Here is a 57,671-nt window from a genome sequence, read left to right on the forward strand (position 1 = left end):
TAGAAAGGATGCCTTCCGCACGTGGAGAGAGCGTAGCGGCAATTTTCTGCAGATCCATCATCGCGACGAATTCGTTAGAAACCAGTTTGGTTGCCATAATACTCCCTACCTGCAGCGCTTCGCCCGCAGGTACGCCCATTACCCATGCGATCGGATAGAAGATGTAGCCAAGGATCCCCTGGAAGGAGATACTGTAGCCGAACCAGCCGGTCACGGTGGCGAACAGGGCGTTCAGCGCAGCAATCAGCGCGATGAAACCGATCAACATTGCAGCGACGATAATCGCCACTTTAAAACCCGCCAGGATGTACTCGCCCAGCATTTCGAAGAAACTTTGTCCTTCATGGAGATTGGACATCTGCAGGTTTTCTTCACTTTCGTCCACGCGATACGGGTTAATGAGCGACAGAACGATGAAAGTACTGAACATGTTGAGCACCAGCGCCGCCACAACGTATTTCGGCTGCAGCATGGTCATGTACGCGCCCACGATAGACATAGAGACGGTCGACATCGCTGTCGCTGCCATTGTGTACATGCGGTTGCGGGACATTTTCCCAAGAATATCTTTATAGGCGATGAAGTTTTCCGACTGGCCCAGAATCAGCGAGCTGACCGCATTGAAGGATTCCAGTTTACCCATGCCGTTGATTTTGGACAGTACGGTGCCAATTGCGCGAATGATAATCGGCAGGACACGAATATGTTGCAAAATACCGATCAGCGCGGAGATGAAAACGATGGGGCACAACACTTTCAGGAAGAAGAAAGCCAGGCCTTTATCGTTCATGCTGCCGAAGACGAAGTTTGTCCCTTCGTTGGCAAAACCGAGGAGTTTTTCAAACATCCCGGCGAAGCCTTGTACAAAACCCAGACCAATATCAGAGTTCAGGAAGAACCAGGCCAGTAACACTTCAATGACAAGCAGTTGAATGACGTAACGTACACGAATCTGATTACGGTTGTGGCTGACCAACAGGGCCAGAATGGCAACCACTACGATCGCGAGAATAAAATGCAGGACGCGGTCCATATTTGCTCCAAACATGAGGCAGGTTAAATTTCTGTGCACATTTTATGTAACAGTTTAAAAGAAAACGAGATGCAGAGCACATTATTGCAAGGATATGTGAAGAAGGGAAAGAATAGTGATCGATCATTGATTTTTGTTATGTTGCGTAAAGGTTTTAAAAGTTGCACCGATGTACTATTCTGATGACGGTGAGATAAAGCAACGTTTATCAACCTCAGTTTTCCGTTATTGGCCCGCTATTGCTCCCCCCTATCACAGTAATCATTATCACCTTTACAAATGAACTTGATAATCATTCGCACTTTGATAGCATGAAACATAGCAAAGGCTATATTTTCAGAGGCAGAAAATGACAAGCAGTCGCGTTGAGAATAGCAGTGGTCGCGCAGCGCGCAAGATTAAGCTCGCCCTGATGGGGCCTGCGTTCATTGCTGCCATTGGCTATATCGATCCGGGTAATTTCGCCACCAATATCCAGGCCGGGGCCAGCTTTGGTTATCAACTTCTGTGGGTTGTGGTCTGGGCGAATCTGATGGCGATGCTGATTCAGGTCATGTCGGCAAAGCTGGGTATTGCCACCGGTAAAAATCTGGCGGAGCAAATTCGTGATCACTATCCGCGTCCGGTGGTGTGGTTTTACTGGGTGCAGGCGGAAATCATCGCCATGGCCACCGACCTTGCTGAGTTTGTCGGTGCGGCCATTGGATTTAAGATGGTGTTCGGCGTGTCATTACTTCAGGGTGCCGTATTGACAGGGATTGCGACCTTCCTGATTCTGATGTTACAGCGTCGTGGTCAAAAACCGCTGGAAAAAGTGATCGGCGGACTGCTGCTGTTTGTCGCCGCGGCATATGTGGTCGAACTCATCTTCTCTCAACCGGCGATGGCGCCGCTGGCGAAGGGGATGCTTATTCCGTCGCTGCCGACCCAGGAAGCGGTTTTTCTTGCCGCCGGGGTGTTGGGGGCGACGATCATGCCGCATGTTATCTACCTGCATTCTTCGCTAACTCAGGATTTGCGCGGCGGGACGCGTAAAGAACGCTACAACGCCACGCGCTGGGATGTGGCGGTTGCCATGACTATCGCTGGTTTTGTTAACCTGGCGATGATGGCGACCGCTGCCGCGGCCTTTCATTTCAGCGGCCACAGCGGTATTGCCGACCTCGATCAGGCTTACCTGACTCTGGAACCTTTGTTGAGTCAGGCGGCGGCGACCATCTTTGGCCTTAGTCTGATGGCCGCCGGTTTGTCGTCCACTGTGGTGGGGACGCTGGCGGGGCAGGTGGTCATGCAAGGTTTTATCCGCTTCCATATACCACTCTGGTTTCGCCGGACGGTGACGATGCTGCCGTCATTTATTGTCATCCTGATGGGACTGGATCCGACACGCATTCTGGTTATGAGCCAGGTATTACTGAGTTTCGGTATCGCTCTGGCGCTGGTGCCGCTGCTTATCTTCACCAGCAATTCGCAACTGATGGGCGACTTAGTTAATGCCCGTTGGCTGAAACTGCTGGGATGGACGATCGTCGCGATCGTGGTGGTGCTCAACGGTTGGCTGATTGTCGGCACGATATCTGGTTAGTCTTGACATCCTCCCCGCCCTAAAGGGCGAGGATTCCTACAGCGTTCAGACCGTAGCCTGACTCGCCTCGGTGGGTTCCTGCTTCAACGGGCGGTCTGACTGCACCCTCCCTCCACAGGCAAGCACGGCATGTCCAGCCGCTAAGATGTTACGTGCCCCATTGATATCGGCATTTTCGATATATCCGCATTCAAGGCACTCAAATTTACTTTGTGACTGGCGATTTTCTTTCGCTGTATGACCACAGCAGGCACACCGCTGACTGGTATATGCCGGAGGGACTGCCAACACCTGACCGCCGCGCCAAAGCTGCTTGTATTCAAGTTGACGGCGCATTTCGTACCAGCCCTGATCCAGTATCGAACGGTTCAAATCTGATTTGGCTTTGACGTTTCGCCCGTGCTGTTCTGACGTACCTTTTGCCGATTTCGACATGTTACTGACCTTCAAGTCCTCAATGACGATCATTGCGTGGTTTTTGCTGATTTCAGTGGTGACTTTGTGAAGGTAGTTCCGCCGGATATTGGCAATGTGCGAATGAAAACGCTGGATTTTTCGCTTCTGTTTCTGCCAGTTTGCGCTGAACTTTTCTTTGCGGCTTAATTGTCGCTGGAGCATTGCCAGCTTACGCTGGCTTGCTTTAAAGCTGTTGACGGGCTGATATACCGTGCCATCTGAAAGTGTGGCGAGTTTTGTGACTCCGGCATCCAGTCCGACCATTGACTCTGCGTTGTGAACCGGATCAGCCACTTCGTATTCTGTCTGGATACTGACGTACCATTTGCCGCATGACTGGCTGACCGTGACGTTTTTCACTTCGCCAATGACTTCACGGCTGTTGCGATAGCGTATCCACCCTAACTTTGGCAACGATATTCGATTGTTGGGCTGATCGAGCTTCACGCCCTGCGGGTAGCGGAATGCGTCATTTTGACCCCGTTTTTTGAAGCGGGGGAAAGCAGCCCGTTTCTGAAAGAAATTTTTGTAGGCTCGCTCAAGGTCTTTCAGTGATTGCTGTAACGGCTGTGATGGGGCTTTTTTCAGCCATTGTGTCTCTGTGTCAGATTTCCACTCAATGAGCCATGAAGCCATCTTTGTATAGGGAATGTATTTGTTCCCTGCTTCGTGATTCTCATTCTGAAGTGCTAACGCCCGATTGAAAACAAAACGACAAGCCCCAGCGAAGCGCAACATATCACGCTCCTGCTGACCATTTGGTCTTAACTGGAATTTAAAAGCTTGTAGGCGTTTCATTTCACCTATTATACTTTGGTCTATGAAAAATGAAACCGATATTCGCCGTGGCAGACATTGTGTATTCCTGATGCATGTTCATTTGGTCTTTGTCACAAAATACAGGCGAAAAATATTTGATCAGGATGCGATTGAAAAACTGCGTAGCTACTTTGCCAGCGTCTGTGCTGATTTTGATGTTGAGTTGGTTGAGATGGACGGAGAATGCGATCACGTGCATTTACTGATCAACTACCCGCCAAAGATCGCAGTATCAAATCTGGTTAACAGCCTCAAAGGAGTTTCGAGTCGATTGCTTCGACGGGATCGTCCTGACATTGCGCAGCGTTATTACTACAAAGGGGTTCTTTGGACACCAAGTTATTTCGCAGGGAGTTGTGGTGGTGCACCAATATCCATTATTCGCCAGTACATTGAGCAACAGGAAACACCTGGCTAGTTTAAAAACCACGCCTTATATCCCCGCCCTGAAGGATGGGGTTTTACGGCGCTACAGATAAAATATAGAGTGGGGAACCATCTGGTTCCCCTCTGAGTGCTGACATACCTCAGACGTAAGAAAGATGGCAGAGGATGCCTTTGCGATTAAGGATGCCAGCGATCCCCTGGCCCATCTTCCCAGCCGCCGTGTCGGTTATGGCGATCGTTCCAGCCTTCACGATATCCACGCTCGTAAGCCGCGCGTTTATCCCAGCCACGATGCCAGCCATTGTCGTGGCGATACCAGCGGTTATTGCGCCATTCATAGTGTCTGCGCCAGTAATCTCGGTCACGCCAGCCGTGGCCGTCCCAGTAATGGCCATAATTGTCGCGATCGCCGATTTGCAATTTTATTGATGGCAACAGGGTGATTTCCCCGGCATTTACAGCCCATGGGGCCGAAGCCAGTAGCACCGTAGCCAGAATCAGTGACCTGAACATACTCTTCTCCTTCACGATCGGGGCCATTATTGGCCTTTGCCCGGATATTACGGAGCGGTAAAGCTCCGTCGCATCGGGGGACTCTTAAATCGTTAGTGGGAGCACGTTTTGTTAAGTTAACGTATAGATGGCGACAACGTTCGCCCGCTTTTTGCCCGTTTCGTTCTGGAGATCCGCAGCCCTGGTATCGCGCTGAAATCTGCTATCGTAAACAGCGAAATCATCGTGTTTAGTTATTGCGCCGTCTGGCGAGCATCAGCGGTTTTCCGGCCAGTAGCAGCCAGGCCGGAAGCATAACGATACACAGCAACGGGAGTAGGGTGGCATCCGGCACCACGACGGCGGCCATAAACAAGCTCAACCAGCCATCACGCGTCACCACCAGCATCAGCCCGAGAATCGCGCAGGAGACGGTGATTGCGGCCGGGACCGCATTCACATGCGTATGCAGCATCAGGCCGAGTGCGACGCCGACGAACACCGCCGGGAATATTCGACCGCCCCGAAAGCCGCTGGCGGCAGCCACCACCAGCGCCGCCAGCTTGACCAGAGCAATAAGCAGTAAATCGTTGGCGGTTAATGTCTGGTTAAAAACCAACTGGTGCATTTCATCCAGGCCTGTAAACAGTGTGACAGGTCCGCCAATGACGCCAAGTACCCCCAATAAAAAGCCGCCGATACCCAGGGCCAGTATCGGATTTTTCAGGGTTTGCATTAGCGCGTGTAAACGCGGCAAGCACCAGACGCCGACCATACCGACGGCAATCGCAATAAGCGTAACGACGGCGCCGCTAAAAATGTCTACGAGGTGCAGCCGAGAGTAAGCGGGAATGGGCAGTGAAAAGCGGGGGTGAAAAAATAACATTGTGGTTAAAGAACCCGCTGATGCGGCGAGCAGCGGGGCAAATAACCTGTCCCATAATGGCACATCGTTGTCGCTATTCAGCGTTTGCGCAAAGATGAGCGCTGCGGCCACCGGGACGCCAAACAGCGCGCCGATCGTGCCGGATGCCGCGAGGATCGTCCAGTCCAGCGTGCTGACGCGCGGGAATAAGCGGCTACCCGTCGCGACCACCAGCGCGATATTGAGCACCATAATCGGATGTTCGGGTCCGAGGCTAACGCCACCGGCAAGGCCTAATACCAGCGCAGCGAGTACGCCCGGCAGCGCGCTGGTGCTGACGGGGGCGCCAATTAATGACTCTGTTGCCGGGTCTGGCCCCGCGTGACCGGGGCTAAAACGGACCAACAGGCCGACGGCGATGCCGGTAGCGGTGAGGAGGGCTATCGTCCAGAATGGGCTACTGGCAGGGATACCTAAGCTTCCGGGCAGGCTGAACCACAGAATATTCTGTAATACCGACGCCATTTTCATCACCGCAATCAATACCAGACCGCAAGCGATACCAATAATGATTGCAGGTATCGATAGCAATAGCATCGTTCGGGCACGTGGATGCAACATGAAACGTATCCTTTTGAGTTGGCTTTGACGCTGCGAGGGCATCGACACCAATAAGGCTGAAACGATAAAGTAAAGACAGAGCCTGGTGATTGTGCAGAGAGCACCCTGCACAATATTTCACAAATTACAGTTCAACTGTGACTCATGTCGCTAAACCAGGGGCACTTATGCGTTGGTCATTGTTGTTAAGACGTCATAAATTTACAGTGTGCCAAAATAATTATTTTGACTTTAGCGGAGCCGTAACGGAATGACAAAATTTGCTTTAGTAGGCGATGTTGGCGGAACCAATGCCCGTCTGGCATTGTGTGATATCGCGAGCGGGGAGATCTCCGGCGCCAGGACCTATTCCGGGCTCGATTATCCAGATCTTGAAGCCGTTATTCGGGTCTATCTGGCAGAGCATGATGTCAAGGTGGAGGACGGCTGCATCGCTATCGCCTGCCCGATCACCGGGGATTGGGTGGCGATGACTAACCACAGCTGGGCCTTTTCCATCGCGGAGATGAAAAAGCGCCTGGGGTTCTCGCATCTGGAAATCATTAACGATTTCACCGCGGTGTCGATGGCGATCCCGATGCTGAAAGCGGAACATCTGATTCAGTTTGGCGGTACGGAGCCGGTGGAAGGTAAACCTATTGCTGTCTATGGTGCGGGCACCGGGCTGGGCGTAGCCCATCTGGTGCATGTGGATAAGCGCTGGGTGAGCCTGCCGGGTGAGGGCGGCCATGTTGATTTCGCGCCGAATAGCGAAGAAGAGGACATTATTCTGCAGCAGTTGCGTAAAGAGCTGGGGCACGTTTCTGCTGAACGTGTGCTATCTGGCCCGGGGCTGGTGAATCTCTATCATGCGATTGTTAAATCCGATGGGCGTCTGCCGGAAAATCTGCAGCCTAAGGATGTGACCGAGCGCGCACTGGCTGATAGCTGTATTGATTGTCGTCGCGCACTGTCATTGTTTTGCGTCATTATGGGCCGCTTCGGCGGTAATCTGGCGCTGAATCTTGGCACGTTTGGCGGCGTGTATATCGCTGGCGGTATCGTGCCGCGCTTCCTCGACTTCTTTAAAGCATCCGGTTTCCGTGGCGGGTTTGAGGATAAGGGCCGTTTTAAAGATTTCGTGCAGGATATCCCGGTGTATTTGATTGTGCACGATAACCCCGGGCTGCTGGGCTCCGGCGCCCACTTGCGTCAGACGTTGGGCCAGGTGCTCTGACGCCGGCTTTGATGCGGGGTTATTTCGCTACAAATGCATGAGCTGGCGAAACTCTTTCACTTTGCTGCGGCTGACCGGAACCTGAAACTCGAGATCCCGAAGCCGCAGAATATAGGTGTTATTAAACCAGGGTTCAATTTCACGAATTTTATCCAGGTTGACGCAATACGAGCGATGGCAGCGGAAGAAGTGCGCGGGCGGGAGTTTGCTGCAAAACTCTGTAATATTCATCGGCATGACGAACGATTCCCGCCGGGTATAGACGAAGGTCATCTTTTCATGCGCTTCCGCGTAGTAAATATCGTGGATGCTGGTGACGATAATTCGTTCATCTTTAATTAAATTGATGGTGTCGTTTTCCCGCGTCGGGTTGGCGACCATCCCGCTACCGACGCTGGTCTGCTGTTGCTGCTGCCAGGCGTTAGTCAGCTTTTTCAGCATATTGATGATGCGCGACTCTTCGTAAGGCTTAAGGATGTAATCGAATGCCTCCAGTTCAAAGGCCTCCACCGCATGCTCTTTCCATGCGGTGATAAAGACGATAAAGGGTTTATGCGCGAACTGGCTGATATTTTGCGCCAGCAGAACGCCATCCAGGGAGGGGATATTGATGTCGAGAAAAATAGCATCGACCTTGTTGTGCTGTAAAAACTTTAGCACATCCAGCCCATCATCAAAGGTGCCGACAATTTCCATTTGACTATGGGTGTTAATCAACCAGGTCAACTCTTGTTGCGCGAGAATCTCATCTTCAACAATAATGACTTTCATTTTATCTCCGCTCATGACTACCGGGATTCCGTCGCCGCCAAAGGCGCATGTTGGTTTGGCACATAGAAAGCAATCTCGGTACCTGGCGTCAGACGTCGGATATGCAGGCCTTCGCCGTACAGTAGTTTGACCCGGTGATGAACATTCAGTAAACCAATTTTGTTACCTGGCATTTCATCGGCCCCCACTCTTGCCACTACTGCCGGATCAATACCATTTCCTGTATCACGAACGCTAATTCGCACCCGATTTCCGCACTCATTAATACCGATGGTGACCACGCCTTTACCTTTGCAGGGTTGGATCCCATGGACAATCGCATTCTCCACCAGTGGCTGGATAAGCAGGCTGGGGATCATACAGTTGACGTCATCATCAATATCATAAATCACCGTCAGCTTATCGCCGAAACGAGCCTGCTCGATGGCGATGTAGTCCTTGATCTGATACAGCTCTCTCTTGATATCTATCTGCTCATCATCTTTTAACTCAATGTTATAGCGTAAATAGCGCGACAAATTAAAAATCAACTGACGCGCGGTGTCGGGATTCAGACGAATCGACGACGAAATCGCGTTCAGGGCGTTAAATAAAAAGTGGGGATTGATTTTGCTTTGCAGCGCGCGCAATTCAGCTTTGTTAGCCATTTCACGAAGCTGTTCGGCACGGGAAACTTCCAGTTGAGTAGAGATAATTTGCGACAGGCCAACCGCCATTTCCTGCAGTGAAGAGGTAATGCGGTGCGCGTGGCAGTAATAGATTTTTAGCGTACCGGTGACGACGCCCTTCTCCCACAGCGGGATGACCAGCATGGAGTGTATTTCCGGCGTTCTGTGAGCTTCATCATTGTTTTTAATAATGATTTTTCCATAGCGAATCGCCTGTTGCGTCGTCGGGCTAATAAAGTCATCGTTATCGCGGTAGTTAATTTCCCCTACGCCAACATAGGCCATAACATGCTGGGTATTGGTCATTGCCACGGCATCGGCATTGATATCACGGCGGATGATGTCGCATACCTGACGCAAGGATTCGCTATTCACGTGGCGAAACAGCGGCAGCGTTTTGTTGGCGATATCAAGCGCCAGTTTTGCCTGACGCGCCGCGCTGGCCTCTTTTTCACCCTCAACGCTCTGTACCAGCAGAATGATAAAGCCGATACAAACGCTGCCGAGGATCATCGGGATACCAATTTTCGACACAATGTCGATCCCCAGCGAGAGCGAAGGCGCCCACAGCACCACCAGGATCATGGTCAACGTCTCGCACAGCATCCCGGCGAGGATCCCGGCTTTCCAGTGTTGCGCTTTAGGGACTTTACGACTGATAAACCCGGAGAGCAGGCCCGCGACAATACTGGTAATAAAGCAGGGTACGGCGGTGACGCCATCGATATCAATGAGATAGCGATGCACGCCGGCAATCATACCCACAATTGCCCCGACCCAGGGGCCGAAAAGGATCCCGCTGGACATCACGGCAATCACTCGCACATTGACCAGCGATCCTTCCACCGGTACGCCAGACCATGTACTGAACAGGGCGAACAGGGAGAAGATAGCGGTTACTGCCAACAGCTCTTTCGGCGTATGCGCGGATTTATGCAGCAATTCACGAAAAAGGCGCAGTCGAATAAGAAAAAAGAGGCAAATCAGCATGAGTGCTGCGCGGTCATAAACCGCCAGCAGCATGTTAAATATTTCGTGCATGGGTACGCCGCGTTAATCGCAAGAAAGGGCTATGATAGAAAACCTCGCGGCAGAAGGCCAGCCGCAGGTATGAATAGGGAAATACCCTATAAATAAAAGGGGATTGACGGCAACAAACTGAGATTCAACAGCGTTTGCTGATGACAGGGCGTTTAAGTAAAGTAAAAGATATCAATGTGTTAATTTTTTTCATTGCACACAGGTATCCTGAGATACGTTCTGCCGTATTTAGCCGATTTAATTCCTGTTTTGCCACCGGCAATTATTTTTTATCTCTCCTCTCGACAGCATGAATTTTTTCGGGTTATTTTCTAAACATGCCGCAAGCGCGGCAGCGTCGCTCGGACGGTCCGGGCGCTAACGTTAATCCGAGGAATCTATGGCTGAATTCAGTCCTGAACGCCGTTTCACGCGTATCGATCGTCTCCCCCCGTATGTTTTTAATATCACTGCTGAACTGAAAATGGCTGCGCGTCGCCGTGGCGAAGACATTATCGATTTCAGCATGGGTAACCCTGATGGCGCGACGCCGCCGCATATCGTTGAGAAACTTTGTACTGTTGCCCAGCGGCCCGACACCCACGGTTACTCCACTTCCCGTGGTATCCCGCGCCTGCGCCGTGCGATTTCACGCTGGTATCAGGAGCGTTATAACGTTGATATCGATCCGGAATCGGAAGCGATTGTGACTATTGGTTCGAAAGAGGGGCTGGCGCATCTGATGCTGGCTACCCTGGATCATGGCGATACCGTCCTGGTGCCCAATCCGAGCTATCCGATTCATATTTACGGTGCGGTCATTGCCGGAGCCCAGGTGCGTTCGGTACCGCTGGTTGAGGGCGTGGATTTCTTCAACGAGCTTGAGCGGGCCATTCGTGAAAGTTACCCGAAACCGAAAATGATGATCCTCGGTTTTCCGTCCAACCCCACGTCCCAGTGCGTTGAGCTGGCGTTTTTCGAGAAGGTTGTCGCCCTGGCGAAGCGTTATGACGTGCTGGTGGTGCACGATCTGGCCTATGCCGACATTGTTTACGATGGCTGGAAAGCGCCGTCGATTATGCAGGTCCCTGGCGCGCGCGATGTTGCCGTCGAATTCTTTACGCTTTCGAAAAGCTACAATATGGCAGGCTGGCGCATTGGCTTTATGGTCGGCAACAAAACCCTGGTTAACGCGCTGGCGCGTATAAAAAGCTATCACGATTACGGCACTTTCACGCCTCTGCAGGTGGCGGCAATTGCTGCGCTGGAAGGCGATCAGCAGTGCGTTCGCGATATTGCGGAGCAGTATAAACGCCGCCGCGATGTACTGGTTAAAGGACTACATGAAGCGGGCTGGATGGTGGAGTGTCCGAAGGCTTCGATGTACGTCTGGGCTAAGATCCCGGAGCCATATGCGGCGATGGGGTCACTGGAGTTTGCGAAAAAGCTGCTGCAGGACGCCAAAGTCTGCGTTTCACCGGGTATTGGCTTTGGCGATTATGGCGATACCCATGTGCGCTTTGCTTTAATTGAAAACCGCGATCGTATCCGCCAGGCCGTACGCGGCATTAAATCAATGTTCCGCGCCGATGGGCTTCTTCCCGCGTCGAAATTGACGACTGAAAGCCATGAATAGAAAAACGGGAGCCTGCTGGCTCCCGTTTTTTTACACCGTTATGCTTAGATCATCAGGGCGAACGTACCGGCCCAAACGATGACCATAAAAGAAATGCCCATTAAAAAGTATTTCACGACTCATCACTCCGCGCGCTCAACGAGACGCCTTAAATGAATTTAATTTTCATTACTTACCCAACCAACGCTAACAGCAATGCAACATTTTACTGTCGGCGGTCGTTGCAAATTTTGTGTTCTGACTGGTCCAGATGGCGCTAATGTACGCCTAAAAAATGAGGGAGACAAGGGCCATTTTTTTATTAATTTTTAGTTACTTATAAGTGTCGTGATTCGGCGACACATTAATTTCATTTGGTATTAAATTCAATTTTGGCGACGCTGTTCGACACGAATTCCATGTCATATATAGTCATTTGATTTTGGACTTTTTTCTGCCAAAAAGAGAGTAGTGAAAAACGGACCCTGCGACAGGGAAGGTGCCTGAAGCGAGTTGGTAAATTTGGATATGGCCGCTCTTGCGGACAGCACGCCTGTATTCGGCGGATGTACCTGATGTTTACCGACATCACTCCGCGTGAGTGATGAGCGGCAATGTCGTTTGCCGGGGAATTTCGCCGTAACTAAGCACAAACATTGTCACTTTGCTCCGCTGTCGCTACCATACCTGGGTGAAACAAGGAATTGCGCCAATGATCGATAAATATTCAACCGTACCCGTCTATTTGCAGCTTGAACAATATCTTATCGGCCAGATTACTTCCGGTTCGCTGAAACCCGGCGACGCAATTCCCTCAGAAAGTGAACTTTGCCAGCAGTTTGCGATATCCCGAATGACCGCGCGAAAAGCAGTGGATTACCTGGTACGTCAGGGCAAAGTGGAGCGTCGTCGGGGTCAGGGAACCTTTGTCGTGCAGACGGGTAAAAATGTGCGCATTTCTCTGCCACTCGACAGGCATCTCTCTTCCAGCGAAGCAACGTTGGGTCTGGATGAACCGGTAGTAAACCGCCTGATTTACCTCGATCGCCAGCCCGCCTCGCGGGATATTGCGGATAAACTGCGTCTTGCTCCTGACAGCGACGTGTGGTTTATGCAACGTCTGCGCCTGCTGGGAGAGATTCCATTTGTCTTCGAGCAATCGTGGATGATTACCGAACCCTTCGACGATTTAAGCGCGGAAGATCTGAATAGCTCTAAATATGCCTATATCAGCCGGAAGGGGTTTACCGTTGCGCGCTCGGAAAAAGAGATCCATGCGGAACTCCCTTCTCAGCAGGTGCGCGACATGCTGGGGATTAAACGCGATGAACCGGTTCTCCATTCCACCTCGCTGGCGTTCCTTCATGACGACATTCCGTTCGAGATCTCTGAAATTTACTATAACCAGCAACACTACCGTTTTACCCTGACCGCCGTACGTCCGTAATCGGATAAAAAGGTTTAACTTTGTGATCCTTGCCGCGTTTTGACTTTAGTGGGCTAGACAACTATACATTATATCTCGCTATACTCAGTCTCATGTTCAGCCAGTGCCCTAAAGGAAAATAACAATGAGTCGACCGGGTGAGTTTCTACAGGATCTGGGAAAGGCATTAATGATGCCGATTTCCGTGATTGCTGCCGCTGGGATATTTCTCGGCCTGGCAGCGGCATTACAAAATCCGAGCATCGTGGGGGAAGGTATTATTCATGCTGACGTGATGCAGCAGATTATCGGTTTCATCCGTAAAGTTGCCGGGGCATTATTTGGTAATCTGCCGTTACTTTTTGCGATTGCTGCCGCTATTGGCCTGGCGCGGGATGAAAAACCGACGGCCGCATTTGCTGCCGTCATTGGATTTATTACTTTTCACATCGGTGTGAATTACAGCCTGTTGGCGCAAGGTCTTACCCCACAAACAACGTCTGTCGCTGCCTTCATGGAAAAGGGATATAGCCAGACGCAGGCGGTAATGTATTCTGCTGAATTCGCCAATACGTTAGGTATTTTTTCTTATCAGATGAGTGTGCTGGGGGGCGTTATTGCCGGCCTGGTCACCGTTATTCTGCACAATCGCTTTTATACGATTAAACTCCCGGCGGCCATCGCCTATTTTGGTGGCCGCCGTTTTGTTCCTATTATTACTATTATCGTGCTGCCAGTTATTGGTGTGTTAATGTCGTTGGTCTGGCCGATCATTGCTAACGCAATTATCCATCTGGGACAGTTTATTGGTGAATCTGGCCCTTTTGGCACATTTGTTTATGCCTTTACCGAGCGTATTCTGATCCCAACAGGTTTGCACCATATCCTCAACGAGACGGTTCGTTTCACTCCGATAGGTGGCGTGGTGCATGTCAATAATGAAAGCGTGATTGGCGCACTCTCTATCTTCAATTATGCACTGGCCCATCCTGGTGCGCTATCCGATGATATTGTGCGTGAGGCGACTCGCTTTCTGGCGCAAGGGAAAATTCCGGTGATGATGTTCGGTCTCCCTGGGGCGGCACTGGCGATTTATCGCTGTGCGCGACCAGAGCACAAACAACGGGTTAAAGCGTTAATGATGGCGGGGGCGCTGGCCTCTTTCACTACCGGGATCACCGAACCCCTGGAATTCAGCTTTATTTTTGTCTCGCCGCTGCTGTTCTTATTTCATGCCGTGATGACGGGGCTCTCTTTTGCCTGCGCTCAGCTTTTTCAGGTGATGATTGGCAATATACAGGGCGGTTTTATTGATTTTATGGTTTTTGGCGTGTTGGGCGGCGCGAAAACACTCTGGTGGTTTGATTTGTTACTGGGATGTATTTGGGCTCCGGTCTATTACTTCGTCTTCAAATGGATCATTGTGCGCACCAATACCAGAACGCCGGGGCGCGAAGAGGATGAGGCGGTCAACCATTATCGCGTGGAGTCTACGCAGGATAATCTGGTTACGGCAAAAATTATCGCCGGTCTGGGAGGGCGAGAAAATATCCAGAATGTCGACTGCTGCTTCACGCGTTTGCGCGTAAAAATTAAAGATATGCAGAAAATTGACGAAGACATTTTAAAACAAAGCGGCGCCAATGGTTTTATTCGTGCAACCGACACTGATATTCAGGTTATTTACGGTCCGCAGGTGGAAGGGATCGCCAGTGCGGTGAAGCAAAATTTACTTGTTCAACAGACGCAATAAGAGAACGAATGATATGAAAACTGCATTTAATATTGTATTGGTTGGCGGAGGGTCTACATGGACGCCGGGTTTATTAAAGGCGTTATGTAAACTGAAAACGCGTCTGCCGTTAAAGAAACTGGTGATGTTCGATGTGAATGAAGAACGCCAGAAGGTGATTGGCGAATATGCCAGGGTGTTGTTTCGTGAAGAGTACCCGGAGCTGGAGTTTATGTATACCGGGGATGAAAATGTGGCGTTCAGCGATATGGATTTTATCTTTTGCCAGATGCGCACTGGCGGGTATGCCATGCGTGAGAAAGACGAAAAAATTCCGCTGAGCCTGGGTGTGATTGGCCAGGAGACCTGTGGTGCGGGTGGGTTTGCTTATGGTATGCGCTCTATTCGCGACATGATTGCGCTGGTGGAAAAGGTTCGCTCCCGTTCACCGAATGCCTGGATCCTGAACTACACCAACCCGGCGGCAATTGTAGCTGATGCGCTCAACAAACGTTTCCCGGATGATGACCGTATTCTGAATATTTGCGACCAGCCCGTTAACCTGCTTCGTTCATACGGTCGCCTGTTAGGGCGTGATCCGGGGACTTTTGACCCGGTCTATTTCGGTCTTAATCATTTCGGCTGGTTTACCCACCTGTACGACGAAAATGGCTACGATCTGGTTCCTGAGTTGAAGGCCTATATCGCGAAGAATGGTTTTATACCGGCTGATGCTGAGCAACGTGACCAGTCGTGGCTGGATACTTACGCGCTGGTGGCGGATATGCTGCGCGATTTCCCGGATTATCTGCCCAACACCTATCTGCAATACTATCTCTATCCGGAGTATAAATTCTCCAGACTCGATCCGAACTTCACCCGTGCCAATGAAGTGATCAATGGTCGGGAAAAAAGAGTCTTTGAAGAGTGTCGCACGGCGGTCGCGGAAGGGACAACACGAAATGTGCATGTTGTGCATAATGACGCGCATGGCGACATGATCGTTGAGCTGGCGGAAGCTATCGCGTTTAACCTGAAAAAGAAATTCATCGTTATGGTGCCGAACAACGGCCTGGTCGAGAACCTGGATGACGATGTCATGGTTGAGCTAACGGCTGAAGTCGGCTGCAACGGTCCTCGTCCGTATGGCGTGGGGAAAATCCCGACGTTCTACAAAGGGATGATCGAACAGCAATTTGCTTATGAACGCCTGACGGTGGAAGCCTGGTTTGAAGGATCCTATGCCAAAGCTCTCCAGGCGCTGACGTTAAACCGGACGATTATTGATGCTAAAAAAGCGCGTAAAGTACTCGATGCATTAATTGAGGCTAACAGAGAGTATTGGCCGGAATTAAAATAAGCGAACTGGGCCTGCGGACTTCTGTGCTTATTGCTAAGAGCCTATCCCATTAGGGCTATTTTGCTTGTCATTTTGAACCTGGGCAGTGCTCAAGCTGTCTGCGCCAATAACGCCTGGTGGGATAGGCTCTAAAGAGGAGGAAACACGTTTTCCCCATCCTGATGAGTATCAGCCGAAATCAATCAGCTGGATTTCCTTGTTTATTTATTGACAATCCCCGGTCTATTTTCTTGTAACTGAGTTTTGTCAGTTATCTGGGGCGTTCAGCTTCAGGATAACGGAAAAATGAGTGAAGGCACATGGCCCGGAGAATAAAATGTAACGTTTCGTGCGTCATCAATTAAAGAAAAATATTGAAACTACAGCTTATAGTATATTTCATACTGATGAACTATGGCAGTCAGCGCCAGGGAAGACGCTACTTCGGGAATCAGGTTTTTAATCCATTTTACGTCTGAGAAAACGTGTTTCTGTCGGTAAATCATTAACGTCATTATTGGGGCGTTTATCTGGTGTGGTTAATTCTTTTTTGAGATGCTCAATGAATGTCATTGTTAATGGATTAATATATCTTGTTCTCTTTCTGATTGCATATAAATAATGAGAAAGTCCTGCGTGATACTCTGGCAGTATATGAACCAGTGCGCCTTTTTTAATATATAAAGAAGCCAGGTAATCTGGAATGCATGAAACACCATTATGATTTAGCAATATACTTAATAACGTCAGGCTGGAATTAGAGGTTATAACTGAATCAACGGGAACCATGATCTCTCCGTTGCCACCTGAAAATACCCAGTTATCATGGTAGGACATAACCAGATTGGTGATGCAGCGATGTTGGGTCAAATCATTGGGCGTTTTTATTGCGGGTTTTCCGGAGAGATATTGAGGGGAGCAACAATATATCCAGTTAATTTCTCCGATATAAGTGTGGCATTCCGTTTCAGTGAGTTTCCGGGTTATCCTCAATACCATATCAAAATTGGTTTCTGATAAATTGATTATGTTGTCATTCAAATCAATATGGAATTTCACACGGGGATATTTCATCTGATAAGCTGTAATCAGATCCGGAAGAACTTTTGAACCATAGGCTACCGAGCAGGATAGCTTCAGATGTCCCTCCGGCTCAGAATAACTACGAACTTTTGAAAACATATCTTCGCATTCTTCCAGCAGAGTAATCGCGCGATTAAAAACGGCCTCACCGTGCTCGGTAATAAAGATATTTCTGGTTGTTCTTTGTATTAACTGGGTACCCAGTTGTTCTTCGAGTTTTGACAGACTTTTGCTGACCGCTGAACGAGATAGCCCCAGTTCTCTGGCGGCTTTGGTGAAACTCCTTGTTTCGGCGATCCTCACAAAGACGCTTAACTGACTTAATGTACCTGAGTTTAACACATTGTGATCCTCCTCTTTCCTGTGATTGAGTGTATCAAAAATCATTAATTACGCAATGTTGTTAAATGATTGAGAAATCACAAAACAGAAAGTTATTTTATCCTGGCGATATTATTCTCTTTAATTCACTAATGAGTTGTATGTTATTCAACAATAATATAATTATTCCATTCCGATCACAAAATCCTGTTTTGTTATTAGCACTAAATAATTCGCTGTGGTTATGTAGAAATGTAGATGTTTCTTGTTTAACTAACATAATGGTAACATCATGAATAATAACGCTGATATTTCAGAAGGAATGATTTTACAGAAAATACCTTTTACAACGTATGATGTCGGATGGATTATTCTTTGTATTGGTATGGCCATTGGTGGTGGGATTATTTTTCTGCCTGTACAGATTGGTTTAAAAGGAATTTGGGTCTTTTCCTTATCGGTTCTGATTGCCTATCCTGCACTCTATATGATGCAGTCACTTTACCTTAAAACTTTATCACAAAGCCCGGAATGTAAAGATTACTCTGGTGTTATTACCTATTATTTAGGTAAGAATTGGGGGTTTTTCCTCGGTGTGACGTATTTTATTATGTTGCTTAAAGGGATGTTAACCTATTCACTTGCAGCAACATTTGACAGTGCATCGTATCTCCAGACATTTGGCGTGACCTCGGAGATGCTGTCGGATAAGTGGTGGTATGGGCTGGTGGTCCTGGCCTTACTGGTAAGCATTGCGGCGCAAGGTGAGAAATTACTTTTCAAAGTTTCAGGCCCGATGGTGGTGGTAAAACTGGCGGTGGTTGTGCTGTTAGGTATGGTAATGATTCCGCACTGGGATATGCGCAACATTAGCAATTTGCCGCCTGTTGGAGAACTCCTGACAGGTACTGTTCTGACGCTGCCTTTTACATTGTTCTCTATCCTTTTTGTTCAGATTCTTAGTCCGATGAATGTCGCGTTCAGGAAAGTAGAAGCAGATCCTAAAATTGCCACTCTGCGAGCGTTAAGAGCGAGTCGGATAGCTTATGGAATACTCGTTTGCTCTGTGCTTTTCTTCGCGTTTTCGTTTACCTTTTCCCTGAGCCATGAGCAGGCGGTTGAGGCAGCTCAAAATAATATTTCCGCAATGGCCATTGTTGCAAAAGTTATTCCTGGGGAAATGGTGAGAGTGATGTCTATCCTGCTGAATATTTTCGCTATCGTGACGGCCTTTTTTGGCATTTTCCTCGGTTTTCAGGAGGCGATGAAAGGAATAGTGGTCAATGTACTGTCCCGGTTTATCGATGAAAAGGCAATTAATGAAACTGCTGTGAGTATCGGCGTTTCAGTCTTTATTGTTCTTCTGCTATGGGCATGGGTACTCACACACTTTCCTGTTCTGCTGTTACAACAGATAGGGGCGCCGGTTTATGGAATTGTTTCGTGTATTATTCCATGCTATCTGGTGTTTAAAGTCCCACAGCTTAAAAAATATTATTCCTGGCGGGTCCTGTTTATCTCAGGAACGGGACTGTTGCTCTGCCTGTCACCTTTTTTCAAATTATTTGAGTAGAAGGCTATCTGATGAAACACAATGCAGAACTGAAAAAATTCAAGATGAGTACACAACTAGCAATGTTGGGACGAAACCCTAATGAACAGAACGGATTTGTCAATGCGCCTGTATATCGCGGGTCGACAGTGGTCTACAAAAGCTGTGATGATATCCGACATAAAAGAGCCCGCTTTTCTTACGGCACATCCGGTATGCCCACGATTGAAAATTTAGAAATGGCCTGGTCCTCGCTTTGTGATTCAGCCGGGACGGTTCTTTCTCCATCCGGTCTTGGCGCACTGGCGCTGGCGCTATTCTCTGTCACCAGTGCGGGCGATCATATTCTGGTGACGGATTCCGTGTACCGACCAACCCGCAATTTCTGTAACACGCTGCTGTCGAAATATGGCGTTTCCGTAACGTACTACGATCCCCTGATCGGAACGGATATCGAAGCGCTCATCCAGGAAAATACCCGCGTAATCCTGCTTGAATGTCCGGGGTCGCAAAGTTTTGAGGTGCAGGACATCGGGGCGATTGTCGCGGTGGCTAAACGACACAATATCAGCACGATAATTGATAATACCTGGGCCACGCCTCTGTTTTTCAACGCGCATGCGCATGGCATTGATTTGTCCGTCGAGGCCGGCACGAAATATCTCAGCGGTCATTCCGATTTGCTGATGGGGTTAGTGTCTGCTAATGATTCTCACTGGCCGGCATTACGTAAAACGTATGATGCAATGGCGATGCTGCCAGGTGCTGAAGACTGTTTTCTGGCGTTACGTGGGTTGCGAACTATGCATCTGAGGGTAAAAGAGGCGGAAGCTCGTGGTCTGGAAATGGCTGACTGGTTAAAGCGTCAACCAGAAGTCAGCAGGGTGCTGCATCCGGCGTTTGAAGACTGCCCGGGCCATGAAAACTGGAAAAAGTATTTTACCGGTTCAACAGGCCTTTTCTCCATTGTACTTAATGCCCGCTTCAACCAGGATAATGTTGATGACATGCTTGATAACATGCGCATTTTTTGTATGGGGTTTTCCTGGGGCGGATTTGAAAGTCTCATCATTCCTTTTAATTGTGCGGAATACCGAACGGCAACGGCATGGAAACCGGAGGGGATGACGCTACGACTGCAGATTGGTCTGGAAGATATGGACGACCTGAAATATGACTTAAAAGAAGGTCTGAAGCGTTTGTCTAACCGGTAATTTATTCCCCTCACTGTCTCTGCGCGAGAGCGTCTCGCCGACACAGTGGGGGGAATTGTCGCAAGTATTCTCCTCCGCAGGCAATCAGAGCGCGTTTCTGGCGCCTGGCCCCCATTTTTTCTCTTCCTCCCTGATGATTACCTAACGACCTTCAGCGCCTGGGCATTGAGCGGTACAGGTCATCTGTCGCAGCCGAATCTGCCAATAGCCCGTTCATCTCCACTCCCCGCAGGCCTGATGGTATGCGCGTAGCGCTTATTCTCCGGTATATCCCTCTTCTTAAGGAGGTTATTGCGTCGCGTATCGCTTTTGCGCCCTCCCGGGGGCATCGGGCATGGCGGTGAAGAAAAGTTGATGCAGTGCACCGGGCTGGCCGGGTTACGCTCAGCATGTCGGTCGAACGGAAGGATAATTATGGGAAGAATGACAAGTTTGATAAGTTTGTCGTATTAGACAAGTTTGACAAGTTATTGCACGGTGAAGTGCGCGCAATCGACATCCCTGTTATCCGGCCTGGCGTTTTTGAGGGTCGGAAATACTGTTAGTCCGGAGTGTAAGATGAACCTTTCACCAGCAAGAGAAAAAATGCCTTCTGGCGATCCTGCCGCCCCTGCGGTAGCGATTGCCATGAAAGGCGTAAAAAAGCAGTTTTTAGATCATGACGATAACGCAGTAGACGTTATCAAAGATATTTCCCTCAATATTTATCACCAGGAATTTATCAGCATTGTCGGGCCCAGTGGCTGCGGCAAAACCACGATGTTTAACATTATCGCGGGGCTGTTGCCTCCGACGGCGGGCGACATTCAAGTGTTCGATCCGTACTATGCCATGCCCGGTAAAGGGCGTGTGGGCTACATGCTGCAAAAGGATCTGCTGTTTCCGTGGCGTACTATTCTGGATAACGTTTGTCTCGGTCTGGAAATTAACGAGATGCCGAAGAAGGAGCGGCATGAACGGGCAATGACATACCTGGATAAATACGGGCTGGGTGATTTTGCCCACGCTTATCCCGCCACGCTTTCAGGGGGAATGCGGCAACGCGCAGCACTGATCCGTACCCTGGTCATTGATCCTGACATCATTCTGCTTGATGAGCCGTTCTCTGCGCTGGACTACCAAACCCGGCTGGTACTGGAAGAGGAAATCCTGACGATCCTCAACGAATACAGAAAAACCGTGGTGTTGATCACCCATGATATTGGTGAAGCGATTGCCATGTCCGATCGTATTGCGGTGATGTCTCAGCGACCAACCTGGAACAAAAAAACCTACGATATTGGCCTTGCCAGGCGGCACGGCTCTGCCATGGGCGCCCGTAAAGATCCTCAATTCCAGACCTTCTTCGATGCCATCTGGGCTGATATGGATATCCAACTGGGGGAACATGCATGAGTAAATCCGCCGTTGTTGTTGGTAAAACTGCCTCGGATCGCGCACGCCAGGGACGTCAGCGCACAAAGCGCTGGCTGTCACTATTGCGGGATAATGGTTGCCGGGTATTGCTCCTCGTCGTCATTGTCGCTCTGTGGCAGCTAGGGGTGAATACCGGTGTGGTAAATGCCTTTCTGATGGGATCGCCAGCGGGGATTTGGCAGGAATTTGTACGTCTGGTGGCGAATGGTGAACTGTTACAAAATACCTATGTCACGGTATATGCCACCGTAACGGGATTTGTGCTGGGCAGCTTGCTCGGTTCATTTTCGGGGCTTTTGTTGTGGCATACACCAGTGCTGGCACGTATTCTCGATCCTTTTTTCATTGCACTCAACAGCCTGCCGAAGATCGCTTTGGCGCCGATCATCATCATTTGGTTTGGTTCCGGGCTGTTTTCCAAAATTGCGCTGGCCTTTATCGCGACCTATGTCGTGGCATTACTCTCCGCATGGCAAGGCACACACCAAATTGATGATAGCCAGGTAAACCTGATGCGTTCCCTGGGGGCTAACCGTAACCAGATTTTTCGTAAGGTGGTGGTGCCTTCGACCCTGCCGTGGATTATCGCGGCTTTTCGACTAAACATCGGTTTTGCCCTGATTGCCGATATCGGCGGTGAGTTCATCTCCTCCGATTATGGCCTGGGGAAAATGATTTTCGTTGCCGGCAACCTTTTCAATCTCAACGTTGTGTGGGTTGGCGTCTTTGCGTTGCTGATTGTTGCCATTGTGCTCTATCTGGTCGTGGTTCAACTACAACGCTGGTTACTGCCCTGGGAACGTCAGCAAACGCATCGCTAGGGGTACCGTTCCGTAGTTCCTTAACGCCTTAAGAAGGAAAGTAAAATGAATAAAATCGTTGCATGGGTGTGCGCGGCGCTGTTTACCGCTTGTTCTGTCAATGCATCAGCGGCTGATGCGAAGCCCGATCGCGTACTGGTGACCGAAGCATTTCACTCTTTACTGTATCTGCCGGTTTATGTTGCCAGACACCAGGGATTTTTCGAAAAAAACCAGATAGACGTCACGTCGATTCGCTCCGCGGGGTCAGGACCAACGGCGCTGGCGGCGGTGCTGTCTGGTGAAGCGCAATTTTCCGTACATGGCCCGGAGCATGTCGGATTCGCTCAACAAAAAGGGGGCAAGGCCAAAGCCGTCAGCGCGGTGGCTAACAGTGCGCCAGTATGGATTGTGGCTAAACCAGATTTTAAATTCTCTTCACCGGCGGATTTAAAAGGCAAACGGGTGGTCGTTGGCCTGGCGCCAGGGACGTCGAATACGCTGCTGTTACGCTTGCTAGGTCAGAACGGATTGAATCCGAAGACGGATGTGGAAATTAACGAAGTACAAAATGGTTCGGAACTGGGACCGTTGTTAGCGGGCCGCGCGGATGCTGCCGTGGTGTATGAACCTCAGGCGGATCAGGGGGTAGGGCAAGGGTTGAAAGTGATTTATGATTTTACGCGTGACTACCCGGAGTATGCGTTCTCCACCATTAATACCTCGGAGAAAATGATTGCCGATAATCCGCAACTGGTTGCGCGCTTTGTTAAAGCTATCAATGAATCGTTGGCGTTTATCCATCAGCATCCCGATGTTGCCAAACAGGTGGCACGCGAGGAATTTGCCGGACTGAACGGCAGCGTGGTGGATGCGGCGGTACAGCGGATGATCGACAGCAACGTCTATCCCGCCAACGCGGTCATTTCTCCTGAAGCATTTACAACCGCGATTAATATTCAGAAGTTTGTCGGCAATATCACACAGGATATGCCTTATACGCAAATCGTTGACGGTCAGTTTGCTGCCAGACCATAACAGGGACATGAGTGGATGAAGAAAGTGTTGGATACCTCGCCCTTTGCCACGATTGCCGCTACCCGGCGGCAGCTGGCGGCGCGCAAGATTTCTCCGAGCGAGCTGTTAAGCCATTTTCTGGCGCGTATCGAGCAGCGTGACGGCGAGATCAACGCGTGGCGTTACCTTGATACAGCGGGGGCGCGTCAGCGCGCCCTTGACCTGGACCAGCAGATGGACGCCATTGCCTGCAAGCCTGCGCTGTTTGGTATTCCTTATGGCGCGAAGGACATTTTTCATACCCGCGGTTTGCCGACCGAAGGGGGATCAAAGGTACTGAAAGGTCATATCTCCAGGGAAAACGCAAGCGTGATCGACAGGCTTGAGAGTCAGGGCGCTTTGTTGCTGGGGAAACTGACGACCACCGAATTTGCTAATCTGGGCACACCGCCGAAGACGGGCAATGCCTGGAACCCGGCGCATACGCCCGGTGGATCAAGTAGCGGATCGGCTGCCGCCGTCGGCGCGCGAATGGCGCTGATGGCATTGGGTACACAAACTGCCGGATCGCTGTCTCGTCCGGCGGCATTCAATGGTGTGACGGTACTGAAAGCGACCTATGGGCGTATCAGCAAGGCGGGAGTGATCCCCGCCAGTTGGTCGCTGGATCACGTTGGCGCTTTTACTCATACGGTTGAGGATACGGTACTGGTGTTTAATGCGCTTTCCGGCCCGGATGGTCGTGATGACACTACGCATTCCTTGCCCTATACGCCGCTGCAGCTGCGTGAAAATCACGATTACAGCGTGGGGATCGTGGAGCATCCCTATTATGCTGATGTGGATGATGAAATTGGCGCCGCTTGTCTGCAGGCAATGGATGATCTCGCCGGGCGAGGTGTTAAGCTCAAACGTATTGCGCTTCCGCAAAGCTTCGATGCAGCTTGCCGCGCCCACCATATTGTGATGCAGGCGGAGTGCGCAGCGTATCATCAGGACACCTTCTTACAGAAGCCGATGTTGTTTGGTGCGTATTTGCAGGAATTCCTGCAACAGGGGCTCGCGATCTCCGCGCAGGAATACTTGCAGGCGCAGCAGGTGAGAAGGCGTTATCGCCATGAGCTGGCGGCGTTGTTCGATGACGTGGATATCTTGATGACGCCAGCAACGCCGACATTGGCCCCCTATGGCCTGGCGGCCACCGGGTCTCCTGCTTACAATATGCCGTTTACCAACGCGGGCGTACCGACGTTGGCGCTGCCGGTGGGCATTTCCTCAACGGGAATGCCAATGGGCATACAGTGGGTTTCTCGTCACGGTAATGAGCAGGCGCTGGTGGATTTAGGCATGCTGTATCAACAGATCACAGACTGGCATGCCTGTCTGCCGCCACTCTGTCAGGTATAATGGTTGATAACTGCGTGGCGCCTCCGTCAGAAAAGCGTCACGCGATGAGACCACAGGACGCACCGGTCTGGTATACAGCTACTTTTCCGGTCAATGGGATAGATATGTCATGTACGATAAATTATTGACGGTTTCTGATGCGGCGAAAATGCTGGGGATCTCTGCCAGCACGTTGCGTCGACTGGAAGAAAACGGGGAGGTCAAAACCTATGGGCTGAAGGTCGTTTATACCCCAGGCGGTCAGCGTCGTTACCTTGCGGACGAGATTCAGCGGGTTTTCACGCAGACGGGTTTTGCCCACAAGATAGGCTTTGGTAGCAAGGCGGCGATTTTGGTGCGGGATGTTACCTACGCCTACATGGATTCCGGTTCGACGCTGGCGATTGATACCCCGTTTGATAAACAAGGCTTGCATCGGTTGTTGACGCTTGCGGCGCAGCGTGGGCTACCAACGATATTTACTCGCACAATTTATCGTCCTGAACATGCATTTTCCTGGCTGTGGGGGAAAAAATACCCGTTTATTACCAGGCTGACAGAAGATGCCTACCTCAACCAGATCGATGAGGCGCTGGCGGATGCGCCCTTTTCGCGCAACCATACAACGTGTTATGTCTCTGACTTTTATGGTAATAATCTGGAGGCGTGGCTAAAACAGCAGGGCATCGATACCATAATTCTGGGGGGCGTTACCGCCAGCGGCAGTATTCGCGCTACCGCCATTGAGGCGTTTCAGATGGGGTTCCATGTGATGGTGCCCCGCGAAGTGATTGGCGATCGCAGCCAGTCATTGCTTGATTTCACCTTGCTGGATCTTAATGCCCGCTATGCTGATGTATTAAGTCTTGAAGAGGTGTCCGGGTGGCTGACGACTTTACCATTCGCGCCGGGTGAATCAACAATGCGTCATTGCCAGCCCGATGAGTTGAGTGAATGATGCATGTCATTAATTCTCTGATTGTGTTGTGATTTCTCCTCGACATTCAGTATCAGTGGCCATATTTATCCGGGGTGCTGTCTATGATTGCTCATCAGACCGGTTATGTCGCGCAAGTGTGAGTCGTCTCGTTTTTCCCTGTCGGCGTACCGGTTGCGGTGACCGTCACCTTAATGAAGGCAGGCGCTGTGGCTGAATAAAAGTCTTCTGTTTCACCTTTCATGTTGGCATAAGCATTGAACGGTTACCAGGCGCGTGACGCGCCTGTACGAGTGGAATTGGCACACAAAGGGCAAATATCAAGCTTCATTATTCAGGCGCTGCATCGCTAACGCCCGCCAGGGGGCGGCAAGAAACGGCATTGCCGACAGCGCCAGTAACTCTTCATCGCTGCCCTGGTTATCAAACACCATACGCTGTACCCGACTGAGCGGCCAGCCGTCGGCGAGGCGATCGATAAGAATAAAGGTATCATCGCAACGGGCTTCCCCCGGCGTCACAACCCGATAGAACCAACCGTTGCGCGACTGTCGATGCATGATCGTCGGTGCATTCGGATCCTGCAGCCGCCCGGCCATAGTCTGGCAGGCGACTCTGCCCCAGGAGACCTGGATTTCTGCGCTACCGAGGCGAAAAACATCTCCCGGGCAGACATCATTTTCCGTCATTCCGCGAGTGGAAAAGTTCTCGCCGAAGATCCCGGTGTAGAGCGCCTGGCCACCCAGCGCCGGGTAACGTTCGCGCCAGAAATCGTAATGTTCCAGCGCGTAATGCATTAGCGCGCAGTCCGGATCTGAAAAATGTTCCTGGATACCGTTCTCTGCTTCCAGTCCGTGCTTGCTGAGGTGTACCCGACCGCGCAGCACTATTTTGCGCTGCGAACCATCAGCCTGGCGCTGATTGCCCAGAATAGCCTGTAGCCTGACCGAAAAATCTGTATTCATGATTGACTCCCGGGGGTTCCGCCGCGCGGAACCGCGTTTAAAATTTATATTCCACACCGGCCCAGACGTTGCGCCCCTCTTCAATAAATCCTTCGCTGTAGTAATAGCGGGTATCGAAGAGGTTGTTGACTGAAGCATTAACGCTAAAGCCGCGGCCAATAGCGTAATCCGCGCGCAGGTGAGTGATGGCGAAACCTGCTGCCCGCTGGGAACCATCGCTGTTGCTGTAGCTGGACGATCGCGCCTCTTCCGACAGCGTTACGCGTAGCGATTCCGTTGGCTTCAGCGTCAGCCAGGCGGTTAAGGTTTGATTTGGCAGATCGGTGACTTTTCCCGCCGCCTGACGTTTGGCGTCGGCATGAATCAGGCTGTAACTCAGTCCGACATCCAGCATCGCCAGCGGCGAGCCTTTAATACCCGCATCGATTCCGCGGTAGTCAACGCGGCCGCTGTTCTGGTTCTGCACCGTGTCATCGTCAATATTGATCGCCAGAATCGCATCGCTGACCCGGTTGTACCAGGTGCTGATTTCGTAGGACCAGCGATCGTTAAAATGGCCGTTCCAGGTGAGGTCTACGCCGCGAGCGCGTTCCGGTTTCAAGTGCGGGTTGACCAACGCGATCTGGTCTTTTGCCGGTTTCGAGGTGGTGTAGCGCTCCTTGAGCGTCGGGAAACGGGTACGATCGTACCAGGACAACGCGAGGGTATCCTGCCTGGCGAAATGGTAGCGGGCCATGGTTTCCCAGTTAAATGCGTTTTGCCTGTTGCTGTCATAATGGGTGACGCTGCCGTTATTTTCGTGCTTCTTACCCTCAAGACTATTACGCCAGTCGTAGCTGACGCCGACAACGATATCGAGGTCATCGGCGGCGGCCCATTGATATTCGCCAGCAACCGACCAGGTACGATCCTGATAGCGATCGTAAGGGCCATTTAGTGCGCTCTTTTCGCGATGCACGTCATCTTTCCAGTTTACCGCCAGCGAGAGCTGGTCACTATCGAGAAGGTCGGCAGACAGCTGTAAGCCCGCGCCGGTACTGTAGTCGTCGTAGCGGCTGTAGTTGCCCTTTTTATTTTTAAGATCCGCAAGGCTGTTGTACATCAGTAGCGTATTTTTGAAGGTATCGTGGTACAGGCGACTTTTCAGGGTAAAGGCGTCGGTAAGATGAGTCGTGCCCTGATAGTAGTAGCTTTCCTTATCGTATTCCGGCCACTGCCAGTAGCGCGATTTCTGGCTGCTGGTTCCGGCATACGGTGGGTTCTGCTTTTCACCGTCCTGTTTAATATAAGTGAACGCGTATTCATCACTGGCACGCGGCGTGAAGCCAAGCTTGATGATGCCGCGCTTGTCATCGCTGGCGGAATTGACCATTTTGCCATTTTCACCGGTGATGGCATTGCGGACGCCATGCGGCAGGCCGAGGAAATCCTGCTTGAGACGACTGCCGCTAAGCTGGATATAGCCAAGGTCGTTGCTGGCTGCGAGCGAAGCGTGAGTATCGAAGGCATTGTCTTTGCTGCGGCTCCAGCCCTGGCGATAGCCGACGCTGGCCTCGAAAGGTTTAGCGGGGCGTGGGGTGGTAATATTTATTGCGCCGCCCATTTGATTCGGCCCTTGCAACAAAGAAGAGTAACCCTTAGAGACCTCGACCGATGCGATGTCGGAAGTGAGGAAACGCCCGAGATCGAGATTGCCGTCGTAAGGGACATAAATTGGTACACCGTCAAAAAATACCGGTACCTGACGACCGTCAAAACCGCGAACTTTCACCTGCAGTTCGTTACGGCTACCTGCTTTTTGTAATACCACGCCGGGTACGACTGAGAGCGCATGCGCGACATCGTTCTTATCCAGCGACTGCATGGTCTCTTGCCCGAGAATCGTGGTCGTAGCCGCCGGGGCCGGGCTCGACCACACGGTCATTGACTCCTCCGCGGCTGCTGAACATGCAGCCTGACTGATGCCTAAACCCAGAGCGGTATAAATAATATTGTTCCTGACGTTCATTTTTATCATTCCATTTTGGCTTATTTATTTTTATTGCGAACTTTCCACCTGCATACTGATCTGAATGTCGGCTGGCTGTGCGAACCACGGCGCCGAAGTGATGAACAGTTCGATTCCACAATCGAGATAATGGGGAAGCGTGCTTAAGGTGATGCCGCCGGTGAGCGCCAGCGTGCAGTGCGGCGCGAGGCGTGCCGCCTGTTGCGCGATGTCGCTGGCCTGTTGCGGCGTAAACTTATCCAGTTGCAACACATCCGGCGCGGCGTTCAGCGCGGCGATCGCCTCATCGACGTTATCAGCTTCGACGGCGATCTTTTTTTCCGGCGAACTTTGCCGCAACTGCTGGATAGCTGAATGCCAGTCGTTTCCGTTGCTGAGGAAGCGGCGATGGTTGGCGAAAAGCAGTAGCGTTTCCGCGCAGCCCGCGCGATGAATCAGCCCGCCAGCGGCGACGATCGCCTGCGTTCCTAATAGTCGCGTGCCGGGAATGGCTTTACGGGTGCAGGCAATATGACCATTGGGCAGACGCTGATGAAGCATGTCCAGCATCTGCGCCATATAAGCCGAAACGCCGCAGCTCCATTCGAGCACATTTTGTACCGCTTTCCATCCCTGATGCAGCGCGTCGGCGCTGCCATTGGCGCACAGTAAAATATCGCCTGCGGCCACCCGGGTGCCATCACGCTGCGTTTGCGAAACCGTTAAACCCAGACTGCGTAGCATCTGGGTTGCCGGGGCGATGCCGCTTATGCAGCCGCCCTGTCGATGGCGAAATACCATGACGCCTGGCCGTTCGCTAATGGCCAGCGCGCGGGTCGTCAAATCGCCGCCGCCGATATCTTCCATCAGCCAGCTATCGGTAAGAGCCTGGGGAAAATAGATCATGATGCGCTCCTGCATTGCCAGGAGATCAGCGCCCAGTCGCGGGTCGGCGGCGCGATCTGCTGTGGATCCTGCTGGCGATACCAGTGCTGAAGGCGATCGCGTTCGTCATCGTCAAGCGTGCCAAGGGTCCACTTCACGTTCTCTTCGAAACGTTCGAAAGTGCTATTGTCCTGTTGACAGTTAGGGCCGCGAATAAAATCGACGCGCGCATGGATACCCATCTGATACAGCACATTCAGCGCGTAGATATAGTTCGGCAGCTCAACCACATCGCGTCCCAGCGCGCGCTGGATAGCGGGCGACATAAACCAGGGACTGACCAGATGCGTCGTATAAACGCGAAGCCTGGCCTGGCGATTAAGTTTATCCATGGCGGCGTGCATATCGCTGACCAGCGTGGAGCGCGAAGCCACGGCGATATCACAACGTGGAAGGTCGTCCCATGACGCTTCCCACGCCCGGCGGTGCCACTGGGCGTTGTTGATGTTCTGAAGTGCGGCGCGGCGCTGAGCCACCTCCAGCATACCCTGACTGTAATCCACACCGTGCACTTGGGTCAGTTGATCGGCCAGCGCCAGTGCGACGGTGCCTGGGCCGCAACCCATATCAAACAGGCTATCGGCGCCGGTTAAATCGATTTTCTCCAGCAACTGCAGCAGGTAACTATCGGTGGGGCGGGCGCAGTCCGTGGCCATTTTTTCCGCGCGGGCGTCCCAGTGCGCGGGGGATTTTTCGGTTCGCCCGGCAAGCTTAAGCTGCTGGCGGTAGAGTTCGGCAAAATCAATATCGTCAATGAGCATAATTATCCTTGAAAATAAGAGTGACCCAGGTGGTGGTGGATCTGCGCGGGTGTCACGCCGTATAGCTCAGCGAGCGCGCTGGCGCGCAGTTGTTCTTGTGGTGCGCCGCTGCTGACGCGACCGTCTGCTTCAACCCGAATGACCTGATCGGCGACAACCCGCGCGTGCAGGGGGTGGTGCGTTGCCATCAGCAGCGTAACCCCGTGTTGCCTTAGCTGACGCAGGACGTCAAGGAGCCGGATTTGGTGACCAAAGTCGAGGCTTGACGCGGGCTCGTCCAGCAAAAGCAGCCGCGGTTGCTGGACCAGGGCGCGGGCGATTAACGTCAACTGACGCTCGCCGCCGCTAAGCGTTGACCAACTGCGTCCGGCGAGATGGGCAATCCCAAGTGATGAAAGCTGGGTCAGGGCGATCTCGCGATCGCGGGGAGTGGGTTGGGTGAAGGTATTCAGGTGCGGGCTGCGGCCCATCAGCACCATATCAATGACGTTGAAAGCAAATGCGCCCTCGTGGGCCTGCGGAACCCAGGCCATCGCGCATGCGCGTTCGCGCGGCGACATCTGCCTGATGGCGATACCGTCAAGCGTTATTTCACCGCCGCGAAGCGCAAGCAGGCCGAGAATACTGCGCATCAGCGTCGTTTTACCGCCGCCGTTCGCCCCCAGGAGACAGCAAATTGTCCCGGCGGACAGGGTGAATGAGACATCGCTCAATACCGTGCGCCGGGCATAGCCAACGCTGGCGTGATCGACTACGAGTAGCGTCATAGCGGGCTCCGGTGTAGCAGCAGCGCCAGGAAGAACGGCGCGCCGATAAATGAAGTGAGGATACCGAGCGGGATCTCAGTGGTACTCACGCTGCGGGCAAGGGTGTCGGTTAACAGGAGTAAAATCGTTCCCAGCGCCATCGCCACCGGCAGCAGGCGCTGATGATTACTTCCGGTGAGCAGCCTGCCAATATGTGGAACGATAAGGCCGACCCAGCCGATGATGCCCGCAATCGCGACCGCGCTGGCGGTGACGAGCGTGGCGCATAACACAATAATCAGCCGCAGGCGTGCGATATTCATCCCCAGCGCGCGGGCTTCATCATCGGAAAGGGTCAGCATATTGAGCCGCCAGCGTAGCAGCCATAAAGGCAGACAGCCAATAACCATCAGCGGGGCGGCGAAAGTCAGATCGCCGAGGGTGATATCCGACAGCCCACCAAGCAGCCAGAAGGTGATCGACGGGAGCTGGGTATAGGGATCGGCGATAATTTTAATAAGCGATATTCCGGCGCCACAGAGAGTGCCTAAAGCGATCCCCACCAGGACCAGCGTCAGCACCGGTTCGTGGCGGGTGGCGGTGCGGGCAATAAGGATCACGCCGCCGACAACCGCCAGGCCGCCAAAGAATGCGCAGAGCTGGATAAACCACGCCGGGCCGCCCCACCAGATAGCGAAGCAGGCGCCGAGCCCTGCGCCCGCGGCGACGCCGAGAATATCCGGTGAGACCAGCGGGTTACGAAATATTCCCTGATAGGCGGTTCCGGCGGCGGAAAGCGAGGCGCCGATTATCAACGCGGCGGCAATTCTTGGTACGCGAATTTGCCAGAATACGATGCTGTCGCGTGCGTTGGCGTGAGAAGAAGAGAAAAGCAGTTCGCAAAGGCGCGCAGGTGTGAGATCCCAGGGGCCGGTTAAGAATGCGATGCCCAGAGTGACCAGCGCGGCGGCCACTAACGTGAAGCTCAGGCTAATGGGTTTCATCTTGGATTCATCAGCTCCGTGTAGCGTTGAGGAGAGAGCGCCGCATGCCAGAACAACTCGCTATAGCGGGTAAGATCGGTTTGCAGGGTGGCTTGTATTTTCGGATCCAGCCAGGCGTGCAGGCGACGCAGACCAGCCAGACGATTCACGCCAGGCGGCGCATCCAGCCAGCCGAAGGGTAGCCCGTCCAGTAGCAAGACATTGCCTTTTGCCACGGCATCAATGCCCCGCCAGATCGGATCCTGGGTAATATGCCGCCAGGTCGCCGCCTCCTGGGTCAGGATAATGTCCGGCTGCCACTGCAGCAGATTTTCCAGCGATACCTGACTTAGTCCGGTGCGTCCGGCGGCGCGGGCGACGTTAACCAATCCAAGCAGTTCCGCCGCCTCGGTATGCAGCGACCCTGCGAGCCCGGTTTCCAGCCCCTTTGCGCCGCGGGCGGCGTAGAAACGGGTTGCGGCGCGGGATGAATGTGAAAAGGCGAGGGCCTCATTAATAAAGCGTTGCGCCAGCGTCGCCTGCCGCTGAGTTCGCGCCTCCTGGCCGACGATCTCGCCGAGGGTTAACAGTTGCTGTGCCGATGTCGCCAGCGTGCCGCTGATGATGACCCAGGGAATGCCGCTGCGGGCGCCGATCCGTCGGGCTTGCGATATCCAGGTCTCATCGGCGTTGCCGCAGTCGACAATCAGATCGGGCGCAAGCGCGACCAGCGCCTCCAGCGACAGGGTGCTGGCGCGCCCGGCGAGACGGCCCAGTTTGCGCAGGCGGGCAATCTCTGGCGGTAACGGAGACTGAGGAAAGCGCGAAAAATCAAATGAGGAGAATCCCAGCAGCTTTTCCGGCGCGACGGCAAGCAGCAGCATATCCGCCGGCGCACCGGCGCTGACGATACGCTGGATAGCTGCAGGCGCGGGGAGGTTTCCCAGTCGAAAATCCTGGTTCGGGGCGGCCCAGCCTTTCATGTTTGGCAAATAGAGCGCCAGGCCCAGCGCCTGCAAGAAGGTACGGCGGGAAAATGGCATATGTTTCTGTCCGGAAACAAAGAGATTAAAAAATCGCTATATCTTTTCATATATAACGATAGCACTATTGCGTGAGATCAAAAATCACGGGGATTGGCTGGCGCTTATCCTATGAGGGAGACATGAGATGGGTAAACGATATGAAACTCGCTTGCTATCGCGACTTCATGAAAGAACACGGGGAAATTAGCGAGGAGCGCATGTGAACGCTGTTTATTGTCCTCGCAAGGGCGAGGTCCGGGGAGGGGGAGAGTGACTGTCAACGCGCATACAACTTGAAGTCTGGTCGGTGTATTCAGTTATGCGTCATTCAATCGTGTCTTAATCCAGTCAGCATAAGTAATGGTGTAATAAATAGCATGAGCAAACGGAAAATATGTGGGACGATACTGTTTATACCCGTCATACTTCAAGTTGCATGTGCGTTGGCTTTCCTCGTTCACCCCAGTCACGTACTGGAGTACGCTCCCGGGGATTCACTGCGTCGCCGCCTTCCTGCAACTCGAATAATTTAGGGTATATTACACTGGATAAGCCTTCTAATTATTGGCCCGTTTTTTCCTGCCGCACTGGGTGACGGTTAATGAGTTTCGGCATGCGGGTATATTATGGAAACCTTGCAGCGCCGGGAATTCTGCGAACGACTACAGAGAATAGTGAACGGTGGAAAAGTGTCCCCTGCAGGAATCGAACCTGCAACTAGCCCTTAGGAGGGGCTCGTTATATCCATTTAACTAAGGGGACGAAGCGGCCGGGATTATAGCGTCTTTTCCCTTGCAGGTTAAGCAGGTCTGCACTGACTGCTTAAACTGTCACCACTTTTTTGTTTTTGCCTGAGCTTTTTTCTCATGGCTCATATCGTTACGGATCTGCGCATGACTCAGTAAGGCGAAAATAAAGGTCCCGCCGCAGATATTTCCCGCAAGCGTTGGCAGAGCGAAAGGCCAGATAAATTCCTGCCAGGGTATCGCCCCAGTGAATACCAGGTAAAATATTTCGACGCTGCCGACCACAATATGCGCAGTGTCTGCAAGTGCGATAAGCCAGGTCATCAAAATAATGACGACAATTTTTGCTGACCCCGCAGCAGGGAACATCCACACCATAGTGGCAACCAGCCAGCCGGCAATAATCGCGCTGGCGAACATCTCGAAGGGGGAATTGTGCATCACCTTCAGGCTGATATCGCTGAAGGCTTCACGTGTAGGTTGATCGAAAACAGGCATGGCATTGAATGCCCACGCCGCAATCGCGGTGCCGATTAAGTTACCGATGAGCACAATGCCCCACAAACGTAACAAGAGGCCGATATTGCCGAACGTTGGATTCTGCATAACAGGCAGGACGGCGGTGACGGTGTTCTCGGTAAATAACTGCTGGCGAGCAAGGATAACGATGACAAAACCAAAGCAATAACCGAAATTTTCCAGCAAAAAACCGCCGGGAAGTTCGCCAGAGTGCACATGAAAGATGCCTTTGGCGAGAAGTGAGGCGCCCATTGAAAGTCCGGCGGCAATGGCTGACCATAATAGCGCCATCGCATCACGCTCAAGCTCTTTTTCGCCTTCCTGGCGAATGACTTCATGCGTGGCCATCGCTCGCGAAGGCAGATGCTCTTCATCAACCTCGATCTCCTCTCCTTTTTGTTTTTCAACGCTTTCAACTTCCCGTTCTTTACTGTCATGGCGAGTCCGCGATGTCATCATTATTCCTCTGCGACTTGTCTTTATTATAATCGTAGAGCGATTTCCGCAATTCGGCGCTGAATAACCGCCTAAATTCTTCGCAATGACAAGATTAGCAATACGGAGATTGCAAAATGTGTATAGAATCTGGGGGCAACAATGATGCCAAAGAAGGCTATGCTGAAAGCAGGCACATGCTTATGGGCGATATCTTGATGGCGGCTGCTGTCCCCGGATACCCCCAGCGATAGCTTAAATTAACAGGGAGACACCTATGAATTTTCGCCTGTCGGCGCTTGCGCTTGGCGCTACATTGCTGGTGGGATGCGCCAGTTCTGGTTCTGGCGATCTACCGCAGGGGCGTTCAGATCCCCTTGAAGGTTTTAACCGCACCATGTTCAACTTCAACTACAATGTTGTTGATCCCTATGTGCTTCGGCCCGTCGCCGTGGCGTGGCGTGACTATGTTCCGCAGCCGGCGCGTAACGGCCTGAGTAACTTTACCAGCAACCTTGAAGAACCGGCGATAATGGTGAACTTCTTCCTGAAGGGAGATCCCTATAACGGGATGGTGCACTTCACGCGTTTCTTCCTGAACACGCTTCTTGGAATGGGCGGCCTGGCTGATGTGGCTGGGATGGCAAACCCGAAACTGCGGCGCACTGAACCGAGCCGTTTCGGCAGTACACTGGGTCACTATGGCGTTGGTTACGGTCCATATATGCAATTGCCATTCTATGGCAGTTTTACTCTTCGTGATGAAGGGGGCGATATGGCCGATGATTTCTACCCGGTCCTTTCCTGGCTGACGTGGCCGATGTCTATTGGTAAATGGATGGTTGAGGGGATTGAAACGCGCGCGCAGTTGCTGGATTCCGACGGATTGCTTCGTCAGTCTTCCGATCCGTATATCATGATGCGTGAAGCTTACTTCCAGCGTCACGACTTTATTGCCAACGGCGGCAAACTGACGCCGAATGAAAACCCGAACGCGCAGGCGATTCAGGGCGATCTTAAAGACATTGATTCTCAGTAAGCAATCCCGTTGCCGAAAGTAAAAGGGTGCGCATCATGCGCACCCTTTTTGTCCCGTCAGATGATCAGAAGCGGTAGTTGAAGTTCATACCGTACAGCCAGGCTTTACCTTCAGATTTGAAGTGATACGGGCCTTCATCAAATTCGACATGCTGGCCGTGCATATAAGAAACGCCGACATCGACCGACGCATCTTTATTAAAGGCATAGGTCGTACCTGCGCTTAGCCACAGACGATCCTGGTCCGGAATGGAGATGGATCGGTTAGATGCCGGGACCGGGCTATCATCAAATGCGATACCGGTACGGAAAGTCCAGCTATCGTTATAGTAATAGGTCGTCCCCAGAGCGATACGATAGGAGTCTTTAAAGCCTTCGTCTTTATAGAACAGAGTTTCTCCACCGCTGGTTTTGGTTGCTTTTAGCTCCTGAAACTGGCTCCAGCTGGTATACGCCAGACTGTAGTGAATGGCCCACTTTGGCGCGACGCGGTTATAGCCGGAGAGTTCCCACATTTCAGGCAGGTTCAACGTCAGAGATCCGCCAATAGTGGAACCGCCGGTGCCGTAGGGCAAACCCAGCCCCAGGGCGGAATTGATGGCGTTAAGGGATGACGGCAGGCTGCTCTTATAATCCCCGTCAAAATCAATTTTGACTTCAGAACGATAAGTTAAGCCGTAGCGGTTATTTTTATCGACCTCATATAAAATCCCTGCATTCCAGCCAAATCCCCATTCATCGCCCTTCAGATAAGCGATTTGAGTGTCGCGGCTGATACCGCCCGCCTGCTGGCCAATTGCTTGCGCCTGGGTCGGAGACAGTACGCCTGATTGCACCATCTCTGGCAACTGGGCGCCGATAATATCCGGTAAATCCCCGGCATAGCGCTCTAATTTTGCCCGGGCGTACACCGCGTTGAGGCCCAGACCAAAACTCCAGTGATTGTTAAGGCGATAAGCGCCGCTCAGATTGAGATTAAGTGTTTCAAGGTCGGTAATCCCGCCCATTGATCCTGCGGCGAAATCATTGTTGAACTCGGTGGATAAACCGTAGTTAGATGTGAGTGATGCCCCCCAGCCAAACTGTTCATTTATTGGCGCGACAAAGTGCAGATTGGGCACCCATGCGGTCGGCGCGATATTCTTCTGGCTGGCGTCATTACCGATCACTGAACTGCCGCTAACGTTGACATCGGGATCGACAAAAATCGCGCCAGCGGAAAAGGTCGGCCGGTCGAACATCATGATTAACGCCGGGTTACGACTGACGTTTCCCGCATCATCGGCTATTGCGCCTTCGCCTGAATAGGCGCGACCAAGGCCTGACGAAGAGAATTCATTTAACTGAAAGCCCGCTGACCAGGCCTGGGTGGAAACAATTGCTACAGCCACTGCAAGGGCAGATTGGGTAACGCGGGTTTTCTGGCTCATGCCCATAACCTCATAGAGTCATTTTTATTAAATCAATGTTACATGTGGTAACAGAGGCGCGAAGTGTAGAGTCTGCTTTACGACAGAGAAATCAGACCAGTTGGCTGAGTATAGGTCCGACCAGATGAAATGTTGCAAGTTTGTTTATAAGTTTTTTCAATTGTTATATTGGAAACGAGATCTGTCTGGCAAATTTGCCGGTAAAGCGCATGCCAAAAGTAGGGTATTTTTGTTTTGGATCATTTTTAAGTGTGATTTCTGTCACTTATCCCATTTGTCGCTATTAACGACTGGAGGAGGGCATACACCGGGCGTAAAATAAACACAGTCATTGTCTGGCACCTTGAGTGCATATACAGAGGAAATCTACGATGAGTAAATGCAGTGCTGATGAAACCCCGGTTTGCTGCTGTATGGATGTTGGCACCATTATGGACAACACCGATTGCACCGCGTCCTGGAGCCGCGTGTTCGCTAACCGTGCCGAAGCAGAAGAAACTCTCGCGACATTGAGTGCCAGAGCGCGTAGCGTGGAATCCGAGCCGTGCAAAATCACCCCGACCTTCACTGAGGTGGATGGTAGTGTGAAACTGGATATCGACTTTGTATTCTGCTGCGAAGCCGAAACCCTGATTTTCCAGCTCGGCCTGCGTTAATCTGCCCCCGCACGCCCCTCGTCACTGGGGCGTTATTTTTCCTGCTCAATGTGTTTTAGCTCCCACTTTTTCCCCTCCCCGATTGGCTTAATGTAAAATATTGGTTAAAACTGTTATCAGGTCAGACCACTTTGTCTTATTGGTTAACAGGGGCATGTTATGAGTCAGGTATTACCGCTGGTCACCCGTCAGGGCGATCGTATTGCTATTATCAGCGGCTTACGTACCCCGTTTGCCCGACAGGCAACGGCATTCCACGGTATTCCTGCCGTTGATTTAGGCAAGCTGGTGGTTGGCGAAATGCTCGCTCGCAGCAATATTCCCGCGGAAATAATAGAACAACTGGTCTTTGGCCAGGTGGTACAGATGCCGGAAGCGCCGAATATCGCCCGGGAAATTGTGCTGGGAACCGGCATGAGCGTACATACTGATGCCTACAGCGTCAGTCGTGCCTGTGCGACCAGTTTCCAGGCCGTGGCCAACGTTGCGGAAAGCCTGATGGCGGGAACTATCCGCGCCGGTATCGCTGGCGGGGCCGACTCCTCTTCCGTGTTGCCGATTGGCGTCAGTAAAAAACTTGCCCGAACTCTGGTTGATGCGAACAAAGCCCGTACCCTGAGCCAGCGTCTGAAGCTCTTTTCCCGTCTGCGCTTTCGCGATCTTCTGCCCGTGCCGCCAGCGGTTGCTGAGTATTCAACCGGGCTGCGCATGGGGGATACCGCCGAGCAGATGGCGAAAACCTGGGGGATTACGCGTGAACAGCAGGATCAGCTGGCGCTTCGTTCGCACCAGTTGGCAGCCAGAGCGTGGGAAGAGGGCAAACTATCAGCAGAAGTTATGACTGCGTATACCCCCCCGTTCCGGGAACCGCTGGAACAGGACAATAATATTCGTAAAAATTCAACACTGTCAGATTACCAAAAGTTACGACCGGCCTTTGACCGCAAACACGGAACGGTGACCGCCGCTAACAGTACGCCATTAACCGACGGGGCGGCGGCGGTGCTTCTGATGACCGAGTCCCGGGCTAAAGAGCTGGGCCTTATTCCGTTGGGCTATTTGCGCAGTTACGCTTTCACCGCCATCGATGTCCGCCAGGATATGCTGCTGGGGCCTGCGTGGGCGACGCCGCTGGCGCTGGAAAGAGCGGGACTCACGCTGGCTGATTTAACGCTGATTGATATGCACGAAGCCTTCGCCGCGCAAACGCTGGCCAATTTACACTGTATGGCCAGCGAACGCTTTGCCCGCGAAGTGCTTGGCCGTTCACAGGCGACGGGAGACGTGGATGAGCGCAAATTTAACGTCCTTGGCGGGTCGATTGCTTACGGTCATCCGTTTGCCGCCACCGGCGCGCGGATGATAACCCAAACCCTGCATGAACTGCGGCGTCGCGGAGGCGGGTTTGGTCTGGTCACTGCCTGCGCGGCGGGCGGACTCGGTTCAGCCATGATTCTGGAGGCCGAATAATGGATACCGTATCGGCATTTGCGCTTGAGATTCGCCCGGACAATATCGCCGTTATTACGATTGATGCTCCCGGCGAAAAAATGAATACCCTGAAAGCCGAGTTTATCAGTGAGGTTCGGCGAATTATCCGTCAGATTCATGATAATAAAGACCTGCGCGGCGCCGTGTTTATTTCGGCAAAACCGGATAATTTTATCGCCGGGGCGGATATTAACATGATTGCCCGCTGCGCGAGCGCGCAGGAAGCGGAATCGCTGGCCCGTGAGGGGCAGCAAATTATGGCGGAGATCCACAGGCTGTCGATTCCGGTTATCGCCGCCATTCATGGGGCCTGTCTGGGAGGCGGTCTTGAGCTGGCGCTGGCCTGCCACGGGCGAGTGTGTAGCGACGATGATAAAACCCGGCTTGGATTGCCTGAAGTTCAGCTAGGGCTGCTGCCGGGATCTGGCGGCACTCAGCGTTTACCGCGATTAATCGGCCTCAGCGGTGCGCTCGATATGATTCTGACCGGAAAGCAGCTTCGTCCGCGGCAGGCACTTAAGGCCGGGCTGGTTGATGATGTCGTGCCGCAGACTATTTTGTTGCAAACCGCCGTGGATCTGGCGCTGAAAGGGGGGTCGAAAAGTCGTCATCTTCCGCTGCGCGAGCGCATACTTGCTGGCCCCCTGGCGCGTAGCCTGTTGTTTCGGTTAGTAGAAAAAAAAACCTATCAGAAGACGCAGGGTAACTATCCGGCGACCGAACGCATTTTGCAGGTGATGGCGATCGGGCTGGCACAGGGCAGTAATCGCGGATATAGCGAAGAGGCGCGCGCCTTTGGCGAGCTGGCGATGACGCCACAATCGCAGGCGCTGCGGTCGGTTTTTTTCGCCAGTACCGATTTGAAAAAAGATCGCGGCGCGGATGCTGAACCTGGTGAACTGCGTAGCGTTGGCGTTCTTGGCGGCGGATTAATGGGCGGTGGCATCGCCTGGGTTACCGCGTGCAGGGGAGGGCTGCCAGTACGTATTAAGGACATTAATCATGGCGGGATTAATCACGCACTGAGGTACAGCTGGGACCTGCTCGACAAGCAGGTTCGCCGCCGCTATCTGCGGGCCAGCGAGCGCGATCGTCAGTTGGCGCTCATTTCCGGCTCTCTGGATTACCAGGGATTTGCTCACCGCGATGTGGTGATCGAAGCGGTATTTGAAGACCTTTCCCTTAAGCAAAAAATGGTGCGTGAAGTTGAGCAGCACTGTCATGCGGAGACCATCTTTGCATCGAATACGTCATCATTACCGATCGGCGAGATTGCGGCTCTGGCGAGCAGGCCGCAGCGGGTTATCGGGCTACACTTCTTCAGCCCGGTAGAAAAAATGCCGCTGGTGGAGGTGATTCCCCATGCCGGTACCGATCAACAAACGATTGCAACGGTGGTGAAACTGGCGAAGCTGCAAGGGAAAACGCCTATCGTTGTTGCCGACAAAGCAGGTTTTTATGTTAACCGCATTCTGGCTCCTTATATTAATGAAGCGATGCATTTATTAACGGAAGGTGAACCGATTGAGCATATCGATAACGCTCTGGTGAAGTTCGGTTTTCCGGTTGGCCCTGTTCAGTTGCTCGATGAAGTGGGAATCGATACTGGCACCAAAATTATCCCCGTGCTGGAAGCGGCCTGGGGGGAACGTTTTAGCCCGCCAGCAAACATCATTAGCTCGATTCTGAATGACGATCGCAAAGGTAGAAAAAATAACCGGGGTTTGTATCTTTATAAGACAAAAGGGCGTAAAAGCAAAAAACGGCCCGACCCGGCTGTTTATCCTTTGCTGGGGGTCTCTTCTCCACAGGCGCGCTTGTCCGCGCAGCAGGTGGCGGAACGTTGTGTGATGATGATGCTCAACGAAGCGGCGCGTTGTTTCGATGAGCAGATTATTCGTAGCGCCCGTGACGGCGATCTCGGCGCGGTGTTTGGCATTGGTTTCCCGCCGTTTCTTGGTGGCCCGTTTCGCTATATGGATATGCTGGGCGCAGGAGAGGTTGTGGCGATTTTGCAGCGCCTCGCCGCACAGTACGGCCCGCGTTTTACACCATGTGACACTTTATTACATATGGCTAAACAGGGGGCAACCTTCTGGCCCACGAATGAACGGACGAGCTAAGTTGAGGTCAAAGAAGGTGAATCCGGTTATGTATTCCGGTAATGGATGATGTTGTCTTCTGTCTATTTTGTAAGCAATGGTTGACTATACTTACGCCATTGAGGTAAAAAACAGCATTTCATTCGTGGAATGGATCAGGCACAATGCCCGGCCACCGGGTCGCCCGTGTATTGTCTGCGCGGGTAAGACAGCGGTGCTTCTGGTTAACAAAAGCGGTGCAATATGCAAGTTTTTATCATGCGTCACGGCGACGCTGCCCTCGATGCAGCCAGTGACTCGGTTCGTCCATTAACCGTCTGTGGTTGCGATGAGTCGCATCAGATGGCAACCTGGCTGAAAAGCCAAAAAGTGGATATTGAGCGGGTTCTGGTCAGTCCCTACCTGCGTGCGGAACAGACGCTGGAGATCGTCAGGGAGTGCATGAGTCTGCCAAAAGATGTCGACGTCATGCCGGAACTGACGCCGTGCGGCGATGTTGGTATCGTCAGTGCTTATCTTCAGGCGCTGGCAAATGAGGGGGTGGCAACGGCGTTGGTCGTGTCTCACCTGCCGCTCGTCGGCTACCTCGTTTCAGAGCTGTGCCCGGGAGAAACGCCGCCGATGTTCGCCACCTCGGCGATTGCCTGCGTCACACTTGATGATGACGGTAAAGGTATATTTAACTGGCAAGTGAGTCCCTTCAATTTGAAGATGGCGAAAGCTATCTGATTCCCGCCGGGGCTGATGTATTACGGAAGTTCCGGTGGTTGCCACTCTTCAACTTCGATCAGTATCAGCAGTGCGGCGTTCCCGCCGTACTCTTTTGGCGCCTGATGAAAGGCCATAATATGCGGATGCTGCGCCAGCCATAGCGGTGTTTGCTGTTTGAGAATATGCTTTCCATGCCCGTGCATCACGCTGGCGCAGAACACATGTTCCCGGCGGCAGGCGGCGATCAACGCTCCCAGTTCCTGTTTGGCTTGTTGCTGGGTCAGACCGTGCAGGTCGAGAAACAGCTCCGGCGAATAATCGCCGCGGCGTAGTTTTTTCAGTTCAAAGTGGCTGACGTCTGAGCGCACGTACTTAACCGCTCCTTCAGTATTCAGCAGCGGCTGAAACTCATCGGAAAAGTAGTGACTATTGTCTGCCTGCTCCTGGAGCAGACGCTTTGGCGCTACTTCACTCACCTTCTTGCGCAGCGGGCGGTGAACAATGGTGTCCTGCTTAATCTGACGCGTACCGGCCATCAGTTGCCGGAACAATGCCTGATCCTCCTTACTTAGCGATGTTTTCTTTTTCATTACCTGATCTCATTGTTTCTTTGCTGTTAGTTTACCCGACTCGCCGTACATTCAGGCAAGGAAAACCTATTTTTCCCCTTCAGCCTGACGTAAGAATGCTGATTTATCCCCGTCTTCATGGCAAACTAGCCGCCGAATTTATAGCAGAGCGTGCCCTGGGGGAGAGCGTGGATAAAATTTTTATTGATGAGGCCGTTAATGAGCTTCATACCATTCAGGACATGCTGCGTTGGGCGGTAAGCCGCTTCAGCGCTGCAAATATCTGGTACGGACACGGCACCGATAATCCGTGGGATGAAGCGGTGCAACTGGTTATGCCGTCGCTATATCTGCCCCTTGATATTCCGGAAGATATGCGCACCGCGCGTCTGACCTCCAGCGAAAAACACCGTATTGTTGAGCGCGTCATTCGCCGTATTAACGAGCGCATTCCGGTTGCCTATCTGACCAACAAAGCCTGGTTCTGCGGCCATGAATTTTATGTGGATGAGCGCGTGCTGGTGCCCCGTTCACCGATTGGCGAGCTGATTAATAACCGGTTTGCGGGGTTGATTGACCACTCGCCTCAACACATCCTCGACATGTGCACCGGCAGCGGCTGTATCGCTATCGCCTGCGCATACGCTTTCCCGGAAGCGGAAGTCGATGCGGTTGATATCTCTCCTGACGCGCTGGCCGTTACAGAACAGAACGTGGAAGATCACGGCTTAATTCATCACGTTACGCCGATCCGCTCCGATCTCTTCCGCGATCTGCCGAAGGTGCAGTACGATCTGATCGTCACCAATCCGCCTTATGTTGATGAAGAAGATATGTCTGACCTGCCGGGGGAATATCGCCATGAACCGGTTCTCGGACTGGCTTCCGGTAGCGACGGCCTGAAGTTGACCCGTCGCATCCTCGCCTGCGCGCCGGATTATCTCAGCGATGACGGTATCCTGATTTGTGAAGTGGGTAACAGCATGGTACATCTGATGGAGCAGTATCCTGACGTTCCATTTACCTGGCTGGAATTTGAAAATGGCGGCGATGGCGTCTTTATGCTGAGCAAACCGCAGCTGATTGCCGCCCGCGCGCATTTCGGCATCTATAAAGACTAAAACAACACGCAAACATAACGACAATAATGGAGCCGTGATGGCAGGAAACACAATTGGACAACTCTTTCGCGTGACGACTTTCGGTGAGTCGCACGGTCTGGCGCTGGGCTGCATCGTTGACGGCGTGCCGCCAGGCATCTCGCTGACCGAAGCCGATCTCCAGCACGATCTCGACCGTCGCCGTCCGGGAACGTCGCGCTATACCACCCAGCGCCGCGAACCGGATCAGGTGAAGATCCTCTCCGGCGTGTTTGAAGGCGTGACAACCGGCACCAGCATTGGTCTGCTGATTGAGAATACCGACCAGCGTTCTCAGGACTATGGCGCCATTAAGGATCTTTTCCGTCCCGGGCACGCCGATTACACCTATGAGCAGAAATATGGCCTGCGCGATTATCGCGGCGGCGGTCGTTCTTCTGCGCGAGAAACCGCTATGCGTGTGGCTGCCGGGGCGATTGCCAAAAAATTCCTCTCCGAGAAATTGGGTATCGTCATTCGCGGCTGCCTGACCCAGATGGGGGATATTCCGCTGGCGATAAAAGAGTGGGATCAGGTTGAACTGAACCCGTTCTTCTGCGCGGACCCGGACAAAATCACCGCGCTTGATGAACTGATGCGCGGGCTGAAAAAAGAGGGCGACTCTATCGGGGCGAAAGTGACCGTGGTGGCTGATGGTGTTCCTCCGGGCCTGGGCGAGCCGGTGTTTGACCGCCTGGATGCAGATATTGCGCATGCGCTGATGAGCATCAATGCGGTCAAGGGCGTGGAAATTGGCGATGGTTTTGATGTGGTAAAACTTCGCGGAAGCGAGAATCGCGATGAAATTACTAAATCAGGTTTCCAGAGCAACCATGCGGGCGGCGTTCTCGGCGGTATCAGCAGCGGCCAGCAGATTGTTGCCAATATCGCGCTGAAGCCGACTTCCAGCATTACCGTTCCTGGGCGTACGATTAACCGCTTTGGCGAAGAGAGCGAGATGATCACCAAAGGGCGTCACGATCCTTGCGTTGGTATTCGCGCGGTACCCATTGCCGAAGCGATGCTGGCGATTGTGTTAATGGATCACTTCATGCGTCAGCGCGCGCAAAATGGCGACGTGGCGACATCAATCCCACGCTGGTAACCGATGAAAAAAACCGTTATCGCACTGCTGGCCTTATTGGCCAGCGCTACCTGCCTGGCCGCGACGCCGTGGCAGAAAATCACGCACCCCATCAGCGGCAAGCCGCAGTCAATTGGCGCGTTCGCTAATGGTTGCATCGTCGGCGCGCAAGCGCTGCCGTTAAACTCCAGCAGCTATCAGGTGATGCGTACCGATCAGCGGCGCTACTTCGGCCATCCGAATCTCGTGCAGTTTATTCAGCGTCTGAGCAATCAGGTACACAATAAAGGCATGGGAACGGTGCTGATTGGCGACATGGGAATGCCAGCCGGTGGCCGTTTCAACGGCGGCCATGCCAGCCACCAGTCCGGACTGGATGTCGATATATTTCTCCAGCTTCCGCAGAGGCGCTGGAGTTCCGCGCAACTTCTGAAACCGCAGGCGTTGGATCTGGTCGCTCGCGATGGCAAACACGTGGTGCCGTCTTTGTGGCGTCCGCAAATCAGTGAACTGATTAAAATGGCGGCGGAAGATAGCGAAGTGACGCGCATTTTCGTTAACCCGGCGATCAAGCAGCAGCTATGTCTTGATGCCGGGAGCGATCGCGGCTGGTTACGCAAAGTGCGCCCGTGGTTCCAGCATCGCGCGCATATGCATGTGCGCCTGCGTTGTCCGGCGGATAGCTACGAGTGTGAAGACCAGGCGCCTCCTCCGGCTGGCGATGGTTGCGGTGCCGAATTACAAAGCTGGTTTGAACCCCCAAAACCCCCCTCAACCCCTCCTGTGAAGAAGACGCCGCCACCGTTGCCGCCTTCATGCCAGGTACTACTGGATGAGCATGTTCTTTAATGGATAGTTTTATCAATCTCTTTATGGTGTCACCGACAGTATTGGGCATGCTGTTCTTTGTGGCGGTAATGGCAGGGTTTATTGATTCACTGGCGGGCGGCGGCGGGTTGTTAACCGTACCGGCGTTGATGGCGGCGGGTCTTCCTCCCGCGCAGGCGCTGGCGACCAACAAGCTACAGGCGTGCGGCGGCTCGCTGTCCGCTTCGCTGTATTTTATCCGTCGCAAAGTGGTGAATCTGGCCGATCAGAAGCTCAATATTCTGATGACTTTTCTCGGTTCTACCAGCGGTGCGCTGCTGGTTCAGCACGTTCAGTCCGATATCCTTAAGCAGATTTTGCCGATTCTGATTATCGGTATAGGCCTCTATTTTCTGCTGATGCCAAAATTAGGCGAAAACGATCGGCAGCGGCGTCTGTATGGCCTGCCGTTTGCGCTGGTTGCTGGCGGCTGCGTGGGTTTTTATGATGGCTTTTTTGGCCCTGGCGCAGGCTCTTTCTACGCGCTGGCGTTTGTCTCGCTGGCGGGTTTCAATCTGGCGAAATCGACCGCCCACGCTAAATTGCTTAATGCGACCTCTAACATGGGAGGGCTGCTGCTGTTTATTATTGGCGGCAAGGTGATCTGGGCGACGGGTTTTGTGATGATGGCCGGGCAATTTATTGGAGCCCGAGCGGGCTCACGGCTGGTTCTGAGTAAAGGACAATCGCTGATTAGGCCGATGATCGTTGTGGTCTCGGCGGTGATGAGTGCAAAACTTCTTTATAGCAGCCACGGACAGGAGATCCTTAATTGGCTGGGAATGCATTAATGAACAGCACGCATAAATATGAACAGCTGATCGCTATTTTCGACGGCTGTTTTGCTGATGATTTTAATACCCGTCTGATTAAAGGCGACGATGAGCCAATCTACCTTCCGGCAGATGATGATGCGCCGTACCACCGCATCGTTTTTGCTCACGGGTTTTATGCCAGCGGACTGCATGAGATTTCGCACTGGTGCATCGCCGGAAAGGCGCGCCGTGAGCTGGTGGATTTTGGCTACTGGTACTGCCCGGATGGCCGCGATGCGATGACCCAGTCTAAATTTGAAGACGTTGAGGTGAAGCCTCAGGCGCTAGAGTGGCTGTTTTGCGTGGCGGCGGGCTATCCGTTCAACGTCAGTTGTGACAACCTGGAGGGGGATTTCGAACCCGATCGCATTGCTTTTCAGCGGCGGGTACATGCTCAGGTCATGATTTATCTGGCGCAGGGGATACCCGAACGTCCGGCGCGTTTCATTAAAGCGTTACAGCAATATTATCAAACGCCACCTTTGACGGCGGAACAATTCCCGTGGCCGGAAGACCTGCGCTAAGGCCACACTTATCGATAAATGAGGAAAGAAGATGATCGCGGAGTTTGAATCACGCATTCTGGCGTTAATTGACAATATGGTAGACCACGCCAGCGATGATGAACTGTTTGCTGGCGGTTATCTGCGCGGCCATCTGACGCTGGCGGTGGCCGAACTGGAGGGTGAGGGTGAACATAGCGTGGAAGCAGTACATAGTAAGGTGAGCCAGAGTCTGGAAAAAGCCATCAGCGCGGGGGAGCTTTCTCCACCGGATCAGATTCTGGTGCAGAGTATGTGGGATAATTTGTATCAGCAGGCGGTGCGGTCGTAGGTTCCTTTTTTGACGAAGCCCGGTTTTCACCTGACCGGGCTTTGATGCTGGTCGATTAAGCGAGTTACAGCTTCAGCCAGATTGCTGACAAAGTGCAGTCTTTTGGAATTGCCCGGCAGCGTGCGCTGCACGGGCTTACGTCGCCGGATGCAGAAGGTCATGTCGACCGAATAAGGCGCAGCCGCCATCCGGCGTAGTAAATGTGGGCCACAATATCTGATACCGGTGTGTTGTTCGCCTCAGCCTTAGCTCGGATTCAGCTTTCCTCAATTATTTTACCGCTTTGCCTCTCAGCAGCTTTCTTACCCACAAACGATTTGGATTCAGCGCCGCTAACGTTTCCCTGTCCATCGGTAACGGCTCCTCACTCATTTGCGCCGCCAGAATCTCCGCCGCCAGAGGCGCGGAACATAAACCGCGTGAACCCAGAGCCCCCAGCATATACAGATTGCGGTGAACCGGTGCTTCTCCGGCCTGCTCAGGATGTTCAACCAGCGAGGCATACTCACGTAAGGTGGCGTCATAATCGGGCACATTTCCGACCATTGGTAAATGATCGCGCGTGGCACAGCGCACGGCGCAACGGGCCTCGTTTGCGCTGATATCCACCTCCTGTGCCCATTCTGCCAGTGGGAAACAGTCAATCAGGCGTTGACGATTCTGTCGCTGATCTTCCGGGCTGAAATCCGTATTCGTCTCCCCGCGATGATAGCTCGCACCAATGCAGTGCTGTTGATTATGCGGATTTTGCGGCGTCAGATAGCCGTCGTAGCACAGGACCTGACGCAATTGTGATAACCCTGCCGTGGTGGGAATATGGCTGACCTGCCCGGCAACCGGATACATCGGGAGATGCGCCGTCTGGACGAAACGGGTTACCTGATGGCCATTCGCCAGCACCACGATCTCATGGTACTGCCGCTGGTTCAATTGCCAGCCGTTACCATCAGCGCTGATAGTCTCAACGGGGAAATTGTAGTGAACACGTAATCCCTGGGTGGCGGCGAGGGAGAGAATCTCGGCGGTTAGCTGTTGTGGGCAGAGCCAGCCGCCAGCGGGATAGCTTATCCCTCCGCAGCCGGTTTCCACGCCGGTGATGTCTGCTGTAGTCTGCGCGTTTACAGCAACGGCGATTTCCTGGGGCAGGTTAAGGGTGAGCATCTGGGCAATTTTCTGCGCGCTTTTTTCATCCCAACCCAACTGGGTAACACCGCACCAGTCATGCTCAAACGGCACCGGAAGCATGTCGTACAGGCGGCGGGCAAAAGTAAACGCCGCCGGAAAAAAACGGGCCAGCGCCGGATCGTGTTGGCTTAGCAGCGGATAAAGCGCGCCCTGACGGTTGCCGGAAGCGCCTTCCGCCGGAGCGCTGTCGGCGCAATATAACGTAACCTGCCATCCACGGCGCAGCAGCGCCAGAGAGAGCAGGGCGCTGGCGATCCCCCCACCGATAATCGCCGCCTCGCGCAGTTCCGTTCCGCGACGGGAGAACCATGGCGTACGCAAAGGGAAGGTCAGCGTTTGCGCCATTTCGCCGGTAAGCATTTCACGCTTGCGGCCAAACCCTTTGCGCTTCCGCATGCTGAACCCGACTTCCTGTAGCCCACGACGAACAAAACCGGCGGAGGTAAAGGTGGCCAGGGTGCCGCCAGGTCTCGCCAGGCGGGCCATGGCGGAAAAGAGCGTCGGCGTCCACATATCCGGGTTTTTCGCCGGGGCAAAGCCGTCAAGGAACCATGCATCTACCTGCTGATTCAGTGAATCATCCAGCTCGTCGGTCAGTTCGTTGATATCGCCAAACCACAAATCAAGGGTTACGCGCCCGTTATCCAGCAGCAGGCGATGACAGCCTGCGATCGGCAACGGCCACTGCGCCTGAAGCTGTTCCGCCCATGGCACCAGCTCTGGCCAGCGCTGATGCGCCAGACGCAGGTCTTCCGCTTGCAGAGGAAATTTTTCAAAACTGATGAAATGTAATCTTTGCAGGGTAGCGTCAGGGTTATCGCGGTGAAAAACGTCAAACGCCTGCCAGAGCGTGAGGAAGTTAAGGCCAGTGCCGAATCCGCTTTCGGCGACAATAAATAACGGGCGCGGATGAACGGGAAAACGTTCGTTGATCTGGTTAGCGCCGAGAAAAACGTAGCGTGTCTCTTCCAGACCGTTGTCATTGGAAAAGTAGACGTCGTCGAAATCTCGGGAAACAGGTGTACCCTCAGCATTGAATTCCAGCCTGGCAGGTTGTATAGCGTTTTGTTTCACGTAAGTTACTCGAATCACAAGGTGTAGCACGATCTTAACGATGTGTGCCGGGAGGCGCAAATTTATACATAAATTGTCTGATCGGACTTGTTCGGCGTACAAGTGTACGCTATTGTGCGACACGAAACTTAATATAGTGTGACTTACAGAGGTATTGAATGAAACGTGCAGTGATTACTGGCCTGGGCATCGTTTCCAGCATTGGTAATAACCAGCAGGAAGTCCTGGCATCTCTGCGTGAAGGACGCTCCGGGATCACTTTCTCTGAAGAATTTAAAGATTCAGGAATGCGTAGCCACGTATGGGGTAACGTCAAGCTGGACACAGCCGGTATGATTGACCGCAAAGTGGTTCGTTTCATGAACGATGCCTCTATCTATTCCTATCTCTCCATGCAGCAGGCGATCGAAGATGCTGGCCTGAAAGACGAGGTTTATCAGAACAACCCGCGTGTGGGCCTGATTGCCGGTTCTGGCGGTTCTTCTAAATCTCAGGTTTTCGGCGCTGACGCAATGCGTAGTCCGCGTGGTCTGAAAGCCGTGGGGCCTTATGTGGTGACCAAAGCGATGGCATCTGCGGTGTCCGCTTGCCTCGCGACACCTTTCAAAATCCACGGCGTGAACTACTCCATCAGCTCCGCATGTGCGACTTCCGCTCACTGTATCGGCAATGCGGTTGAACAAATCCAGCTGGGCAAACAGGACATCGTGTTTGCTGGCGGCGGCGAAGAGCTGTGCTGGGAAATGGCCTGTGAATTCGACGCGATGGGCGCATTATCCACCAAGTACAACCAAACACCAGCAAAAGCCTCCCGTACCTATGATACCCATCGTGACGGTTTTGTTATCGCCGGCGGCGGCGGTATGGTTGTCGTTGAAGAGCTGGAACACGCTCTGGCGCGCGGTGCGCATATCTATGCTGAAATTGTTGGTTACGGCGCAACGTCCGACGGTGCGGATATGGTTGCGCCATCCGGCGAAGGCGCGGTGCGCTGCATGAAGATGGCGATGCACGGCGTTGATACTCCTATCGATTATCTGAACTCTCACGGGACTTCCACGCCGGTTGGCGATGTGAAAGAGCTGGGCGCGATTCGCGAAGTCTTCGGTGATAACAGCCCGGCAATCTCCGCCACAAAAGCGATGACCGGCCACTCCCTGGGCGCTGCAGGCGTGCAGGAAGCTATCTACTCGCTGCTGATGCTGGAACACAGTTTTATCGCCCCGAGCATCAACATTGAAGAGTTGGACGAGCAGGCTGCAGGGCTGAACATCGTGACCGAGCCGACAGAACGTGCGCTGACGACGGTTATGTCTAACAGCTTCGGTTTTGGCGGCACCAACGCCACGCTGGTGATGCGCAAATACAAGGCATAACCTGCCATCGTTGAAAAAGGAGCCAGTCGGCTCCTTTGAGGCTGATGACAAACCTGATTTAGATATTGTGCTCGCATTTCTGCCGGGTGGCGGCTATCGCCTTATCTGGTATACAAAACCAATAATATCATCATGTTATGGGTTTTTCGTAGGCCCGCGCAAGCGAAGCGCCGCCGGGCAATTCCGGAAAAACGCACTTTGTCAGCAATCTGAAAGGAGCCAGTCGGCTCCTTTTTTATCCTGTTGACAGACCCTTGCGTCTGCAGGCAAACTCCTGCCACAACATTATTCTCTCCGATAATGCGTAAGCGTTTAACGTCATCCAACGCGCCTTAATCCTGACAATCAGGTGGAGAAGGCGTGGCTATTACCCCGCCTTACTCTGCGAACTGGAGTAAAGCATGTCTGCAGTAATGAAAACCAAAATCTCCTCTTCAGCGAACGGTTCGTTATTTCGTATCACGCTTGCCATTTTCCTGACCTATATGACCGTCGGTCTGCCGCTGACCGTGATCCCTTTGTTTGTCCATCAGGAACTGGGCTTTGGCAACACTATGGTGGGTATCGCCGTAGGTATCCAGTTTCTGGCAACCGTGTTAACTCGCGGCTATGCCGGTCGCCTGGCGGATCAGTATGGCGCGAAGCGCTCCGTACTCCAGGGGATGCTGGCCTGTGCGCTGGCGGGCGGCGCCTGGCTGTGCGCTGCGCTGTTGCCGGTATCGGTTTTGGCGAAGTTTGGCATACTGATTGTCGGGCGTCTGATTCTTGGGTTTGGCGAAAGCCAACTGCTGACGGGTAACCTGAGCTGGGGCATGGGGCTGGTGGGGCCATCGCGTTCCGGTAAGGTGATGTCGTGGAATGGTATGGCAATATATGGCTCGCTAGCGACAGGGGCCCCGTTGGGACTGTTAATCTACAGCCATTATGGTATCCCTGTGCTGGCCTGCGTCACCATGCTGTTGCCGTTAGTCGCATGGGCGATCAACGGTACGGTGCCAAAAATACCGGCTCACGGTGGCGAGCGCCCGTCGCTGTGGAGCGTTGTGGGGATGATCTGGCGGGCAGGTATTGGACTTGGGCTGCAGGGAGTGGGTTTCGCCGCGATAGGCACATTCATTTCGCTCTATTTTGCCAGCAATGGCTGGGCGATGGCCGGTTTTACGTTAACCGCGTTTGGCGGGGCGTTTGTGCTGATGCGCGTGCTGTTTGGCTGGATGCCGGATCGTTTTGGCGGCGTGAAGGTCGCCACCGTTTCGCTGCTGATCGAAGCGATAGGGTTGACGCTGCTTTGGCTGGCGCCAAATGCCTGGGTGGCTCTGGCGGGGGCCGCGCTAACCGGCTGCGGCTGTTCGCTTATCTTCCCGGCGCTGGGGGTAGAGGTCGTGAAGCGGGTGCCGCCCCAGGTGCGCGGCACTGCGCTTGGCGGTTATGCCGCGTTTCAGGACATCTCTTATGGCGTGACGGGGCCGCTTACCGGGCTGCTGGCGACTTCTTTAGGCTACTCTTCCGTCTTCCTGGCCGCAGCGATATGCGCTGTTCTGGGGATTGTGGTGACGCTACTGTCATTGCGCCACCAGGCGAGTACCCTGGTCCGGCATACGGGGGGATGATGGTTTTACATCATCAACCACAGCAGGATGAGTAGTACGATCAGCGTCAGCGCGATGACCCACGGTTTTTTGAATACCCGTCTGGGCGAGGCGGGGGGAGACTGAACCGGGGGAATGGTCAGTGTCTCCTGTGCTCTGGCGACTCTGAGAACAAAGATTTTGTTAAGCAGGGTCAGCAACTGTGCCGCGCTTAGCGGTGTTTGCGCTGTCACGTGCCAGCTGGTTTGGGCAAAACTCATCACTTTTTGCCACTCTGCCGCTTCAAGCGGCTGTTTTAATGCGGCCTGTAACGAGGTCAGCGTTGGCGCCGCCTGCGTGCTGAGCGTTTGCCGGGCGTGTAGCCAGTATGAGAGCGGGGTGAAGTGGGTAGCCGGGATCAGCTCCCCGCTTTTTACGCCGCTGAGCTCCAGCATGGACTGCCAGATGAGCTTACTGGATTCACCGGTGGCGGCGGCAAGTTTGGTCACCTGCTGATTGAGCGTGTTGTGTTCCGCAGGCAGCAGCGGGCGGTGCGTTGGCGGGCGCTGCTGAGGCTGAGGAATCGAGAGCTGGCCGCTTTGCAGTAATTGCAGCACATTTTCCAGCTGCGGCTGAGTGAGTGCGTGCAGTGAAGTCTGCCCGTCATGTTGACGAATATAATCGCTGACCGCCTGGCGAGTGTTGCCCTGGTTAAGCCGTTCGCTCAGTTGCGCCAGGACCTGCCGCCGGTGATGATTTTGTTGTGCAAGGATTAAGCGTTGATTCAGGCTATTTTCCGCGGCCGTAAAATGGTTTGCCAACAGCGGCGCATCACTCTTCAGGCCCAGATCGTGTTTGACACCGGCCCACACTTCCGCATTTTGCTGCGATGTTAACGCCACCAGGCGCGTAATCTGGCGCTCGAGTACGGTGCGTTGCTGCATGGTGAGCGGAGGTTCGCCTGTCTCCGGAGGGCGATCGGACATACCTGAAACGGGTTGCGTCATGACTAATCCTTTCCGTATTACTGTACTAAATTGCTGTACTAAGGGCCGGGGGATGATGTTCCTGGCGGCAAGATTATGGCACACTTCCCCGGTTTACACTCGCTCTCAGACAGGTACTGAATCGTGAAAATCCTTGTTGATGAAAATATGCCCTACGCGCGTGAGCTTTTTAGCCGTCTGGGGGAAGTGAAGGCCGTTGCGGGTCGTCCTGTCCCGGTCGACGCGTTAAACGATGCCGATGCGCTGATGGTTCGTTCCGTCACTAAAGTTAATCAGGCGCTGCTCGACGGCAAGGCTATAAAATTCGTCGGCACCGCCACCGCGGGCACCGATCATGTTGATCAGGAATGGCTGGCGCAGGCGGGGATCGGTTTTTCCGCCGCGCCGGGCTGCAACGCGATAGCGGTGGTGGAGTATGTGTTTTCAGCGCTGTTAATGCTGGCCGAACGCGATGGTTTTATGCTCCGCGATCGCACGGTTGGCATCGTCGGCGTCGGCAACGTCGGCGGGCGTTTGCAGAAGCGCTTTGAGGCGCTGGGGATTAAAACCCTGCTTTGCGATCCGCCGCGTGCCGATCGCGGAGATGAGGGCGATTTCCGCCCCCTTGATGAGCTGGTGCAGGAAGCGGATATTCTGACCTTTCATACGCCGCTATATAAAGAGGGGCAGTATAAAACGCTGCACATGGCGGATGAGGCGCTGATTCGCCGTCTGAAACCGGGGGCGATTTTAATCAATGCCTGCCGCGGCGCGGTGGTGGATAACGACGCACTGCTCAAATGCCTGGAGGAAAACCCGCCGTTAAGCGTGGTGCTGGACGTCTGGGAGCCGGAGCCGGACCTGAATACTGAATTGCTCAAGCGGGTTGATCTTGGCACACCGCACATTGCCGGCTATACCCTGGAAGGGAAAGCGCGCGGCACGACCCAGGTTTTTGAAGCCTATAGCGCGTTTATCGGTCATCCGCAGCAGGTGGCGCTGGATACGCTGCTACCGGCACCGGAGTTTGGCCGTATTACGTTGCACGGACCGCTCGATCAGGCAACGTTAAAACGACTGGTTCATTTGGTGTATGATGTGCGCCGCGATGATGCGCTGTTGCGAAAAGTCGCTGATGTCGCGGGCGAGTTCGACAAGCTGCGTAAAAATTATCAGGAACGCCGTGAATGGTCGTCGTTGTACGTACAGTGCAGCGATGCTCAGGCGGCGACGCTGTTGCGTCAGCTGGGCTTTAATGCCGTACATCATCCGATTCGTTAATATCATCTTAATGCGCCTGCCGGATACGCCGGCAGGGGCGCTTTTTTCTGGAGTACACCACCATGTCTGAAGGCTGGAATATTGCCGTACTGGGCGCAACGGGCGCCGTAGGCGAAGCCTTGCTCGAAACTCTTGCCGAACGTCAGTTCCCGGTGGGGGATATTTATGCGCTGGCGCGGGGTGACAGCGCTGGTGAACATCTGCGTTTTTCCGGTAAGTCGGTTGTCGTTCAGGATGCTGCCGAATTTGACTGGACTCTGGCCCAACTGGCCTTTTTTGCCGCCGGTGTTGAAGCAACCGCGACGTATATCGAAGAGGCCACTCAGGCGGGCTGCCTGGTAATTGATTTAAGCGGCCTGTTCGCGCTGGAGCCGGATGTGCCGCTGGTGGTGCCGGATGTGAATCCGTTTGTCCTTGCGGATTACCGCAATCGCAATGTTATCGCGGTACCAAACAGCCTGACCAGCCAGCTATTGTCGGCGTTGAAACCGTTGATCGATCAAGGCGGTCTGTCGCGTATCAGCGTAACCAGCCTGCTTTCCGCTTCCGCACAGGGGAAAAAGGCGGTCGATGCGCTGGCTGGCCAAAGCGCCAAATTACTGAATGGTATGCCGATCGATGAAGACGATTTCTTTGGTCGTCAACTGGCATTCAACATGTTGCCATTGCTGCCCGATCGTGAAGGTAGCGTGCGCGAAGAGCGCCGTATTGTCGATGAAGCACGTAAAATTCTGCAGGATGACGGTCTGATGATTTCCGCCAGCGTTGTCCAGTCTCCGGTGTTCTACGGCCACGCGCAGATGGTCAGCTTTGAAGCGCAACGCCCGCTGGCGGCGGAAGAAGCGCGCGATGCTTTTGGCCGCGGCGAAGATATCGAGCTGTCCGAGGAGAGCGAATTCCCGACCCAGGTGGGCGATGCATCCGGCAACGCCCGTCTTTCAGTGGGGTGTGTTCATAATGATTACGGTATGCCTGAGCAGGTACAGTTCTGGTCCGTTGCCGATAATGTTCGCTTTGGCGGCGCGCTGGTTGCGGTGAAAATTGCTGAGAAGCTGGTTCAGGAGTATCTCTACTGATGTCCGGGATGGAACAGCCGGTCTATAAAATTGCGCTGGGCATTGAGTATGACGGCAGCAAGTATTATGGCTGGCAGCGGCAGAACGAAGTCCGTAGCGTACAGGAAAAACTGGAAAAGGCGTTGTCGCAGGTGGCCAATGAGCCGGTTAACGTCTTTTGCGCGGGGCGTACTGACGCCGGTGTTCATGGCACCGGGCAGGTGGTGCATTTTGAAACCCGCGCGCTGCGTAAAGACGCGGCATGGACGCTGGGGGTTAATGCAAATTTACCTGGCGATATCGCGGTACGCTGGGTTAAGGCAGTGCCGGAAGACTTTCACGCCCGTTTCAGCGCCACGGCGCGCCGTTATCGTTATGTTATCTATAATCATCGTTTGCGCCCGGCGATATTGAGCCGCGGCGTCACCCATTATTATCTTCCTCTGGATGCCGGGCGGATGCATCGCGCCGCCCAGTGTCTGCTGGGAGAGAATGATTTCACTTCGTTTCGGGCGGTGCAGTGCCAGTCGCGTACGCCGTGGCGTAACGTGATGCACATTAACGTCGCGCGTTATGGCGCTTATGTGGTGGTGGATATCAAAGCGAATGCCTTTGTACATCATATGGTAAGGAATATTGTCGGCAGCCTGATGGAAGTAGGTGCCGGTAACCAGCCAGAGAGCTGGATTGCAGAACTTCTGGCGGCAAAAGACCGGACGCTTGCCGCCGCAACGGCAAAGGCCGAGGGATTGTATCTGGTATCGGTGGATTATCCGGCCCGCTACGACCTGCCGGTCATGCCGATGGGCCCGCTGTTTTTGGCGGACTAATACATACTCGACGTCATTCGAGCAGCATGATAAACACGCGACGGCGCCAGCAGGAAGGCGGCGCATAGATGGACCGGATACGCCGCAGCCAACGCGCATGCAGTTTGAGATATGATGAATGGAGTTATTAAGGGCTAACGCAAATTATGGATCTGATTCATTTTTTAATTGATTTTATCCTGCATATTGATGTGCATCTGGCTGAACTGGTTGCGCAATACGGTATCTGGGTATACGCGATTCTGTTTTTGATTTTGTTCTGTGAAACCGGTCTGGTGGTAACGCCTTTCCTGCCCGGAGATTCTCTGCTGTTTGTGGCAGGGGCGCTGTCAGCGCTACCGACCAACGATCTCAATGTGCATTTAATGGTGTTATTGATGGTGATTGCCGCAGTTGCCGGCGATGCGCTGAACTACACTATTGGTCGGCTTTTTGGCGAAAAGCTATTCAGCAATCCTCATTCTAAAATCTTCCGCCGCAGCTATCTGGACAAAACGCATCGTTTCTACGAGCGCCATGGCGGGAAAACGATTATTCTGGCGCGTTTCGTGCCGATCGTCAGAACTTTTGCGCCATTTGTCGCGGGGATGGGGCATATGTCCTATCGGCATTTCGCGATGTATAACGTGGCTGGCGCGTTGCTGTGGGTACTGTTGTTTACTTACGCAGGCTATCTGTTTGGCGATTTGCCGATCGT

General features: G+C 53.0%; 51 protein-coding genes and 1 tRNA gene (2 of these 52 running past the window's edge). 31 read left to right on the forward strand and 21 right to left on the reverse strand.

The genetic code is table 11. The features are described from left to right. A protein-coding gene (locus ABK821_RS10165) for a NupC/NupG family nucleoside CNT transporter (RefSeq protein ID WP_138361453.1) crosses the window boundary here: on the reverse strand, positions 1-1,033 show its 5' portion. The gene continues 170 nt to the left of window position 1, outside the view; 1,033 of the gene's 1,203 nt are visible here — the first part of the coding sequence; its start codon is at positions 1,031-1,033; the stop codon falls past the left edge of the window. A gap of 349 nt (positions 1,034-1,382) precedes the next feature. Here ABK821_RS10165 and ABK821_RS10170 point away from each other — a divergent pair, with 349 nt between their 5' ends. Continuing rightward, positions 1,383-2,618 (forward strand): Nramp family divalent metal transporter, encoded by a 1,236-nt coding sequence (locus ABK821_RS10170; protein WP_343178228.1) that lies wholly within the window; start codon positions 1,383-1,385, stop codon positions 2,616-2,618. Positions 2,619-2,663: 45 nt separating this feature from the next. Here the strand turns inward: ABK821_RS10170 and ABK821_RS10175 are convergent, their stop codons facing one another. Further along, the gene (locus ABK821_RS10175) at positions 2,664-3,872 is read right to left on the reverse strand and encodes a transposase (RefSeq protein WP_343178229.1); all 1,209 of its coding nucleotides are present in this window, start codon (positions 3,870-3,872) and stop codon (positions 2,664-2,666) included. A gap of 22 nt (positions 3,873-3,894) precedes the next feature. On the opposite strand from ABK821_RS10175, the gene tnpA reads away from it, so the two are divergent. Next, positions 3,895-4,311, forward strand: a complete 417-nt coding sequence (gene tnpA, locus ABK821_RS10180) for an IS200/IS605 family transposase (RefSeq protein ID WP_138361450.1) — start codon at positions 3,895-3,897, stop codon at positions 4,309-4,311. A 146-nt stretch (positions 4,312-4,457) separates the two neighbouring features. Here the strand turns inward: tnpA and ABK821_RS10185 are convergent, their stop codons facing one another. Both ABK821_RS10185 and ABK821_RS10190 read right to left on the reverse strand, forming a co-directional pair. Beyond that, complete coding sequence (locus ABK821_RS10185) at positions 4,458-4,793, reverse strand: DUF2502 domain-containing protein (RefSeq protein ID WP_308560988.1); 336 nt, start codon at positions 4,791-4,793, stop codon at positions 4,458-4,460. Between the two features lie 229 nt (positions 4,794-5,022). Continuing rightward, positions 5,023-6,258 carry an ion channel protein gene (locus tag ABK821_RS10190; RefSeq protein WP_138361447.1) on the reverse strand — a complete coding sequence of 412 codons (1,236 nt, stop codon included), beginning with the start codon at positions 6,256-6,258 and terminating at the stop codon, positions 5,023-5,025. A gap of 250 nt (positions 6,259-6,508) precedes the next feature. Between ABK821_RS10190 and glk the strand changes: the two genes are divergently transcribed. Continuing rightward, positions 6,509-7,474, forward strand: coding sequence for a glucokinase (glk, locus tag ABK821_RS10195; protein WP_343178230.1), 966 nt, complete (start codon positions 6,509-6,511; stop codon positions 7,472-7,474). A 27-nt stretch (positions 7,475-7,501) separates the two neighbouring features. Here the strand turns inward: glk and ABK821_RS10200 are convergent, their stop codons facing one another. Both ABK821_RS10200 and ABK821_RS10205 read right to left on the reverse strand, forming a co-directional pair. Continuing rightward, entirely contained in the window at positions 7,502-8,245 is a 744-nt protein-coding gene (locus tag ABK821_RS10200) for a LytTR family DNA-binding domain-containing protein (RefSeq protein WP_138361445.1), read from the reverse strand. A gap of 17 nt (positions 8,246-8,262) precedes the next feature. Next, positions 8,263-9,936, reverse strand: a complete 1,674-nt coding sequence (locus ABK821_RS10205) for a sensor histidine kinase (protein WP_171034887.1) — start codon at positions 9,934-9,936, stop codon at positions 8,263-8,265. A gap of 397 nt (positions 9,937-10,333) precedes the next feature. Between ABK821_RS10205 and alaC the strand changes: the two genes are divergently transcribed. Then, a complete protein-coding gene (alaC, locus tag ABK821_RS10210) occupies positions 10,334-11,569 on the forward strand; it encodes an alanine transaminase (RefSeq protein ID WP_138361443.1) in 1,236 nt (411 codons plus the stop codon). Positions 11,570-11,613: 44 nt separating this feature from the next. Here alaC and ypdK read toward each other — a convergent pair whose 3' ends face one another. Continuing rightward, positions 11,614-11,685 (reverse strand): membrane protein YpdK, encoded by a 72-nt coding sequence (gene ypdK / locus ABK821_RS10215; protein ID WP_077777854.1) that lies wholly within the window; start codon positions 11,683-11,685, stop codon positions 11,614-11,616. Positions 11,686-12,260: 575 nt separating this feature from the next. Between ypdK and ABK821_RS10220 the strand changes: the two genes are divergently transcribed. The 3 genes from ABK821_RS10220 to ABK821_RS10230 all read left to right on the forward strand — a co-directional run bounded on the left by ABK821_RS10220 (position 12,261) and on the right by ABK821_RS10230 (position 16,066). After that, positions 12,261-12,995 (forward strand): GntR family transcriptional regulator, encoded by a 735-nt coding sequence (locus ABK821_RS10220; protein ID WP_138361442.1) that lies wholly within the window; start codon positions 12,261-12,263, stop codon positions 12,993-12,995. Positions 12,996-13,119: 124 nt separating this feature from the next. Continuing rightward, positions 13,120-14,727, forward strand: coding sequence for a PTS transporter subunit EIIC (locus ABK821_RS10225; protein WP_138361441.1), 1,608 nt, complete (start codon positions 13,120-13,122; stop codon positions 14,725-14,727). A 13-nt stretch (positions 14,728-14,740) separates the two neighbouring features. Next, the gene (locus tag ABK821_RS10230) at positions 14,741-16,066 is read left to right on the forward strand and encodes a 6-phospho-alpha-glucosidase (RefSeq protein ID WP_343178231.1); all 1,326 of its coding nucleotides are present in this window, start codon (positions 14,741-14,743) and stop codon (positions 16,064-16,066) included. Positions 16,067-16,504: 438 nt separating this feature from the next. Here the strand turns inward: ABK821_RS10230 and ABK821_RS10235 are convergent, their stop codons facing one another. Beyond that, positions 16,505-17,470, reverse strand: a complete 966-nt coding sequence (locus tag ABK821_RS10235) for a LysR family transcriptional regulator (RefSeq protein ID WP_138361439.1) — start codon at positions 17,468-17,470, stop codon at positions 16,505-16,507. Positions 17,471-17,834: 364 nt separating this feature from the next. On the opposite strand from ABK821_RS10235, the gene ABK821_RS10240 reads away from it, so the two are divergent. The 7 genes from ABK821_RS10240 to ABK821_RS10270 all read left to right on the forward strand — a co-directional run bounded on the left by ABK821_RS10240 (position 17,835) and on the right by ABK821_RS10270 (position 25,792). Continuing rightward, positions 17,835-19,022: an amino acid permease gene (locus tag ABK821_RS10240; protein ID WP_374043492.1), complete on the forward strand. Its 1,188-nt coding sequence runs from the start codon at positions 17,835-17,837 to the stop codon at positions 19,020-19,022. Between the two features lie 11 nt (positions 19,023-19,033). Then, entirely contained in the window at positions 19,034-20,215 is a 1,182-nt protein-coding gene (metC, locus tag ABK821_RS10245; protein ID WP_343178232.1) for a cystathionine beta-lyase, read from the forward strand. Positions 20,216-20,773: 558 nt separating this feature from the next. Then, entirely contained in the window at positions 20,774-21,610 is an 837-nt protein-coding gene (locus ABK821_RS10250) for an ABC transporter ATP-binding protein (protein WP_138361436.1), read from the forward strand. Next, positions 21,607-22,452: an ABC transporter permease gene (locus ABK821_RS10255; RefSeq protein ID WP_138361435.1), complete on the forward strand. Its 846-nt coding sequence runs from the start codon at positions 21,607-21,609 to the stop codon at positions 22,450-22,452. The genes ABK821_RS10250 and ABK821_RS10255 overlap by 4 nt, the downstream gene beginning before the upstream one ends. A 45-nt stretch (positions 22,453-22,497) precedes the next feature. Beyond that, on the forward strand, positions 22,498-23,469 hold the full coding sequence (locus ABK821_RS10260; protein WP_138361434.1) for an ABC transporter substrate-binding protein: 972 nt from the start codon (positions 22,498-22,500) through the stop codon (positions 23,467-23,469). 15 nt (positions 23,470-23,484) lie between these two features. Further along, entirely contained in the window at positions 23,485-24,855 is a 1,371-nt protein-coding gene (locus ABK821_RS10265) for an amidase (RefSeq protein WP_138361433.1), read from the forward strand. 109 nt (positions 24,856-24,964) lie between these two features. Next, the gene (locus ABK821_RS10270) at positions 24,965-25,792 is read left to right on the forward strand and encodes an isochorismatase family protein (RefSeq protein ID WP_138361432.1); all 828 of its coding nucleotides are present in this window, start codon (positions 24,965-24,967) and stop codon (positions 25,790-25,792) included. A 299-nt stretch (positions 25,793-26,091) separates the two neighbouring features. Here ABK821_RS10270 and ABK821_RS10275 read toward each other — a convergent pair whose 3' ends face one another. The 9 genes from ABK821_RS10275 to ABK821_RS10315 form a co-directional block, all read right to left on the reverse strand. Then, a complete protein-coding gene (locus ABK821_RS10275; protein ID WP_138361431.1) occupies positions 26,092-26,736 on the reverse strand; it encodes an MOSC domain-containing protein in 645 nt (214 codons plus the stop codon). 37 nt (positions 26,737-26,773) lie between these two features. Further along, positions 26,774-28,744, reverse strand: a complete 1,971-nt coding sequence (locus ABK821_RS10280; protein WP_343178233.1) for a TonB-dependent receptor — start codon at positions 28,742-28,744, stop codon at positions 26,774-26,776. Between the two features lie 30 nt (positions 28,745-28,774). Beyond that, on the reverse strand, positions 28,775-29,629 hold the full coding sequence (gene modD / locus ABK821_RS10285; RefSeq protein WP_343178234.1) for a ModD protein: 855 nt from the start codon (positions 29,627-29,629) through the stop codon (positions 28,775-28,777). After that, positions 29,626-30,429 (reverse strand): class I SAM-dependent methyltransferase, encoded by an 804-nt coding sequence (locus ABK821_RS10290; RefSeq protein WP_142502344.1) that lies wholly within the window; start codon positions 30,427-30,429, stop codon positions 29,626-29,628. The genes modD and ABK821_RS10290 overlap by 4 nt, the downstream gene beginning before the upstream one ends. 2 nt (positions 30,430-30,431) lie before the next feature. Then, positions 30,432-31,196: an ABC transporter ATP-binding protein gene (locus ABK821_RS10295; RefSeq protein ID WP_308560974.1), complete on the reverse strand. Its 765-nt coding sequence runs from the start codon at positions 31,194-31,196 to the stop codon at positions 30,432-30,434. Beyond that, positions 31,193-32,179: an iron ABC transporter permease gene (locus tag ABK821_RS10300; RefSeq protein ID WP_138361426.1), complete on the reverse strand. Its 987-nt coding sequence runs from the start codon at positions 32,177-32,179 to the stop codon at positions 31,193-31,195. Before ABK821_RS10300 ends, ABK821_RS10295 begins: the two co-directional genes overlap by 4 nt. Next, positions 32,176-33,201 carry an ABC transporter substrate-binding protein gene (locus ABK821_RS10305; RefSeq protein ID WP_138361425.1) on the reverse strand — a complete coding sequence of 342 codons (1,026 nt, stop codon included), beginning with the start codon at positions 33,199-33,201 and terminating at the stop codon, positions 32,176-32,178. Before ABK821_RS10305 ends, ABK821_RS10300 begins: the two co-directional genes overlap by 4 nt. 672 nt (positions 33,202-33,873) lie before the next feature. Then, a tRNA-Arg gene (locus ABK821_RS10310) sits at positions 33,874-33,945 on the reverse strand. Positions 33,946-34,013: 68 nt separating this feature from the next. After that, positions 34,014-34,904: a formate/nitrite transporter family protein gene (locus tag ABK821_RS10315; RefSeq protein WP_138361460.1), complete on the reverse strand. Its 891-nt coding sequence runs from the start codon at positions 34,902-34,904 to the stop codon at positions 34,014-34,016. A gap of 256 nt (positions 34,905-35,160) precedes the next feature. Here ABK821_RS10315 and mlaA point away from each other — a divergent pair, with 256 nt between their 5' ends. After that, a complete protein-coding gene (mlaA, locus tag ABK821_RS10320) occupies positions 35,161-35,922 on the forward strand; it encodes a phospholipid-binding lipoprotein MlaA (protein WP_138361424.1) in 762 nt (253 codons plus the stop codon). Positions 35,923-35,986: 64 nt separating this feature from the next. Here mlaA and fadL read toward each other — a convergent pair whose 3' ends face one another. Continuing rightward, positions 35,987-37,351 (reverse strand): long-chain fatty acid transporter FadL, encoded by a 1,365-nt coding sequence (gene fadL / locus ABK821_RS10325; RefSeq protein ID WP_343178235.1) that lies wholly within the window; start codon positions 37,349-37,351, stop codon positions 35,987-35,989. 371 nt (positions 37,352-37,722) lie between these two features. Between fadL and ABK821_RS10330 the strand changes: the two genes are divergently transcribed. From ABK821_RS10330 to sixA, 4 genes are all read left to right on the forward strand, one after another. Continuing rightward, positions 37,723-38,007 (forward strand): YfcZ/YiiS family protein, encoded by a 285-nt coding sequence (locus ABK821_RS10330; protein ID WP_343178236.1) that lies wholly within the window; start codon positions 37,723-37,725, stop codon positions 38,005-38,007. Positions 38,008-38,166: 159 nt separating this feature from the next. After that, a complete protein-coding gene (fadI, locus tag ABK821_RS10335) occupies positions 38,167-39,477 on the forward strand; it encodes an acetyl-CoA C-acyltransferase FadI (RefSeq protein ID WP_138361421.1) in 1,311 nt (436 codons plus the stop codon). Further along, on the forward strand, positions 39,477-41,621 hold the full coding sequence (gene fadJ / locus ABK821_RS10340) for a fatty acid oxidation complex subunit alpha FadJ (protein WP_138361420.1): 2,145 nt from the start codon (positions 39,477-39,479) through the stop codon (positions 41,619-41,621). The genes fadI and fadJ overlap by 1 nt, the downstream gene beginning before the upstream one ends. A gap of 222 nt (positions 41,622-41,843) precedes the next feature. Then, positions 41,844-42,329, forward strand: a complete 486-nt coding sequence (gene sixA, locus ABK821_RS10345; protein WP_138361419.1) for a phosphohistidine phosphatase SixA — start codon at positions 41,844-41,846, stop codon at positions 42,327-42,329. 20 nt (positions 42,330-42,349) lie between these two features. Here the strand turns inward: sixA and smrB are convergent, their stop codons facing one another. Further along, positions 42,350-42,901 carry an endonuclease SmrB gene (gene smrB / locus ABK821_RS10350; protein ID WP_138361418.1) on the reverse strand — a complete coding sequence of 184 codons (552 nt, stop codon included), beginning with the start codon at positions 42,899-42,901 and terminating at the stop codon, positions 42,350-42,352. Positions 42,902-43,068: 167 nt separating this feature from the next. On the opposite strand from smrB, the gene prmB reads away from it, so the two are divergent. Genes prmB through ABK821_RS10380 form a run of 6 tightly spaced genes read left to right on the forward strand, consistent with a single transcriptional unit; the run spans position 43,069 to position 47,619 of the window. Next, the gene (prmB, locus tag ABK821_RS10355) at positions 43,069-44,001 is read left to right on the forward strand and encodes a 50S ribosomal protein L3 N(5)-glutamine methyltransferase (RefSeq protein WP_138361417.1); all 933 of its coding nucleotides are present in this window, start codon (positions 43,069-43,071) and stop codon (positions 43,999-44,001) included. A gap of 37 nt (positions 44,002-44,038) precedes the next feature. After that, a complete protein-coding gene (gene aroC / locus ABK821_RS10360; RefSeq protein ID WP_138361416.1) occupies positions 44,039-45,124 on the forward strand; it encodes a chorismate synthase in 1,086 nt (361 codons plus the stop codon). Between the two features lie 3 nt (positions 45,125-45,127). Beyond that, complete coding sequence (gene mepA, locus ABK821_RS10365; RefSeq protein ID WP_138361415.1) at positions 45,128-45,952, forward strand: penicillin-insensitive murein endopeptidase; 825 nt, start codon at positions 45,128-45,130, stop codon at positions 45,950-45,952. Beyond that, a complete protein-coding gene (locus ABK821_RS10370) occupies positions 45,952-46,761 on the forward strand; it encodes a sulfite exporter TauE/SafE family protein (protein WP_138361414.1) in 810 nt (269 codons plus the stop codon). Before mepA ends, ABK821_RS10370 begins: the two co-directional genes overlap by 1 nt. After that, positions 46,761-47,309 (forward strand): elongation factor P hydroxylase, encoded by a 549-nt coding sequence (locus ABK821_RS10375; protein ID WP_138361413.1) that lies wholly within the window; start codon positions 46,761-46,763, stop codon positions 47,307-47,309. Before ABK821_RS10370 ends, ABK821_RS10375 begins: the two co-directional genes overlap by 1 nt. A 31-nt stretch (positions 47,310-47,340) precedes the next feature. Further along, the gene (locus tag ABK821_RS10380; RefSeq protein WP_138361412.1) at positions 47,341-47,619 is read left to right on the forward strand and encodes a YfcL family protein; all 279 of its coding nucleotides are present in this window, start codon (positions 47,341-47,343) and stop codon (positions 47,617-47,619) included. Positions 47,620-47,889: 270 nt separating this feature from the next. Here the strand turns inward: ABK821_RS10380 and mnmC are convergent, their stop codons facing one another. Next, on the reverse strand, positions 47,890-49,878 hold the full coding sequence (gene mnmC / locus ABK821_RS10385) for a bifunctional tRNA (5-methylaminomethyl-2-thiouridine)(34)-methyltransferase MnmD/FAD-dependent 5-carboxymethylaminomethyl-2-thiouridine(34) oxidoreductase MnmC (RefSeq protein ID WP_138361411.1): 1,989 nt from the start codon (positions 49,876-49,878) through the stop codon (positions 47,890-47,892). A 158-nt stretch (positions 49,879-50,036) separates the two neighbouring features. Between mnmC and fabB the strand changes: the two genes are divergently transcribed. Together fabB and ABK821_RS10395 are read left to right on the forward strand one after the other, a co-directional pair. Beyond that, positions 50,037-51,254: a beta-ketoacyl-ACP synthase I gene (gene fabB / locus ABK821_RS10390; RefSeq protein ID WP_343178237.1), complete on the forward strand. Its 1,218-nt coding sequence runs from the start codon at positions 50,037-50,039 to the stop codon at positions 51,252-51,254. Positions 51,255-51,655: 401 nt separating this feature from the next. After that, on the forward strand, positions 51,656-52,864 hold the full coding sequence (locus ABK821_RS10395; protein WP_308560965.1) for an MFS transporter: 1,209 nt from the start codon (positions 51,656-51,658) through the stop codon (positions 52,862-52,864). 5 nt (positions 52,865-52,869) lie between these two features. Here the strand turns inward: ABK821_RS10395 and flk are convergent, their stop codons facing one another. Next, entirely contained in the window at positions 52,870-53,829 is a 960-nt protein-coding gene (gene flk / locus ABK821_RS10400; RefSeq protein ID WP_308560963.1) for a flagella biosynthesis regulator Flk, read from the reverse strand. Between the two features lie 123 nt (positions 53,830-53,952). Here flk and pdxB point away from each other — a divergent pair, with 123 nt between their 5' ends. From pdxB to ABK821_RS10420, 4 genes are all read left to right on the forward strand, one after another. Continuing rightward, a complete protein-coding gene (gene pdxB / locus ABK821_RS10405) occupies positions 53,953-55,089 on the forward strand; it encodes a 4-phosphoerythronate dehydrogenase PdxB (protein WP_138361407.1) in 1,137 nt (378 codons plus the stop codon). Between the two features lie 62 nt (positions 55,090-55,151). Continuing rightward, positions 55,152-56,165 (forward strand): aspartate-semialdehyde dehydrogenase, encoded by a 1,014-nt coding sequence (locus tag ABK821_RS10410; protein WP_138361406.1) that lies wholly within the window; start codon positions 55,152-55,154, stop codon positions 56,163-56,165. Beyond that, positions 56,165-56,974, forward strand: coding sequence for a tRNA pseudouridine(38-40) synthase TruA (gene truA / locus ABK821_RS10415; protein WP_138361405.1), 810 nt, complete (start codon positions 56,165-56,167; stop codon positions 56,972-56,974). Before ABK821_RS10410 ends, truA begins: the two co-directional genes overlap by 1 nt. 146 nt (positions 56,975-57,120) lie before the next feature. Next, on the forward strand, positions 57,121-57,671 hold the 5' portion of the coding sequence (locus tag ABK821_RS10420; RefSeq protein ID WP_138361404.1) for a DedA family protein. It continues 109 nt past the right edge of the window; 551 of the gene's 660 nt are visible here — the first part of the coding sequence; the start codon lies at positions 57,121-57,123; the stop codon falls past the right edge of the window.

The sequence above is a fragment of the Klebsiella sp. KE9456 genome (assembly GCF_043832615.1).
GTDB lineage: Bacteria > Pseudomonadota > Gammaproteobacteria > Enterobacterales > Enterobacteriaceae > Klebsiella > Klebsiella indica.

Bases quoted from the DNA above. Each gene is read 5' to 3' on its own strand.
- ABK821_RS10410 (WP_138361406.1), top strand. From the start codon at position 55,152: ATGTCTGAAGGCTGGAATATTGCCGTACTGGGCGCAACGGGCGCCGTA.
- ABK821_RS10185 (WP_308560988.1), bottom strand. From the start codon at position 4,793: ATGTTCAGGTCACTGATTCTGGCTACGGTGCTACTGGCTTCGGCCCCA.
- smrB (WP_138361418.1), bottom strand. From the start codon at position 42,901: ATGAAAAAGAAAACATCGCTAAGTAAGGAGGATCAGGCATTGTTCCGG.
- ABK821_RS10260 (WP_138361434.1), top strand. From the start codon at position 22,498: ATGAATAAAATCGTTGCATGGGTGTGCGCGGCGCTGTTTACCGCTTGT.
- flk (WP_308560963.1), bottom strand. From the start codon at position 53,829: ATGACGCAACCCGTTTCAGGTATGTCCGATCGCCCTCCGGAGACAGGC.
- fadI (WP_138361421.1), top strand. From the start codon at position 38,167: ATGAGTCAGGTATTACCGCTGGTCACCCGTCAGGGCGATCGTATTGCT.
- ABK821_RS10205 (WP_171034887.1), bottom strand. From the start codon at position 9,936: ATGCTGCTGGCGGTTTATGACCGCGCAGCACTCATGCTGATTTGCCTC.
- mlaA (WP_138361424.1), top strand. From the start codon at position 35,161: ATGAATTTTCGCCTGTCGGCGCTTGCGCTTGGCGCTACATTGCTGGTG.
- ABK821_RS10270 (WP_138361432.1), top strand. From the start codon at position 24,965: ATGTACGATAAATTATTGACGGTTTCTGATGCGGCGAAAATGCTGGGG.
- ABK821_RS10230 (WP_343178231.1), top strand. From the start codon at position 14,741: ATGAAAACTGCATTTAATATTGTATTGGTTGGCGGAGGGTCTACATGG.
- ABK821_RS10380 (WP_138361412.1), top strand. From the start codon at position 47,341: ATGATCGCGGAGTTTGAATCACGCATTCTGGCGTTAATTGACAATATG.
- ABK821_RS10255 (WP_138361435.1), top strand. From the start codon at position 21,607: ATGAGTAAATCCGCCGTTGTTGTTGGTAAAACTGCCTCGGATCGCGCA.
- ABK821_RS10370 (WP_138361414.1), top strand. From the start codon at position 45,952: ATGGATAGTTTTATCAATCTCTTTATGGTGTCACCGACAGTATTGGGC.
- ABK821_RS10280 (WP_343178233.1), bottom strand. From the start codon at position 28,744: ATGAACGTCAGGAACAATATTATTTATACCGCTCTGGGTTTAGGCATC.
- fadL (WP_343178235.1), bottom strand. From the start codon at position 37,351: ATGAGCCAGAAAACCCGCGTTACCCAATCTGCCCTTGCAGTGGCTGTA.
- ABK821_RS10265 (WP_138361433.1), top strand. From the start codon at position 23,485: ATGAAGAAAGTGTTGGATACCTCGCCCTTTGCCACGATTGCCGCTACC.
- ABK821_RS10290 (WP_142502344.1), bottom strand. From the start codon at position 30,429: ATGCTCATTGACGATATTGATTTTGCCGAACTCTACCGCCAGCAGCTT.
- ABK821_RS10300 (WP_138361426.1), bottom strand. From the start codon at position 32,179: ATGAAACCCATTAGCCTGAGCTTCACGTTAGTGGCCGCCGCGCTGGTC.
- ABK821_RS10225 (WP_138361441.1), top strand. From the start codon at position 13,120: ATGAGTCGACCGGGTGAGTTTCTACAGGATCTGGGAAAGGCATTAATG.
- ABK821_RS10275 (WP_138361431.1), bottom strand. From the start codon at position 26,736: ATGAATACAGATTTTTCGGTCAGGCTACAGGCTATTCTGGGCAATCAG.
- ABK821_RS10240 (WP_374043492.1), top strand. From the start codon at position 17,835: ATGGCCATTGGTGGTGGGATTATTTTTCTGCCTGTACAGATTGGTTTA.
- fabB (WP_343178237.1), top strand. From the start codon at position 50,037: ATGAAACGTGCAGTGATTACTGGCCTGGGCATCGTTTCCAGCATTGGT.
- ABK821_RS10200 (WP_138361445.1), bottom strand. From the start codon at position 8,245: ATGAAAGTCATTATTGTTGAAGATGAGATTCTCGCGCAACAAGAGTTG.
- ABK821_RS10295 (WP_308560974.1), bottom strand. From the start codon at position 31,196: ATGACGCTACTCGTAGTCGATCACGCCAGCGTTGGCTATGCCCGGCGC.
- ABK821_RS10250 (WP_138361436.1), top strand. From the start codon at position 20,774: ATGAACCTTTCACCAGCAAGAGAAAAAATGCCTTCTGGCGATCCTGCC.
- ABK821_RS10315 (WP_138361460.1), bottom strand. From the start codon at position 34,904: ATGACATCGCGGACTCGCCATGACAGTAAAGAACGGGAAGTTGAAAGC.
- tnpA (WP_138361450.1), top strand. From the start codon at position 3,895: ATGAAAAATGAAACCGATATTCGCCGTGGCAGACATTGTGTATTCCTG.
- glk (WP_343178230.1), top strand. From the start codon at position 6,509: ATGACAAAATTTGCTTTAGTAGGCGATGTTGGCGGAACCAATGCCCGT.
- ABK821_RS10190 (WP_138361447.1), bottom strand. From the start codon at position 6,258: ATGTTGCATCCACGTGCCCGAACGATGCTATTGCTATCGATACCTGCA.
- alaC (WP_138361443.1), top strand. From the start codon at position 10,334: ATGGCTGAATTCAGTCCTGAACGCCGTTTCACGCGTATCGATCGTCTC.
- aroC (WP_138361416.1), top strand. From the start codon at position 44,039: ATGGCAGGAAACACAATTGGACAACTCTTTCGCGTGACGACTTTCGGT.
- truA (WP_138361405.1), top strand. From the start codon at position 56,165: ATGTCCGGGATGGAACAGCCGGTCTATAAAATTGCGCTGGGCATTGAG.
- ABK821_RS10175 (WP_343178229.1), bottom strand. From the start codon at position 3,872: ATGAAACGCCTACAAGCTTTTAAATTCCAGTTAAGACCAAATGGTCAG.
- ABK821_RS10170 (WP_343178228.1), top strand. From the start codon at position 1,383: ATGACAAGCAGTCGCGTTGAGAATAGCAGTGGTCGCGCAGCGCGCAAG.
- mepA (WP_138361415.1), top strand. From the start codon at position 45,128: ATGAAAAAAACCGTTATCGCACTGCTGGCCTTATTGGCCAGCGCTACC.
- ABK821_RS10395 (WP_308560965.1), top strand. From the start codon at position 51,656: ATGTCTGCAGTAATGAAAACCAAAATCTCCTCTTCAGCGAACGGTTCG.
- modD (WP_343178234.1), bottom strand. From the start codon at position 29,629: ATGATCTATTTTCCCCAGGCTCTTACCGATAGCTGGCTGATGGAAGAT.
- ABK821_RS10330 (WP_343178236.1), top strand. From the start codon at position 37,723: ATGAGTAAATGCAGTGCTGATGAAACCCCGGTTTGCTGCTGTATGGAT.
- sixA (WP_138361419.1), top strand. From the start codon at position 41,844: ATGCAAGTTTTTATCATGCGTCACGGCGACGCTGCCCTCGATGCAGCC.
- ABK821_RS10375 (WP_138361413.1), top strand. From the start codon at position 46,761: ATGAACAGCACGCATAAATATGAACAGCTGATCGCTATTTTCGACGGC.
- ABK821_RS10305 (WP_138361425.1), bottom strand. From the start codon at position 33,201: ATGCCATTTTCCCGCCGTACCTTCTTGCAGGCGCTGGGCCTGGCGCTC.
- ABK821_RS10220 (WP_138361442.1), top strand. From the start codon at position 12,261: ATGATCGATAAATATTCAACCGTACCCGTCTATTTGCAGCTTGAACAA.
- metC (WP_343178232.1), top strand. From the start codon at position 19,034: ATGAAACACAATGCAGAACTGAAAAAATTCAAGATGAGTACACAACTA.
- fadJ (WP_138361420.1), top strand. From the start codon at position 39,477: ATGGATACCGTATCGGCATTTGCGCTTGAGATTCGCCCGGACAATATC.